Annotated in this window: 48 protein-coding genes and 1 pseudogene (2 of these 49 cut by a window edge); 23 read left to right on the top strand and 26 right to left on the bottom strand. The window is 71.4% G+C overall.

Annotation, left to right across the window (positions count from 1 at the left end):
- Window positions 1–30, top strand: partial view of an SIS domain-containing protein gene (locus tag ACZ5VD_RS19850; RefSeq protein ID WP_468549101.1) — the 3' portion only. Its footprint begins 726 nt before the window's first position; the window shows 30 of its 756 coding nt (coding positions 727–756); the start codon falls outside the window, past its left edge; it ends in the stop codon at window positions 28–30.
- A gap of 69 nt (window positions 31–99) precedes the next feature.
- Here ACZ5VD_RS19850 and ACZ5VD_RS19855 read toward each other — a convergent pair whose 3' ends face one another.
- Both ACZ5VD_RS19855 and ACZ5VD_RS19860 read right to left on the bottom strand, forming a co-directional pair.
- The gene (locus ACZ5VD_RS19855; protein ID WP_468549102.1) at window positions 100–1,521 is read right to left on the bottom strand and encodes a PAS domain-containing protein; all 1,422 of its coding nucleotides are present in this window, start codon (window positions 1,519–1,521) and stop codon (window positions 100–102) included.
- Window positions 1,522–2,008: 487 nt separating this feature from the next.
- Window positions 2,009–3,112 (bottom strand): citrate synthase 2, encoded by a 1,104-nt coding sequence (locus tag ACZ5VD_RS19860; protein WP_468549103.1) that lies wholly within the window; start codon window positions 3,110–3,112, stop codon window positions 2,009–2,011.
- A gap of 235 nt (window positions 3,113–3,347) precedes the next feature.
- Here ACZ5VD_RS19860 and pdxH point away from each other — a divergent pair, with 235 nt between their 5' ends.
- Window positions 3,348–4,025 carry a pyridoxamine 5'-phosphate oxidase gene (pdxH, locus tag ACZ5VD_RS19865; RefSeq protein ID WP_468549104.1) on the top strand — a complete coding sequence of 226 codons (678 nt, stop codon included), beginning with the start codon at window positions 3,348–3,350 and terminating at the stop codon, window positions 4,023–4,025.
- Between the two features lie 29 nt (window positions 4,026–4,054).
- Here pdxH and ACZ5VD_RS19870 read toward each other — a convergent pair whose 3' ends face one another.
- Genes ACZ5VD_RS19870 through ACZ5VD_RS19905 form a run of 8 tightly spaced genes read right to left on the bottom strand, consistent with a single transcriptional unit; the run spans window position 4,055 to window position 14,261 of the window.
- Window positions 4,055–4,696 carry a TetR/AcrR family transcriptional regulator gene (locus tag ACZ5VD_RS19870; RefSeq protein ID WP_468549105.1) on the bottom strand — a complete coding sequence of 214 codons (642 nt, stop codon included), beginning with the start codon at window positions 4,694–4,696 and terminating at the stop codon, window positions 4,055–4,057.
- Window positions 4,684–5,451 (bottom strand): enoyl-CoA hydratase family protein, encoded by a 768-nt coding sequence (locus ACZ5VD_RS19875; protein WP_468682817.1) that lies wholly within the window; start codon window positions 5,449–5,451, stop codon window positions 4,684–4,686. The genes ACZ5VD_RS19870 and ACZ5VD_RS19875 overlap by 13 nt, the downstream gene beginning before the upstream one ends.
- Entirely contained in the window at window positions 5,448–7,016 is a 1,569-nt protein-coding gene (locus ACZ5VD_RS19880) for a 4-coumarate--CoA ligase family protein (RefSeq protein ID WP_468682818.1), read from the bottom strand. Before ACZ5VD_RS19880 ends, ACZ5VD_RS19875 begins: the two co-directional genes overlap by 4 nt.
- A 29-nt stretch (window positions 7,017–7,045) precedes the next feature.
- Window positions 7,046–8,185, bottom strand: a complete 1,140-nt coding sequence (locus tag ACZ5VD_RS19885; RefSeq protein WP_468549108.1) for an acyl-CoA dehydrogenase family protein — start codon at window positions 8,183–8,185, stop codon at window positions 7,046–7,048.
- A 55-nt stretch (window positions 8,186–8,240) separates the two neighbouring features.
- Window positions 8,241–10,085, bottom strand: a complete 1,845-nt coding sequence (locus tag ACZ5VD_RS19890; RefSeq protein ID WP_468682819.1) for an acetyl/propionyl/methylcrotonyl-CoA carboxylase subunit alpha — start codon at window positions 10,083–10,085, stop codon at window positions 8,241–8,243.
- A gap of 11 nt (window positions 10,086–10,096) precedes the next feature.
- Window positions 10,097–11,704: an acyl-CoA carboxylase subunit beta gene (locus ACZ5VD_RS19895; protein ID WP_468549110.1), complete on the bottom strand. Its 1,608-nt coding sequence runs from the start codon at window positions 11,702–11,704 to the stop codon at window positions 10,097–10,099.
- The gene (locus ACZ5VD_RS19900) at window positions 11,701–13,470 is read right to left on the bottom strand and encodes an acyclic terpene utilization AtuA family protein (RefSeq protein ID WP_468682820.1); all 1,770 of its coding nucleotides are present in this window, start codon (window positions 13,468–13,470) and stop codon (window positions 11,701–11,703) included. The genes ACZ5VD_RS19895 and ACZ5VD_RS19900 overlap by 4 nt, the downstream gene beginning before the upstream one ends.
- Complete coding sequence (locus ACZ5VD_RS19905) at window positions 13,467–14,261, bottom strand: TIGR03084 family metal-binding protein (protein WP_468682821.1); 795 nt, start codon at window positions 14,259–14,261, stop codon at window positions 13,467–13,469. The genes ACZ5VD_RS19900 and ACZ5VD_RS19905 overlap by 4 nt, the downstream gene beginning before the upstream one ends.
- A gap of 115 nt (window positions 14,262–14,376) precedes the next feature.
- On the opposite strand from ACZ5VD_RS19905, the gene ACZ5VD_RS19910 reads away from it, so the two are divergent.
- Entirely contained in the window at window positions 14,377–15,120 is a 744-nt protein-coding gene (locus tag ACZ5VD_RS19910) for a class I SAM-dependent DNA methyltransferase (RefSeq protein ID WP_468549113.1), read from the top strand.
- Window positions 15,121–15,423: 303 nt separating this feature from the next.
- Here the strand turns inward: ACZ5VD_RS19910 and ACZ5VD_RS19915 are convergent.
- From ACZ5VD_RS19915 to ACZ5VD_RS19925, 3 genes and pseudogenes are all read right to left on the bottom strand, one after another.
- Window positions 15,424–16,438, bottom strand: a pseudogene (locus tag ACZ5VD_RS19915) (EamA family transporter).
- Between the two features lie 111 nt (window positions 16,439–16,549).
- Window positions 16,550–17,749 carry a glycosyl hydrolase family 28-related protein gene (locus ACZ5VD_RS19920; protein WP_468549115.1) on the bottom strand — a complete coding sequence of 400 codons (1,200 nt, stop codon included), beginning with the start codon at window positions 17,747–17,749 and terminating at the stop codon, window positions 16,550–16,552.
- Window positions 17,750–17,858: 109 nt separating this feature from the next.
- Window positions 17,859–20,765, bottom strand: a complete 2,907-nt coding sequence (locus tag ACZ5VD_RS19925; protein ID WP_468682822.1) for an FAD-binding and (Fe-S)-binding domain-containing protein — start codon at window positions 20,763–20,765, stop codon at window positions 17,859–17,861.
- A 261-nt stretch (window positions 20,766–21,026) separates the two neighbouring features.
- Between ACZ5VD_RS19925 and ACZ5VD_RS19930 the strand changes: the two genes are divergently transcribed.
- The 7 genes from ACZ5VD_RS19930 (at window position 21,027) to serC (ending at window position 27,622) form a co-directional block, all read left to right on the top strand.
- On the top strand, window positions 21,027–22,610 hold the full coding sequence (locus tag ACZ5VD_RS19930) for a sensor histidine kinase (protein WP_468549117.1): 1,584 nt from the start codon (window positions 21,027–21,029) through the stop codon (window positions 22,608–22,610).
- Complete coding sequence (locus ACZ5VD_RS19935; RefSeq protein WP_468549118.1) at window positions 22,607–23,014, top strand: roadblock/LC7 domain-containing protein; 408 nt, start codon at window positions 22,607–22,609, stop codon at window positions 23,012–23,014. Before ACZ5VD_RS19930 ends, ACZ5VD_RS19935 begins: the two co-directional genes overlap by 4 nt.
- Entirely contained in the window at window positions 23,011–23,358 is a 348-nt protein-coding gene (locus tag ACZ5VD_RS19940; protein ID WP_468549119.1) for a DUF742 domain-containing protein, read from the top strand. Before ACZ5VD_RS19935 ends, ACZ5VD_RS19940 begins: the two co-directional genes overlap by 4 nt.
- On the top strand, window positions 23,339–23,968 hold the full coding sequence (locus ACZ5VD_RS19945) for a GTP-binding protein (RefSeq protein WP_468549120.1): 630 nt from the start codon (window positions 23,339–23,341) through the stop codon (window positions 23,966–23,968). Before ACZ5VD_RS19940 ends, ACZ5VD_RS19945 begins: the two co-directional genes overlap by 20 nt.
- On the top strand, window positions 23,965–25,185 hold the full coding sequence (locus ACZ5VD_RS19950) for a cytochrome P450 (protein ID WP_468549121.1): 1,221 nt from the start codon (window positions 23,965–23,967) through the stop codon (window positions 25,183–25,185). The genes ACZ5VD_RS19945 and ACZ5VD_RS19950 overlap by 4 nt, the downstream gene beginning before the upstream one ends.
- On the top strand, window positions 25,182–26,408 hold the full coding sequence (locus ACZ5VD_RS19955; protein ID WP_468549122.1) for a cytochrome P450 family protein: 1,227 nt from the start codon (window positions 25,182–25,184) through the stop codon (window positions 26,406–26,408). Before ACZ5VD_RS19950 ends, ACZ5VD_RS19955 begins: the two co-directional genes overlap by 4 nt.
- 95 nt (window positions 26,409–26,503) lie before the next feature.
- Entirely contained in the window at window positions 26,504–27,622 is a 1,119-nt protein-coding gene (gene serC, locus ACZ5VD_RS19960) for a phosphoserine transaminase (RefSeq protein WP_468549123.1), read from the top strand.
- Window positions 27,623–27,678: 56 nt separating this feature from the next.
- Here serC and ACZ5VD_RS19965 read toward each other — a convergent pair whose 3' ends face one another.
- From ACZ5VD_RS19965 to ACZ5VD_RS19975, 3 genes are all read right to left on the bottom strand, one after another.
- Window positions 27,679–29,190, bottom strand: a complete 1,512-nt coding sequence (locus tag ACZ5VD_RS19965) for a cellulase family glycosylhydrolase (RefSeq protein ID WP_468682823.1) — start codon at window positions 29,188–29,190, stop codon at window positions 27,679–27,681.
- 220 nt (window positions 29,191–29,410) lie between these two features.
- The gene (locus ACZ5VD_RS19970; RefSeq protein WP_468549125.1) at window positions 29,411–30,250 is read right to left on the bottom strand and encodes an ABC transporter permease; all 840 of its coding nucleotides are present in this window, start codon (window positions 30,248–30,250) and stop codon (window positions 29,411–29,413) included.
- The gene (locus tag ACZ5VD_RS19975) at window positions 30,247–31,263 is read right to left on the bottom strand and encodes an ATP-binding cassette domain-containing protein (protein WP_468682824.1); all 1,017 of its coding nucleotides are present in this window, start codon (window positions 31,261–31,263) and stop codon (window positions 30,247–30,249) included. The genes ACZ5VD_RS19970 and ACZ5VD_RS19975 overlap by 4 nt, the downstream gene beginning before the upstream one ends.
- A gap of 109 nt (window positions 31,264–31,372) precedes the next feature.
- Here ACZ5VD_RS19975 and ACZ5VD_RS19980 point away from each other — a divergent pair, with 109 nt between their 5' ends.
- On the top strand, window positions 31,373–32,146 hold the full coding sequence (locus tag ACZ5VD_RS19980; RefSeq protein WP_468682825.1) for a TetR/AcrR family transcriptional regulator: 774 nt from the start codon (window positions 31,373–31,375) through the stop codon (window positions 32,144–32,146).
- A 9-nt stretch (window positions 32,147–32,155) separates the two neighbouring features.
- On the opposite strand, the gene ACZ5VD_RS19985 is transcribed toward ACZ5VD_RS19980, so the two are convergent.
- Entirely contained in the window at window positions 32,156–33,157 is a 1,002-nt protein-coding gene (locus ACZ5VD_RS19985) for a WD40 repeat domain-containing protein (RefSeq protein WP_468682826.1), read from the bottom strand.
- Between the two features lie 142 nt (window positions 33,158–33,299).
- On the opposite strand from ACZ5VD_RS19985, the gene ACZ5VD_RS19990 reads away from it, so the two are divergent.
- Window positions 33,300–33,977 carry an SGNH/GDSL hydrolase family protein gene (locus tag ACZ5VD_RS19990; RefSeq protein ID WP_468682827.1) on the top strand — a complete coding sequence of 226 codons (678 nt, stop codon included), beginning with the start codon at window positions 33,300–33,302 and terminating at the stop codon, window positions 33,975–33,977.
- 57 nt (window positions 33,978–34,034) lie between these two features.
- Window positions 34,035–35,027, top strand: coding sequence for an aldo/keto reductase (locus ACZ5VD_RS19995; RefSeq protein ID WP_468549130.1), 993 nt, complete (start codon window positions 34,035–34,037; stop codon window positions 35,025–35,027).
- A 335-nt stretch (window positions 35,028–35,362) separates the two neighbouring features.
- Here the strand turns inward: ACZ5VD_RS19995 and thpR are convergent, their stop codons facing one another.
- The gene (thpR, locus tag ACZ5VD_RS20000; protein WP_468549131.1) at window positions 35,363–35,935 is read right to left on the bottom strand and encodes an RNA 2',3'-cyclic phosphodiesterase; all 573 of its coding nucleotides are present in this window, start codon (window positions 35,933–35,935) and stop codon (window positions 35,363–35,365) included.
- Between the two features lie 225 nt (window positions 35,936–36,160).
- Between thpR and ACZ5VD_RS20005 the strand changes: the two genes are divergently transcribed.
- Window positions 36,161–36,679 (top strand): GNAT family N-acetyltransferase, encoded by a 519-nt coding sequence (locus ACZ5VD_RS20005; RefSeq protein ID WP_468549132.1) that lies wholly within the window; start codon window positions 36,161–36,163, stop codon window positions 36,677–36,679.
- 617 nt (window positions 36,680–37,296) lie between these two features.
- Here ACZ5VD_RS20005 and ACZ5VD_RS20010 read toward each other — a convergent pair.
- Window positions 37,297–38,646 (bottom strand): MFS transporter, encoded by a 1,350-nt coding sequence (locus tag ACZ5VD_RS20010; protein ID WP_468682828.1) that lies wholly within the window; start codon window positions 38,644–38,646, stop codon window positions 37,297–37,299.
- A 24-nt stretch (window positions 38,647–38,670) separates the two neighbouring features.
- Complete coding sequence (locus ACZ5VD_RS20015; protein ID WP_057608571.1) at window positions 38,671–39,108, bottom strand: MarR family winged helix-turn-helix transcriptional regulator; 438 nt, start codon at window positions 39,106–39,108, stop codon at window positions 38,671–38,673.
- Between the two features lie 211 nt (window positions 39,109–39,319).
- On the opposite strand from ACZ5VD_RS20015, the gene ACZ5VD_RS20020 reads away from it, so the two are divergent.
- Entirely contained in the window at window positions 39,320–39,508 is a 189-nt protein-coding gene (locus ACZ5VD_RS20020; RefSeq protein WP_266448357.1) for a ribbon-helix-helix protein, CopG family, read from the top strand.
- Window positions 39,509–39,539: 31 nt separating this feature from the next.
- On the opposite strand, the gene ACZ5VD_RS20025 is transcribed toward ACZ5VD_RS20020, so the two are convergent.
- Entirely contained in the window at window positions 39,540–40,958 is a 1,419-nt protein-coding gene (locus ACZ5VD_RS20025) for an NCS2 family permease (RefSeq protein WP_468549134.1), read from the bottom strand.
- Window positions 40,959–41,108: 150 nt separating this feature from the next.
- On the opposite strand from ACZ5VD_RS20025, the gene ACZ5VD_RS20030 reads away from it, so the two are divergent.
- Together ACZ5VD_RS20030 and ACZ5VD_RS20035 are read left to right on the top strand one after the other, a co-directional pair.
- On the top strand, window positions 41,109–41,381 hold the full coding sequence (locus tag ACZ5VD_RS20030; RefSeq protein ID WP_468682829.1) for a DUF2530 domain-containing protein: 273 nt from the start codon (window positions 41,109–41,111) through the stop codon (window positions 41,379–41,381).
- A 678-nt stretch (window positions 41,382–42,059) separates the two neighbouring features.
- Window positions 42,060–44,453 (top strand): HAD-IC family P-type ATPase, encoded by a 2,394-nt coding sequence (locus ACZ5VD_RS20035; RefSeq protein WP_468682830.1) that lies wholly within the window; start codon window positions 42,060–42,062, stop codon window positions 44,451–44,453.
- A 15-nt stretch (window positions 44,454–44,468) separates the two neighbouring features.
- Here the strand turns inward: ACZ5VD_RS20035 and ACZ5VD_RS20040 are convergent, their stop codons facing one another.
- Window positions 44,469–45,320, bottom strand: a complete 852-nt coding sequence (locus ACZ5VD_RS20040; protein ID WP_468682831.1) for a hypothetical protein — start codon at window positions 45,318–45,320, stop codon at window positions 44,469–44,471.
- Window positions 45,321–45,517: 197 nt separating this feature from the next.
- Window positions 45,518–46,447 (bottom strand): hypothetical protein, encoded by a 930-nt coding sequence (locus ACZ5VD_RS20045; protein WP_468682832.1) that lies wholly within the window; start codon window positions 46,445–46,447, stop codon window positions 45,518–45,520.
- Between the two features lie 259 nt (window positions 46,448–46,706).
- Here ACZ5VD_RS20045 and ACZ5VD_RS20050 point away from each other — a divergent pair, with 259 nt between their 5' ends.
- Entirely contained in the window at window positions 46,707–47,063 is a 357-nt protein-coding gene (locus ACZ5VD_RS20050; protein ID WP_468682833.1) for a DUF6086 family protein, read from the top strand.
- Window positions 47,064–47,141: 78 nt separating this feature from the next.
- Here the strand turns inward: ACZ5VD_RS20050 and ACZ5VD_RS20055 are convergent, their stop codons facing one another.
- Complete coding sequence (locus tag ACZ5VD_RS20055; RefSeq protein WP_468549140.1) at window positions 47,142–50,291, bottom strand: sacsin N-terminal ATP-binding-like domain-containing protein; 3,150 nt, start codon at window positions 50,289–50,291, stop codon at window positions 47,142–47,144.
- A gap of 215 nt (window positions 50,292–50,506) precedes the next feature.
- Here ACZ5VD_RS20055 and ACZ5VD_RS20060 point away from each other — a divergent pair, with 215 nt between their 5' ends.
- The 5 genes from ACZ5VD_RS20060 to ACZ5VD_RS20080 all read left to right on the top strand — a co-directional run bounded on the left by ACZ5VD_RS20060 (window position 50,507) and on the right by ACZ5VD_RS20080 (window position 56,427).
- Window positions 50,507–53,407 carry a hypothetical protein gene (locus ACZ5VD_RS20060; protein ID WP_468682834.1) on the top strand — a complete coding sequence of 967 codons (2,901 nt, stop codon included), beginning with the start codon at window positions 50,507–50,509 and terminating at the stop codon, window positions 53,405–53,407.
- On the top strand, window positions 53,404–54,264 hold the full coding sequence (locus ACZ5VD_RS20065) for an immunity 49 family protein (protein WP_468549142.1): 861 nt from the start codon (window positions 53,404–53,406) through the stop codon (window positions 54,262–54,264). The genes ACZ5VD_RS20060 and ACZ5VD_RS20065 overlap by 4 nt, the downstream gene beginning before the upstream one ends.
- Before the next feature lie 86 nt (window positions 54,265–54,350).
- Window positions 54,351–55,142 carry an immunity 49 family protein gene (locus ACZ5VD_RS20070; protein ID WP_468549143.1) on the top strand — a complete coding sequence of 264 codons (792 nt, stop codon included), beginning with the start codon at window positions 54,351–54,353 and terminating at the stop codon, window positions 55,140–55,142.
- A 38-nt stretch (window positions 55,143–55,180) separates the two neighbouring features.
- On the top strand, window positions 55,181–55,399 hold the full coding sequence (locus ACZ5VD_RS20075; protein ID WP_468549144.1) for a hypothetical protein: 219 nt from the start codon (window positions 55,181–55,183) through the stop codon (window positions 55,397–55,399).
- A complete protein-coding gene (locus ACZ5VD_RS20080) occupies window positions 55,396–56,427 on the top strand; it encodes a hypothetical protein (protein WP_468682835.1) in 1,032 nt (343 codons plus the stop codon). Before ACZ5VD_RS20075 ends, ACZ5VD_RS20080 begins: the two co-directional genes overlap by 4 nt.
- A gap of 9 nt (window positions 56,428–56,436) precedes the next feature.
- Here ACZ5VD_RS20080 and ACZ5VD_RS20085 read toward each other — a convergent pair whose 3' ends face one another.
- Both ACZ5VD_RS20085 and ACZ5VD_RS20090 read right to left on the bottom strand, forming a co-directional pair.
- A complete protein-coding gene (locus tag ACZ5VD_RS20085; protein ID WP_468682836.1) occupies window positions 56,437–56,655 on the bottom strand; it encodes a DUF397 domain-containing protein in 219 nt (72 codons plus the stop codon).
- Window positions 56,652–57,293, bottom strand: partial view of a helix-turn-helix domain-containing protein gene (locus ACZ5VD_RS20090; protein WP_468682837.1) — the 3' portion only. It continues 234 nt past the right edge of the window; the window shows 642 of its 876 coding nt (coding positions 235–876); the start codon falls outside the window, past its right edge; it ends in the stop codon at window positions 56,652–56,654. Before ACZ5VD_RS20090 ends, ACZ5VD_RS20085 begins: the two co-directional genes overlap by 4 nt.

Genomic DNA, 57,293 nt, shown 5'->3' on the forward strand with positions numbered 1-57,293 from the left:
TACGGGGAGCGGATCTTCTACCGGCGGTAGTGCCGGCGCGGTGCCGGCACTACCGCGGAAGCCGCCGCGGCCACGGGCAGCCGTGCCCTCGACCGCCGCCTAGTCCCGCTCCGACTCCAACGCCTCCGCCAGGTCCAGCGCGGACCCGATGCGCACGGCCACGTCCTCCGCGTACACCGCGTCCTGCCGCTCGAACTGGCTCCGCCCGGCCCCCCGCAGAAACGTCACGACGCCCAGCGTCCGCCCCCGGCTCCGCAGCACCGCGCACAGCGCGTGCACCGCGTCCTGAGGCCACTGCCGGGCCCGGGCCCACTCCCGGGCCTGTTCCGTCGACACGGCTCCCACGCTCGCCCGCACCGATCCGGCCCGGTCCGCGCACTGCAGGGCCGGATGTCCGTCCGGGTAGCGCACCGGCAGTCCGGCCCGCCCGGTCAGCAGGCTCGGCCCGGGCGCCCCGGCGGGCGTGGCCGCGACCCGCACCAGCCGGACCGGGTCCGTCGCCGCCCCGTCCGCCACCGCGCCGCCCGACACCCGGTCGATCAGCGCGTGGTCGGCGAACCCGGCGAGCGCGAAGTCCAGGTGGACGGCGGCGGCCTCCCGCGGGTCGTCGCAGTCGGCGGCGGCACGGGCGGCCCGGTGCAGCTGGTTGGTGCGGAACCGCAGCAGCGACGCCTCCTGCTCGTTCTGCTTGGCCTCGGTGACGTCCTGGAACAGCCAGCCCACGCCCAGCGGCACGGGCTCCTCGGCGAGCGGCGAGGCCAGCCGTACGAACCCGCAGCGCCAGCAGCGCCGCTGCTCGCCGTCCGGGGTGCGGACGCCGACCCAGATCTCGGCGGGCGCGGGCGGCGCGCCCTCGGCGAGGACATGGGTGAGCGCGCTCTCCAGTTCCTCCACGCCCTGGGCGAGCAGATCCCCGAGGGGCCGCCCCAGGACGGACGTACGGCCGATGCCCAGCGCCCGGGCCGCGTGCGCGTTGACCACGGCGGGCCGCAGATCGGCGTCGACGAGCACCACACCCCAGCTCGCGTCCTCGAACAGGGCCTCGCTGAGCGCGATGGACCGCTCCAGGTCGATCTGTGTGTGCACCTCGCTGAAGGCGCAGTACAGGCCCGCGGGCTTGCCGTCCGGCCCGCGGACGGCCGCGGACTGGGTCCGTACGAGGACCCGCCCGCCGTCCTTGGTGAGCAGCGCGAACTCGTGCACCTGCCGGCCGGGGGCGTGCATGGCGGACAGCAGCCGCCCCTCCACCTCCTCGGCGTCGGCGCTGCGCACCGCCCACCCGGCGAACCCGTGCCGCCCGACGGCCTCGGCGGCGGTCCACCCGAGGATCCGCTCGGCCTCGCGGTTCCAGTGGGTCACCACCCCGTCCGCGTCGAACGCGCACAGCGCCGCGTCCATGCCGTCGAGCAGCGCGGCCAGCAGATCCGAGCCGTCGGAGCCGTCCGAACCCTCCGGACCGCCCGGCTCGGGCTCGTCCGGCCCGATCTCGTCGGTGGTCCCACTACGCCGGGAAGCACTCACCTGGACCCCCTGCAGGCTGCCGCGTCCGCACGTACGGCACGTCGGTTCGCTCACTGACAATCATCTAACTGGAACGTGATGCAGCACACACCGGGTTCCGGAAGATTGAGGGAATCGTTGTGTGCGCCGCGATCCGACCGCGATTCCCGTCATCCGGGTCCGCATCCGGGTTCCGTATCCGGTTCCGAAAAAACTGGTTGATCCCGCGCCCACCGGTTCCTAGTGTGTGGGCTACACGAGAAGGGAGGTGGTTCGGCAGATGTACAAGAACCGGACGCGTGAGGTGGCTGCGGGCTAGCGGCCCGTCACCACACCGAGTGCGGTGCCGGACCAGCGTGGGTGAGATACACGCAGCCGGCCCAATCCCAACGCAGTCACCCGACCCGCGAGCTCGCCGGTACGTCCGGCCGGCTTCTCCGCCCCGGCGGAGAGACCTGAGCTCGCGGGTTGTCCGCGTTCGCGGGCGGGTTCCCGGCGGGCGGGGTTCCTAGCGGGCGGCGATGTCCTCGTAGCCCTCGATCTCCCGCGGGTCGCGGGTGCCCGGGCCCGTGTAGCGGGCGGAGGGGCGGACGAGGCGGCCGGTGCGCTTCTGTTCGAGGATGTGTGCCGACCAGCCCGCGGTACGGGCGCAGGTGAACATCGAGGTGAACATGTGGGCCGGGACCTCGGCGAAGTCGAGGACGATGGCGGCCCAGAACTCGACGTTCGTCGCGAGGACGCGGTCCGGGCGGCGGGCGTGGAGCTCCGCGAGGGCGGCCTTCTCCAGGGCTTCGGCGATCTCGAAGCGGGGGGCGCCCAGTTCGCGGGCGGTGCGGCGCAGCACGCGCGCGCGGGGGTCCTCGGCGCGGTACACGCGGTGTCCGAAGCCCATCAGGCGCTCGCCCTTGTCCAGGGCCTGCTTGACGTACGCCTCGGCGTCGCCGGTCCGCTCGATCTCCTCGATCATGCCGAGGACACGGGAGGGCGCGCCGCCGTGCAGCGGGCCGGACATGGCTCCCACGGCGCCGGAGAGGGCCGCGGCCACGTCCGCGCCCGTGGAGGCGATGACGCGGGCCGTGAAGGTGGACGCGTTCATGCCGTGCTCGGCCGCGGAGGTCCAGTAGGCGTCGACCGCCGCCACGTGCTTGGGGTCGGGCTCACCGCGCCAGCGGATCATGAAGCGCTCCACGACGGACTGCGCCTTGTCGATCTCCCGCTGCGGGACCATGGCCAGACCCTGGCCGCGCGCGGACTGGGCGACGTAGGACAGGGCCATCACGGCGGCGCGGGCGAGGTCCGCGCGGGCGCGTTCGGCGTCGATGTCCAGCAGGGGCTTGAGGCCCCACACCGGCGCGAGCATGGCGAGCGCGGACTGGACGTCGACGCGGATGTCACCGGAGTGCACGGGGATCGGGAACGGCTCGGCGGGCGGCAGGCCGGGGTTGAAGGCGCCGTCGACGAGCAGGCCCCAGACGTTGCCGAACGAGACGTGGCCGACCAGGTCCTCGATGTCGACGCCCCGGTACCGGAGTGCGCCGCCCTCCTTGTCGGGTTCGGCGATCTCCGTCTCGAACGCGACGACTCCTTCGAGTCCGGGTACGAAGTCGGACATCAGGCGGCTCCTCGTGATGTGTGCGACAGAGTGATGGGTGCGGCGGACGGTGGGGTGAGGTGCTGGGTGTGCGGCGCTGTGGGGTGTGTGGTGCGGCGACCGGTGTCCCCACCGGCACGGCATCAGCACGATATCCCCGAGTGTCACCCTTGGGGAGGGCTTGCGGCACTCAGTGCCACACAGTGATGTGGGCCACCGTGCCGGACGGCGCCCTCCCATACGGCAGGATGACCGCGTGACCGACCGAGACGCCGCCCTCGATCCTTCCCTCGATCCCGCCACCATGCGCAAGCAGTACCGTGCCGAGGGGCTCGCCGAGGCCGACCTGGCCGCGACACCCGTCGAGCAGTTCGCGCGCTGGTTCGAACAGGCCGCGACGCGGGGGCAGCTCTTCGAGCCGAACGCCATGGTGGTCTCCACGGCGGACGCCGAGGGCCGGCCCGGTTCCCGCACGGTGCTGCTGAAGCACTTCGACGAGCGGGGCTTCGTCTTCTACACGAACTACGGTTCCCGCAAGGCCCGTGACCTGGCCGCGAACCCGCATGTCTCGCTGCTCTTCCCGTGGCATCCGATGGCCCGCCAGGTCATCGTCACGGGCGTCGCGCGGCGCACCGGGCGGGACGAGACGGCCGCGTACTTCCGCACCCGCCCGCACGGCTCCCAGCTGGGCGCCTGGGCCAGTACGCAGTCCTCGGTGATCTCGGCCCGCACCGACCTGGACGTGACGTACGCGGAGCTGGCCGCCCGCTATCCGGAGGGCGAGCAGGTCCCGGTGCCGCCGCACTGGGGCGGCTTCCGGGTGGCTCCGCGGGCGGTGGAGTTCTGGCAGGGCCGCGAGAACCGGCTGCACGACCGGCTGCGGTACGTGGCGGAGGCGGACGGGAGCTGGCGGGTGGAGCGGCTCAGCCCCTGAGCCGGCGGGCGGGGCCCACCCGAGGTGCCTCAGCCGAGTGCCTCGTCCAGGAGGGCCGCCCACTGGGTCACCACGCCCTCGCGGCGGCCGGTGTCGTCCGTGAGCAGGTTCGCGAGGCCGAGGCCGCGGGCCATGTCCAGCAGGCCCTGCACGGTCTCGCGTACGCCCGGCCGGGACTCGTCGGCGCCGAGGAGGTCCACGGCGATGCGGTGGCTCTCGCGGCCGACCCGGGCCTCCAGTTCGGTGACGCGGACGCGCAGCTGCTCCTCGTCGGAGGCGGCGACCCACAGGTGGAGGGCGGCGCGGAACAGGGGGCCGGTGAAGAGGCCGACGAGGGCGGCGACGACGGTCCTGCGGTCCTCGGCCGCCGTGCCGTCCGGGAAGAGCGCGCGCAGGGCCGTGGAGCGTTCCTCGGCGACGTACTCGACGGCCGCGGTGAAGAGGTCCTCGCGGGTCGGGAAGTGGTGCTGGGCCGCGCCGCGGGAGACTCCGGCGCGTTCGGCGACGACGGAGACCGTGGAGCCCGCCCAGCCGTGTTCGGCGAGGCAGGACACGGCGGCTTCCAGGAGCCGCTGCCGGGTGGCCCGGCTGCGGTCCTGTTTGGGGGCTCGGTCCTGTTTGAGGGGTCGGTCCTGTTGGGGAGCGCGGTCGTCCGCGGTCACAGCACCCATGGGGGATCCCGTCGTTCAAGGAAGGCCGTCATCCCCTCGCCGGCCTCGGCGGAGGCGAACAGCCGGGCCGAGAGCGCGGTGAGGTCCGCCGCATCCCGGTCGAAGGCCTCCAGCACCCTAGCCGTGAGCAGCCGTTTCGTCTCGGTCAGCCCCTGGGGTGCGGCCCGGCGCAGACCGTCGAGGACGGGGGCCAGTACGGCGTCGACGTCCTCCGCGCCCCCGGCCCCTGCCCCTGCCCCGGACCCGGCCGCCGCCGTCAGCAGGCCGATGCGGGCCGCCTCCGCCGCGTCGAAGCGTTCGCCGGTCAGGTAGTAGCGGGCCAGTGCGCGCGGGTCGGTGCGGGGCAGCAGCGGCAGCGAGATGACCGCCGGCGCGACGCCGATCCGTACCTCCGTGAACGCGAACGTGGCCTCGGCGGAGGCGACCGCGATGTCGCAGGCCGCGAGCAGGCCGAGGCCGCCCGCCCGGACGTGGCCGGTGACGCGGGCGAGGACCGGCCGGGGCAGTTCGATGATCTGCCTCAGCAGTCCGACCAGCGCGTCCGGGTGGGGCGGGTCGCGCAGGTCCGCGCCCGCGCTGAAGGTGTTGCCGGTGTGGGTGAGGACGACCGCGCGGACGGCGTCGTCCTTGCCGCAGTCCGTGAGCGCGTCGGCGAGTTCGGCGACGAGCGCCGCGGACAGGGCGTTGCGGTTGCCCGGGGAGTCGAGGCTGAGTGTCTCGACTCCCCGCGCGCGCGTGCGGCCGATCAGGGTCACGTGCGCTCCCGGAGTTGGCGGCGCAGGATCTTGCCGGAGGCGGCGCGTGGGACGCCGTCGACGAAGGTGACCTGGCGGACGCGTTTGTAGGGGGCGACGCGTTCGGCGACGTGCATCATGACCTCTCCTTCGGAGAGTTCGGCCGCGGTCGGCTGGCGGACCACATAGGCGTGCGGGACCTCGTTGCCGTCGTCGTTGTAGACGCCGATGACGGCGGCGTCGGCGATGCCGGGGTGGGTGAGCAGAAGGGCTTCGAGTTCGGCGGGGGCCACCTGGAAGCCCTTGTACTTGATGAGTTCCTTGACGCGGTCGACGACGAACAGCCAGCCGTCGGCGTCCGCGTGGCCGACGTCCCCGGTGTGCAGCCAGCCCTCGGCGTCGATCATCTGGGCGGTGGCGTCGGGGCGGCCCAGGTAGCCCTTCATGATCTGAGGGCCGCGGATGAGGATCTCACCGGACACATCGGTGCCGAGGTCCTTGTCGGGGTCGTCGAGGGAGACGATGCGCATCTCGGTGCCCGCCACGAGCTTGCCGACGGTCCCGGCGGGTGCCTCGCGCATGGCGTCCAGGGGGACGACGTGGGTGCCCGGGGACAGTTCGGTCATGCCGTACGCCTGGCCGACCGGCGGCAGGCCGAGCCGGTGCGAACAGGCGGCCGCGAGGCGGGCGTCCAGCGGGGCGGCGGCGCTGATGACGTACTTCAGGGACGACAGGTCGTACTGCTCGACCAGGGGGTGCTTGGCGAGGGCGAGGACGATCGGCGGGGCGACGTACAGGCCGGTGATGCGGTGGTTCTGGATGGCCGCGAGGAACGTCTCCAGGTCGAAGCGGGGCAGGACGACGACGGTGGCGCCGTTGCGCAGGGGCCCGTTCATGAGGGCCGTCAGACCGTAGATGTGGAAGAACGGCAGGACGGCGAGGATGCGGTCGCCGGGGCCGCCCGGGACGGCGGGTTCGAGCTGGGCCAGGTTGGTGGCGATCTGCCGGTGCGTGAGCATCACGCCCTTGGGGGTGCCGGTCGTGCCCGACGAGTACGGGAGGACCGCCACGTCCTCCTCCGGGTCGATGTCGATCTGCGGCTCGGGGGCCTTGGAGGCCAGCATGTCGATGAGCGAGCGGTGCCCTGGCGCGCTGTCGCAGACGAGGATCTCCTGGACGCCGCCCGCGAGTTCGGCGGCCCTGCGCGCGACCTCCAGGAGCGGTGACACGGTGACGATCCAGCGGGCCGCGGAGTCGGTGAGCTGCTTGGCGAACTCCTCGGCGGTGGCGAGCGGGTGCACGGTCGTGACGGTGGCCCCCGCGCGCGTGGCGGCGTAGAACACGGTCGGGAAGGCGACCGTGTTGGGGCTGTGCAGCGCGAGGACGTCTCCCTTGCGGACCCCCGTCTCGGCGAGGGCGGCGGCGACCCGCCGGTGGAAGCGGTCCAGTTGCTCGTAGGTGAGCGTGGTGCCGTCGGTGCCGTCGATCAGGGCGGGCGCGTCCCCGAACTCGGCGGCCCGGCCGAGCACCGCTTCGTGGATGGGGAGTGCTACGGGCGGGACGTCTGCGTACTCGCTGCGGAACATGGTTCCTCCTCGCGCGACACGGTTGCCGGTCAGTACGACTTGGGCAGGCCCAGGGTCTGGTGGGAGACGTAGTTGAGAATCATCTCCCGGCTCACCGGGGCGATACGAGCCACGCGGGAGGCCGTTATCAGCGAGCCGAGCCCGTACTCGCGGGTGAGGCCGTTGCCGCCGAGGGTGTGCACGGCCTGGTCCACGGCCTTCACGCAGGCCTCCCCGGCCGCGTACTTGGCCATGTTGGCCGCCTCGCCCGCGCCCGCGTCGTCCCCCGTGTCGTACAGGTGGGCCGCCTTCCCCATCATCAGGCGGGCCAGTTCGAGGTCGATGTGCGCCTGGGCGAGGGGGTGCGCGATGGCCTGGTGGGCGCCGATGGGGGTGTCCCAGACGGTGCGGTCCCGGGCGTACGCGACCGCCTGCCCGAGCGCGTAGCGGCCCATGCCGATCGCGAAGGCGGCCGTCATGATGCGTTCGGGGTTGAGGCCGGCGAAGAGTTGCAGCAGGCCCGCGTCCTCGTCGCCGACGAGCGCGTCGGCGGGGAGCCGTACGTCGTCGAGGGTCAGCTCGAACTGCTTCTCCGCGGCGGTCAGTTCCATGTCGATCTGCCGTCGCTCGAAGCCGGGGGTGTCCCGGGGGACGATGAACAGGCTGGGCTTGAGGCGGCCGGTGCGGGCGTCCTCGGTGCGGCCGACTATGAGGGTCGCGTCCGCTGTGTCGACGCCTGAGATGAACACCTTGCGGCCCGTGAGGAGCCAGTCCCCGGTGTCCGGGTCGCGGCGGGCCGTGGTGGTGATGCGGTGGGAGTTGGAACCGGCGTCGGGTTCGGTGATGCCGAAGGCCATGGTGCGGGTGCCGTCGGCGAGGCCGGGGAGCCACTGTTGTTTCTGGGTGTCGGTGCCGAAGCGGGCGATGACCGTTCCGCAGATCGCCGGGGAGACGACCATCATGAGGAGGGGGCAGCCGGCCGCGCCGAGTTCTTCGAGGACGAGGGAGAGTTCGGTGATGCCGCCGCCTCCGCCGCCGTACGCCTCGGGCAGGTTGACGCCGAGGTAGCCGAGTCTGCCCGCCTCGGACCAGAGGGCTTCCCGGTCGTGGGTGCGGCCGTGGCGGTTGCCCAGGGCGGCTACGGCGGCCCGGAAGGCTTTGTGCTCGTCGGTCTCGATGACGGGGTTCATACGGCTCCTTCGTCTGCGGGCTTCGTCGTGGCTGGTCGCGCGGTTCCCCGCGCCCCTAGGTGGGCTGCACCACTGCCAGCAGTGAGGCGACCGTCACCTGTTGGCCGGGAACGACCTCCAAAGCGCTCAGCGTGCCCGTGACCGGTGCTGTGATCCTGTGTTGCATCTTCATCGCCTCCAGCCACAGGAGGGGCTCTCCGGCCCGCACAGTGGCTCCTACGACCGCTCCCTCGGCGATCCGGACCACCGTGCCCGGCATGGGGGCGAGGAGGGAGCCGGGGGCGTGTTGGGTCGTGGGGTCGGGGAAGCGGGGCAGGGGCTTCAGCTGGGTGCCGTTGACGTACAGCTCGTCGCCGTATCCGGCCACCTCGAACTTGCGCTGGACCCCGTCCACTTCGAGGACGACGAGATGGGCGTCGGCGTGGACGACGCGGACCCCGTCCGCCTCCAGGCCCGCCCGGGTGTGCCGGTAGTGGACCTCGTGCTCCTCCCCCGCCATCGCGTAGCGCTTGGTCTGGGGCTGGGAGGGGACGTTGCGCCAGGCCCCGCCGAAGCGGGAGCGGCCCTGGGAGTCCGCGAGGGCGGCGGCCAGGGAGGCGTACGGATCGGGGCGCGGGACGGTCAGGTCCCTCAGGTGGCGGTCGTAGAAGCCGGTGTCCATGCGGGCGGTGGTGAACTCCTCGTGCCGCAGCGAGCGGACCAGGAGGTCGCGGTTGGTGGTCGGGCCGTGGACGGCGGCGCGTTCGAGGGCGCCGGAGAGTCCGCGGAGGGCCTCCGCGCGCGTGGGGGCGTGGGCGACGACCTTGGCGAGCAGGGGGTCGTAGTGGACGCCGATGGGGTCGCCGTCCTCGTAGCCGGTGTCCAGGCGGACGCCTTCGGGGACGGTGAGGCGGTGCAGGGTGCCGGTCTGGGGGGTCCAGTCGTTCGCCGGGTCCTCGGCGTAGAGGCGGGCCTCCACGGCGTGGCCACGCGCGCGGGGCGGGTCGCCGGCCAGGGCGTGCCCCTCGGCGACGCGGATCTGTTCCGCCACCAGGTCGAGGCCGAAGACGGCCTCCGTGACCGGGTGTTCGACCTGGAGGCGGGTGTTCATCTCCAGGAAGTGGGCCCTGCCGTCGGCGACGAGGAACTCGACCGTGCCGGCGCCCACGTAGTCGACGGCTCGGGCGGCCCGTACGGCGAGTGCGTGCAGTTCCCGGGTGAGTTCGTCGGGGAGTCCGGGTGCGGGGGCCTCCTCGATGACCTTCTGGTGGCGGCGCTGGAGGGAGCAGTCGCGGGTGCCGAGCGGCCAGACCGTGCCGTGGGTGTCGGCGAGGATCTGCACCTCGACATGCCGGCCGCCCCGCACATACGGCTCGACGAACACCTCGCCGTCGCCGAAGGCGCTCGCGGCCTCGGCGCGCGCGCCCTCCAGGGCGGTGTCCAGCTCCTCCAGGCGGCGTACGATCCGCATCCCGCGTCCGCCGCCGCCCGCCGCCGCCTTCACCAGGACGGGCAGGTCGGCCTCGGTGACCTCGCGCAGCGGTTCGAGGCCCATCAGCTCCTTGGCGCGGGTCTTGGACGCCATCGTCTCGATCGCCTCCGGGGGCGGGCCGATCCAGACCAGGCCCGCGGCGAGGACGGCACGGGCGAAGTCGGCGTTCTCGGAGAGGAAGCCGTAGCCGGGGTGCACGGCGTCCGCGCCGGCGGCGACGGCGGCCTTCACGATCAGGTCGCCGCGCAGATAGGTGTCGGCGGGCGCGGCGCCCGGCAGGCGTACCGTCGCGTCGGCCACGCGCGCGTGGAGCGCGTTCTCGTCGGCGTCCGAGTGCACGGCGACCGTGCGGATGCCCAGTTCGCGGCAGGTGCGGAAGACACGGCAGGCGATCTCGCCGCGATTGGCGACCAGGACTGACGTGATCACGTGGGGATACCTCACATCCGGAAGACGCCGAAGCCGCCGCGGGCGCCCTCGTAGGGGGCGGTGTGCACGGCGGACAGGCACAGGCCGAGGACGGTTCGGGTGTCGCGCGGGTCGATGACGCCGTCGTCGTAGAGCCGTCCGGACAGGAACATCGGGAGGGACTCGGACTCGATCTGCTGCTCCACCAGGGCGCGCAGGGCGGCGTCGCCGTCCTCGTCGTAGGGCAGCCCCTTGGCGAGTGCCGACTGGCGGGCCACGATCGACAGGACGCCCGCGAGCTGCTGGGGGCCCATGACGGCCGACTTGGCGCTGGGCCAGGCGAAGAGGAAGCGGGGGTCGTAGGCGCGCCCGCACATGCCGTAGTGGCCTGCGCCGTAGGACGCGCCCATGAGGACGGACAGGTGGGGCACGCGGCTGTTGCTGACCGCGTTGATCATCATCGCGCCGTGCTTGATGATGCCGCCCTGCTCGTACTCCTTGCCGACCATGTAGCCGGTGGTGTTGTGAAGGAAGAGGAGGGGGATGTTCCGCTGGTTGGCGAGCTGGATGAACTGGGCGGCCTTCTGGGACTCCGCGCTGAACAGCACGCCCTGGGCGTTCGCCAGGATGCCGACGGGATAGCCGTGCAGGGTGGCCCAGCCGGTGGTGAGGCTGGTCCCGTAGAGCGGCTTGAACTCGTCGAAGTCGGAGGCGTCGACGATCCGGGCGATCACCTCGCGCGGGTCGAAGGGGGTCTTCAGATCGCCGGGGACGATCCCCAGGAGCTCGTCCTCGTCATACTTCGGGGGGACGGCCGGGCCCGGGTCCTCGTACGCCTTGCGGTGGTTGAGGCGGGCCACCACGCGCCGCGCCTGCCGGAGCGCGTCCTGTTCGTCGGCGGCGAAATAGTCCGCGAGACCCGACACGCGCGCGTGCATCTCCGCGCCGCCCAGCGACTCGTCGTCGCTCTCCTCGCCGGTGGCCATCTTCACCAGCGGCGGCCCGCCGAGGAACACCTTCGCGCGCTCCTTGACCATGATCACGTGGTCGGACATCCCGGGGACGTACGCGCCTCCGGCTGTCGAGTTCCCGAAGACGACCGCGACGGTGGGGATCCCGGCGGCGGAGAGCCGGGTGAGGTCGCGGAAGATCGCGCCCCCGGGGATGAAGATCTCCTTCTGGGAGGGCAGGTCGGCGCCGCCGGACTCCACCAGGCTGATGCAGGGCAGCCGGTTGGCGAGCGCGATGTCGTTGGCCCGCAGCGCCTTCTTCAGGCTCCACGGGTTGCTCGCGCCACCGCGCACGGTCGGGTCGTTGGCGGTGATCAGGCACTCCACGCCCTCGACGACCCCGATGCCGGTGACGAGCGAGGCGCCGACCGCGTACTCGGGGGAGGCGCTGCCCCAGGCGGCCAGCGGCGACAGTTCCAGGAAGGGTGTGTCGGGGTCGAGGAGCAGTTCGATCCGCTCGCGGGCGAGGAGCTTGCCGCGCCCCCGGTGGCGTTCCACGTACTTGGGGCCGCCGCCCGCGATGGCCTTGGCGTGCTCGGCGTCGAGGTCGGCGAGCTTGGCGAGCATGGCCTCGCGGTTGGCTCGGTGGTCGGGGGCGCCCGGGTCCAGGGCGGAGGCGATGACCGTCACAGCAGGGTCTCCGGGATGTCCAGGTGGCGGGAGCGCAGCCATTCGCCGAGGGCCTTGGCCTGCGGGTCGAAGCGGTGCTGGGCCGCCACGCCCTCGCCGAGGATCCCCTCGACGACGAAGTTGAGGGCGCGGAGGTGGGGGAGGACGTGCCGGACGACGGTCAGATCGGCTGTCTCCGGCAGGAGTTCACGGAAGCGGTCGGTGGTCAGGGTGTGGGCGAGCCACCGCCACGCCTCCTCGGAGCGGGCCCAGACACCCACGTTGGCGTTCCCGCCCTTGTCCCCACTGCGCGCACCGGCGACCAGCCCGAGGGGGACACGACGGGTGGGGCCCGGCGGGAGGGGCTCGGGGAGGGGCGGCTGCGGCAGGTCTTCGAGTACGAGGGTCTCGGGGGTGGGTGCCGTGTGCGTGGGTGCGGTGTGCGTGGGCGCCACGTGGGCGGAGTCCACATGGGCAGGCGCAACATGGGCAGAGGCCACGTGCGCGGGCGCCACGGGGACCCGGCGTCCGTCGTGGAGGACGGCCACATGGTCGACGGCATCATGGGGGACGTACACATCCTCGAAGACCCCATAGGGTGCGCCCTTGCCGGGTGGGGCGAGCACATGGAAGCCGGGGTAGCTCGCGAGGGCGAGCTCGACGGCGGCCCCGCTGAGCGCCCGTCCGACGACGTCCTGGTCGGGGTCCCGGACGACGAGCCGGAGCAGGGCGCTCGCGGTCTCCTCGGTCGGGGCGTCGGGCCGGTCGGTGCGGACGAGGTCCCAGCGCACCTCGGTGACCTTGCCGAGGGCCGTCTCCAACTGCTCGCGCACCAGCGCGGCCTTGGCCTCGATGTCGAGGCCGGTCAGGACGAAGGTGACCTCGTTGCGGAAGCCGCCGAGGCGGTTGAGGCCGACCTTGAGGGTGGGCGGCGGGGCCTCGCCGCGGACGCCGTGGACACGGACGCGGTCGGGGCCGTCCTGGACGAGCCTGACCGTGTCGAGGCGGGCGGTGACGTCGGGGCCGGCGTACCGGGCGCCGGACGTCTCGTAGAGCAACTGGGCCGTGACCGTGCCGACGTCGACGAGGCCGCCGGTGCCGGGGTGCTTGGTGATGACCGCCGAGCCGTCCTCGTGGATCTCGGCGAGCGGGAAGCCGGGCCGGCGCAGCCGTCGTGTGTCGTGGTCGGTGAAGAAGGCGTAGTTGCCGCCGGTGGCCTGGGTCCCGCACTCCAGGACGTGCCCGGCGACGACGGCCCCCGCGAGCCGGTCGTACTCCCCGGGGCCCCAGCCGAAGTGGGCGGCGGCGGGCCCGGTGACCAGCGCCGCGTCCGTCACCCGCCCGGTGACCACGACGTCCGCGCCCTCGCGCAGACAGGCGGCGATGCCGAAGCCGCCGAGGTAGGCGTGGGCGGCGAGACTGCCGGGGTGGGCGGCGGTGAGGTCGTCGCCCTCGACGTGGGCGACGCGCACGGACAGGCCCAGCCGCTCGGCCAACTCCCTGGTGCGGGAGGCCAGTCCGGCGGGATTGAGCCCACCGGCGTTCGCGACGATCTTGACTCCCCGTTCCCGGGCCAGCCCCAGACACTCCTCCAACTGCCGCAGGAAGGTGCGGGCGTATCCGGCGCCGGGGTCCTTCAGCCGGTCGCGGCCCAGGATGAGCATGGTCAGTTCGGCGAGGTAGTCGCCGGTGACGACGTCGAGTTCACCGCCGGTGAGCATCTCGCGCAGCGCGTCGAAGCGGTCGCCGTAGAAGCCGGAGGCGTTGCCGATACGGAGGATGCTCACCCGGCGGCCCCTTTCGGCTCGCGCCCGGTTCCCGGCGGGCCGGCGAAGGCCTGGGCGATGTCGAGCCAGCGGTCGGCGTCGTCGCCCTCGGCGCGGAGGGCCAGGTCCGCGCGGTGTGCGCGCTGGGTGACCAGGAGGCAGAGGTCGAGTGCCGGGCCGGTGACCCGGTCGGCGGCGTCTTCGGAGCCGTAGCTCCACAACTCGCCGGAAGGGGAGGCCAGTTCGATACGGAACTCCTCGAACGGCGGGGTCAGTCCGTGCACGCCGAAGGCGAAGTCGCGGGTGCGGACGCCGAGGCGGACGATGTGCCGGAGCCGGTCGGTGGGGGTGCGGGCGACGCCCAGCGCGTCCGCCACGTCCAGGCCGTGGGCCCAGGTCTCCATGAGGCGGGCGGTGGCCATGGAGGCGGTCGACATGGGTGGGCCGTACCAGGGAAAACGGGCGCCGTCGGGAGCGGTCCGCAGCGCGTCCGCGAGGGCCGCGCGTCCGGCCCGCCAGTCCGCGAGCAGCTCCGGGGGCGGCTTGGCCGCTCCCGCCTCCGCGCCGTTGTCGACGAAGTCCCCGGGCGCGGTGAGGGCCTTCTCGACCTCGCGGGCGAAGGCGTCCCGGTCGGTCACGGCGAGCACGGAGGAGTGGTCGGTCCAGGCGAGATGGGCGATCTGGTGGGCGACGGTCCAGCCGGGGGCGGGGGTCTGCACCGCCCACTGTTCCGCGCTCAACTCGGCCACGAGCAGGTCGAGTTCCTCGCTCTCGGCACACAGATCGTCAATGACGGGCATCGGGTCGGCCATGGGGCGAGCATGGCAGCGGGGCCGAAAACAAGCAAGCGTGCTTGCATTAATTGGCGGGCCACCGCTCCCGGAAATTGGCGCGCGCCCCGGCCTCGGACCGCAGTACGGTCGGCCGATGGTCGACGAGGACGGTTACTTCGGGGAGTCCGTGGCGGCGACGTACGACGAGTCGTCGGCGGAGATGTTCGCGGCGGACGTGGTGGATCCGGCCGTCGACACGCTGGCCGAGCTGGCCGGTGACGGGCGGGCCCTGGAGTTCGGTATCGGCACCGGACGTATCGCGCTGCCGTTGGCGCGGCGTGGGGTCGAGGTGCGGGGCATCGAGCTGTCCCGAGCGATGGCGGAGCGGCTGCGGGCCAAGCCCGGCGGCGAGGCCGTCGGCGTGACGATCGGGGACTTCGCGACGGCACGCGCGCCCGGCGGCGACTTCTCGGTCGCCTACCTGGTCTTCAACACGATCATGAACCTGACGACGCAGGACGCCCAGGTGGACTGCTTCCGCAACGCCGCGGCCCAGCTCCGGCCCGGTGGGCGCTTCGTCGTCGAGGTCATGGTCCCCGAACTGCGCAAGCTCCCGCCCGGGCAGACCGTCGTCCCCTTCCACGTGGGCACGGACCGGCTCGGCTTCGACACCTACGACCTCGCCACCCAGGCGATGAGCTCCCACCACGTCAGGGTCCAGGACGGCCGCGGCTCGTTCCGCTCCATCCCGTTCCGCTACGTCTGGCCGGCGGAACTCGACCTGATGGCCCGGCTGGCCGGGATGCGGCTGCGGGACCGCTGGGAGGACTGGACCCGGCGACCGTTCACGGGCGACAGCGGGACACACGTCTCGGTGTGGGAGAAGCCCACGGGCTGATCGGCGCCGACGGCGCCCGGATGTTCACAGCGTCCCGGTACCGCCGGCCGAGTGCTCCCGGGCGACTCCGGGAGACCTCGATACCGGGTCGTCGGAGCAGTCACGCGGGAGTGGTCGTGGGCAGGTCGGCCTTCGGCACCGTGTCGGGCCGGCCCCTCCGGTCGCCGTCGTGGTCCTCGCCCCCGTCGCCACCGGACGCGCTTCCCGGGCGGCGGCCGGTCTCGCCGCGGCGGCCGAACGGCGGTTCCCGGATCGGGACGTGGACCCGGCCCTCCCGCGCTCCGCACACCCGAGGGCGGCGGCTCAGGGGGTGGTCGCCTTGCCCCGTCCCACCTGCGTCCGGACCGCTCCCATGCTCGCCACGATCACGAGCGTGATGGCCATCGCCTGGGTCGCGGACAGGGCCTGATCGAGGACGAGGAAGCCCGCGACGGCGGCGACACCCGGCTCCAGGCTCATGAGGACGGCGAAGGTGGAGGCGGGAAGGCGGCGGAGGGCGAGGAGTTCGAGGGTGTAGGGCAGTACGGAGGAGAGGACGGCGACCGCCGAGCCCAGGGCGATGACGGTCGGGTCGAGGAGCCTGGTGCCGGACTCGGCGATGCCGAGAAGGCAGGAACACCAGGGCCGCGACCGCCATGGCCAACGCGAGCCCGTCGGCCTGGGGGAAGCGGCGCCCCGTACGGGCGCTGAAGAGTATGTAGGCCGCCCACATGGCTCCCGCGCCCAGGGCGAAGGCCACACCTATGGGGTCGAGGTCGCTGAAGCCCTCACCGCCGGAGTCTCCGCCGCCGAAGCCCCCGCCTCCGAGGAGGAAGACGCCGACGAGGGCGAGGCCCGCCCAGACCAGGTTGACCGCGCGACGGGAGGCGAGCACCGAGAGGGCCAGCGGGCCGAGCACCTCCAGGGTGACGGCGAGGCCCAGCGGGATGCGGTCGACGGCCTGGTAGAAGAGGCCGTTCATCGCGGCCATCGTGAGGCCGAAGACGACGACCGTGCCCCAGTCCGCGCGCGAGTGGCCGCGCAGCCGGGGCCGGCAGATCAGCATCAGCACCAGCGCCGCCGCCAGCAGCCGCAGGCTCACCACGCCGAGCGCGCCCGCCCTCGGCATCAGGGTCACGGCGAGGGCACCACCGAACTGCACCGAGACGCCCCCCGCGAGCACCAGACCCACGGGGCCGAGAGAGCCACGGCGACCCGACGCTCCCGGAGCAACCGGGGTGCCCGGAGAACCCGGCGCTCCGGCCGGGCCGGACGGCGTGGGGGCGCCGCCGGCCGAGGTCGGGGCGGCGGGGGTGGCGGCTGCGCTGGGGGTGGTCACGGTGCCTTCCGGGCGGCTCGGGGTTCGTTCATCTCACTGTACGTCGGAGTCCAGGGTAATGGACTCCGACAGGTGTGCAACCCCCTTATACAACTGTCCCTGGTCGGTGGTTCAGACGAGTGCGCCCTTGCGGAGGACGGTGTTGCCGCCGCCGTCGTGCCAGTCGATCTCGACGCCGTCGAGGAAGCCCGAGTTGACGACCGTGTACGCGGATCCGGTCACGGACACCCCGCGGGCGGGCGACGCCTTGCTGGTGCCGTTGTCGTCGTTGCCCGCGATGACGATGAGGCCGTCGGCGAGAACCCTGCACGCCGCTCCCTCGACCTTCAGCCCGGCGTACCCGCCCCCGCCGTTGCCGGCGTTGCGGCCGTCGCGGTCGAGGCGGCAGCCGGTGAGCTGGAGGATCCCCTTGGCGTCCTTGGACTCGACCTTGATGCCGTTGAACATGCTGCGGTCGGTGGAGCAGCCGGTGAACTGGATGACGCCCTGCCAGCCGTGCATCAGGAAGCCCTCACCGCCGGACCACTCGGCACGGCAGCCGGTGAACGTGGAGTTGCCGGCGCCGGCGACCCACCAGCCGGTGCCGTTGCAGCCCAGCGCGTACACGTCGTTGAAGACCGAGTCGGTGGTGTTGTTCAGGGCTATGCCGAAGCTGCCGGTCCACTGCACGGAGACCCGGTCGAAGTGCAGGCAGAACGGCGCCTGGGGGCCCTGGGTGACCGCGTCGTTGAAGGTGGTGTTGATGCCGATGCCGGTGACCTTGCGGACCTGCACGTCACGCAGTTGGAGGTGCTGCACCTGGCCGACCGCCCGGATGCCGTCGATCTCCGCCCCGTCCTTGGGCAGTGCGCTGCCGTCGATGGTCAGGGAGAAGATCCGTACCTCGACCGCCCGTCTGCCGTACCCGCCCCGCTGCCGGTCGAGAACCAGCACGACGGCGTCCCCGGTGAAGCCGGGCAGCGGCTTCAGCCCGAAGACGGGGTCGGGCACGTCCCACTCGTTCTCGCCGGAACCGTGGGATCCGTGCAGCGTCACGTAGGGCGGCACCTTCAGCGGCTCGCTGGTGCGGTACTGCCCCACCGGCAGGTACACGGTGTTGCCGGGCTCGCACGCGTCCAGCGCGTCCTGGATGGCGGTGGTGTCGTCGGTGGTGCCGTCGCCCTTCGCCCCGTAGGCGCGCACGTCGTGCCATCCCAGGTGGGCGGGGGCGGGGGCCGCCGCGAGCGGCTGCGCGGAGGCGGTCCCCGCGGTGGCCACGACGGCGCCCGCGGTGACGCCTCCGAGGAACAGACGGCGGGTGGTGGGGTGCATGGCGAAGGCCTCCAGCAGTCGAAGGGAGTCCGGAAGGAACTCGGGGCAGGCATCGGAAGAAGCTCGGAAGGGACGCAGAACCGTGACCGCCCGGGCAGAGCCCTGGCGGTCACGGTTCCTCCACAGCCTCTCCTGCCGACCGCTGCCCCACCAGCCCTTCCGCCAACACCTCCGCCAGGTGCCGCCCCCGCACCCCCGCCATCTGCTCCAGTTGCGTGCGGCAGGAGAACCCGTCGGCCAGGATCACCGGGTCGGCGCCCGCCGCTGCCCGTACCGCCGGCAGCAGTTGCTGTTCCGCGCACGCCGTCGACACCTCGAAGTGGCCTTTCTCGAAGCCGAAGTTGCCCGCGAGACCGCAGCAGCCGCCCGCCAACTCGCCGGTGAGGCCCGCGGCCAGGCGGAGGCGGCGGTCGGGGGCGTCGTCGAGGACCGCGTGTTGGTGGCAGTGGGTCTGGCCGGTGGCCGGGCGGTCGAGGCGGGGTGGGGTCCAGTCGGGGGCGAGGCGTTCCAGGGTCTCGGCGAAGGTGAGGACGCGGGAGGCCAGGCGGGCGGCGCGGGGGTCGTCGTGGAGGAGTTCGGGGAGGTCGGTGCGGAGGGCGGCGGCGCAGCTGGGCTCCAGGACGACGACCGGGGTGTCCGTCTCCAGGACGGGTTCCATGAGGTCGAGGGTGCGGCGCAGCACCGCCCGGGCGCGGTCGAGTTGGCCGGTGGAGACGTAGGTCAGGCCGCAGCAGACCGCGCCACGGCCCCGGAGCACCGCGAGGGGGTTCGGGGCCGCCGACGTGCCGTCACCGATCCGCCGCCCCCGCGGTCGGAGCGTCGGCGGGAGTGCCACCCGCAGGCCCGCCGCCTCCAGGACGCGGACGGCCGCCCGACCCACGGACGGGGAGAGGTGTTCGGTGAAGGTGTCGGGCCACAGCATCACCAACTCGCCGCTCCCGGAGGGGGACGGCCGCCTCCTCGCCCACCACCGGCTGAACGTCTGTGTCGCCAGTCGCGGGATCTCCCGCTCGGGCGCGATCCCGCCCAGCCGCTTCGCCGCCCACGCGAACGGCCGGAGCGAGGCGAGTGCGTTGGCGACCGCCGCCGCCCGCATCCTCGCCGTCCAGCGCAGCCACACCGGCAGCCGGCCCATGCTGTAGTGGGCCGCCGGACGGCGTCGCCCCGCGTAGTGGTGGTGGAGGAACTCCGCCTTGTACGTGGCCATGTCGACCTCGACCGGGCAGTCGGAGCGGCAGCCCTTGCAGGACAGGCACAGGTCGAGCGCGTCCCGTACCTCCGTCGACCTCCACCCGTCGGTGACCAGGCCGCCCGCCTCGCCCGCGAGCATCTCGTGCAGCAGCCGGGCCCGCCCGCGGGTGGAGTGCTCCTCCTCGCCGGTCGCCCGGAAGGACGGGCACATCACGGCGGACCCCGAGGCCGTTGTCGTACGGCACTTGGCCACCCCGACACACCTCCGTACCGCCGCCGAGAAGTCCCCGCCGTCGGCCGGGTAGCCGAAGGCCACGTCGACCGGCTCGCGCGGGAGCACGGAGAAGCGGAGGTTGGTGTCGAGCGGCGCCGGGCGGACCAGCATCCCCGGGTTGAGCAGATCGTCCGGGTCCCAGATCCCCTTCGCCCGCTCGAAGAGCCCCACCAGCTCCTCGCCGTACATCCGCGGCAGCAGTTCCGCCCGCGCCTGCCCGTCCCCGTGCTCCCCGGACAGCGAACCGCCGTGGGCCACGACCAGGTCGGCCAGGTCCTCCGAGAAGCTCCGGAAGCGGGCGACCCCCGCCTCGGTGAGCAGGTCGAAGTCGATACGGACGTGGATGCAGCCGTCCCCGAAGTGGCCGTACGGCGTGCCGCGCAGCCCGTGTTCTCCCAGCAGTCCCCTGAAGTCCCGCAGGTACGCGCCCAGTCGGGCCGGCGGTACCGCGCAGTCCTCCCATCCGGGCCAGGCCTCCGACCCGTCCGGCATCCTGGTCGCCGTGCCGCTCGCGTCCTCCCGGATCCGCCACAGCGCGCGCTGCCCGGCCGGGTCGGTCACCACCAGCGCGTCGACGACGTCCGCCGCCCGCACGATCTCCTCGGCACGCGCGCGTGCCTCCGCCGCCGTCTCGCCGCCGGTCTCCACGAACAGCCAGGCCGCGCCCCGGGGCAGTTCGGCGGTGGAGCGGACGAGGTCGGCCGCCATGCCCTCGACCGTCAACGGCCCGTACGGCAGCAGGCCCGCCGCCGCCTCCGCCGCCGCGTTCTCGTCCGGGTACGCCAGCACGGCCAGCGCCCGCGCGCGGGGCGCCCGGACCAGCCGCAGGGTCGCCTCTGTCAGGACACCCAGCGTGCCCTCCGAGCCGCAGAAGGAACGGGCGACGTCCGCGCCCCGCTCGGGCAGCAGCGCGTCCAGGGCGTAGCCGGAGATCCGGCGCGGCAGTTCGGGGAAGCCGGTGCGGAGCCGGGACAGCTCTCCCTCCACCAGGGCCCGCAGGCCCTCGGGTGCGCCCTGCCAGCCCTGCCCGAGCCGCAGCCGCGCCCCGCCGGACGTGACCACCGACAGCTCCCGCACCCCGTCCGCGGTCGTCCCCCAGGCCACCGAGTGCGAGCCGCACGAGTTGTTGCCGATCATCCCGCCGAGCGTGCAACGGCTGTGCGTGGAGGGGTCGGGGCCGAAGCGCAGACCGTGCGGGGCGGCGGCCTCCTGGAGGCGGTCGAGCACCAGCCCGGGCTGGACCACGGCCGTCGCCGCCTCCGGGTCCAGGGACAGCAGCCGGTTCATGTGCCGGGTGAAGTCCAGGACCACGCCGGTGCCGGTCGCCTGCCCGGCGATCGACGTCCCGCCGCCCCGCGCCACGACCGGCACGCCGTGCGCCCGGCAGACCTCCAGTACGGCCGCCACGTCGTCGGCGTCCCGCGGCGCCACGATCCCCAGGGGGACCCGCCGGTAGTTGGACGCGTCCATGGTCACCAGCGCCCGGGAGGTGACGTCGAATCCGACCTCTCCCCGGACGGCCTCGCGCAGCGCCGACTCAAGATCTGTCATGTGTCCAGGATGCATCCGGGCACGGACAGTGACGACTCCCCCGTCCATGTGCCGTCCGCATCACCCTCCGCACCGGCTTCTCCGGGTTCTCGACAGGAACCTGTGAACGCGGCCGGAAACCTTTCCAATCCGTTCACGAACTCCCCTATAGTGACCGCCTGTTGAGCACCAGGTGTCGCTTCTCGACCAGAAAAACGGGTCAATGACGACAGCGGACCTTCGATCAAGGACGACCGAGGCCCCCTACCGAGGACCCGATTGATGACCGTCTCCAGCCTTGCCGGCGAACGCCCCACCTTCCGCACCCTCGCGCCCGCCCCGCTGCTCACCGCGGTCCTGGCCGCCTGCGCGGTCGGCGGCGCGGTCGCCCTGGCACCCGGCTCGGTACGCGTCCCGCTCGCGTACGGCGCGGCAGCGGGCGCCCTGCTGCTGACCGTGGCCGTCGCCATGGCCACGCACGCCGCACAGACCACCCGGATCACCCGTCGCAGGCTGGAGGCCGTCAACCTCGACGCCGGCCGCCTGCTGCAGGACCTGACCCGGCAGCGCGCGGAGTTCGACGAGGAGCGTCTGCGCCTGACCGAGGAGCTGTCGCACGCACAGTCCCGGCTGACCGTGGAACTCGGCCGGGAACGCGCCCGGCTCATCGCGTCCTTCGCCGAGGAGCGCGACCGCCTCACGGACGAGATCGCCCAGGAGCGCGACCGGCTCACCGCCGAGAACGCCCGCCTGGCCGAGCGGGCCCGCCGGGCCGACCACGACCGTTCCGCCGCCGTCTCGGCGACCGCCAACGCGGCGGGCCGGATGCAGGCCCTGGCCACCGGCATGCTCGCCGACCTGCGTGCCATGGAGGAACGGCACGAGGACGAGGACGTGCTCGCCGACCTCCTGCACCTCGACCACCGCACCGCGCAGGCGGGCCGGCTCGCCGACTCCGTCGCCGTCCTCGCGGGCGCCCGCTCCGGCCGCCGCTGGGCCCGCCCCATCGCCATGGAGTCGATCCTGCGCGGCGCGATGGGCCGTATCGGCGGCTACCAACGGGTGCGGGTGCACTCGGCCAGCGAAGCCGCCGTCGCCGGGCACGCCGCCGAGGGCGTGATGCACGCGCTCGCCGAACTCCTCGACAACGCGGCCAACTTCTCGCCGCCGACCGCCGAGGTCCACGTGTACGTCGAGGAAGTGCCCGCCGGCATCATCGTGTCCGTCGAGGACAGCGGCCTGGTCATGGGCGAGGTCCAGCTGCGCCGCGCCGAACGCGCCATGTCCGGCGACACCGACGAGTTCGGCGGCCTCACCGGCACCCGGCTCGGCCTCGCGGTCGTCGGCCGGCTGGCCCGCAAGTACGGCCTCAAGGTGTCCTACCGGCCCTCCGCGCGCGGCGGCACCGGCGTCCTGGTGCTCGTCCCGCAGGACATCCTCGTCGCCCACCCCTACGATCGGCGCCCCCTTCCCCAGGACCTGCCCGTCCTGCCGGGGCAGTCCGCCGAGCGGCCACCGGCGTCGAACGGCACCGGCCCAGGCACCGGCCTCGTCGCGAAGGACCCTGATCCGGTCCCGCGGCACGAGAGCCCGGACCAGGGCGCCGACTCCCTCCCCGAGGGCCTGCCCAAGCGCCGTCGGGGCCGCGCCCTCGCGGAGGCCGAGCGGGAACGCGAACTCACACGCGCACGTGCCGCCGGTTCGTCCGGCACCGAGCCGCGCCCCGCCGCCCCCGTCCCCGCCGAGGACGCCCTGGTCCGTGCCACCCGCTTCAACAGTTTCCGCCAGGCCGTACGCGGCTCGGCACCGGACGAACCGGCAACTCCCGCATCCCACCCGCACCCAGAAGGCGACCCCACGTCATGACCGGCACGACCACCGCCGCCGAAAAGCTCACCTGGCTCATCGAGGGTCTCCTGGAGCGCACCCCGGGTGCGCGGCACGCGCTCGTGCTGTCCCGGGACGGCCTGAAGCTGTGTCGGACGCCGGAGCTCACCGTCGACCAAGCAGACCAGCTCGCCGCGATCGCCGCCGGAATCCAGTCGCTGTCGCACGGCGCCTCCGTGGAGTTCGGGGACGGCAGCGGAGGCGTGCGGTCGGCGATGACCGAGTTCTACGGCGGGGTGTTGTTCATCGTCGAGGCGGGCGAGGGCGCGCACCTGGCCGTGGTGACCGCCGAAGACGCGGACGCCGGGCTGGTCGGCCACAACATGAGCGAACTCGTGGAGCAGCTCGGCGAGCACCTGCGCGCGGAACCCCGTACGTCATGAGCCGGCCCGGCAGGGACGACTCGCCCGACCGCCTCTACACCCTCACCGGAGGGCGCGCCCACGCCGCACCGGACAGCCCCTTCGACCTGGTGACCCTGGTGGTCGCCGAGTGCGATGCGGTGCCCGGTCTGCAGTCGGAGCACGCGGCGATCCTCCGGATGACGCAACTTCCCACAGCGGTAGTGGAGTTGGCCGCCGTGCTGAAGCTGCCGGTGGGTATCACCAAGATCCTGCTCTCCGACCTCCTCGCGGCGGGCCGCGTCAGCGCCAGGCACCCCCGGAGAGCAGCCGTCCCCGATCCCGACGTCCTGGAGCAGGTGCTCGTTGCACTCCGCAACCTCTGAAACCGCTGCCGCGCGCACCCCGCTGAGCGCCTCCGCCGACAACGGCCTGAAGATCGTGATCGTCGGCGGTTTCGGCGTCGGCAAGACCACCCTGGTCCGCTCGGTCAGCGAGATACGCCCCCTCAACACCGAGGAGACGATGACCCGGGCCGGCGAGGCCGTCGACGACATCAGCGAGGTGCGCGACAAGAAGGCGACCACGGTCGCCTTCGACTTCGGCCGCATCACGCTCGACGCCCGCAACGTGCTGTACCTGTTCGGCGCGCCGGGCCAGGAACGCTTCTGGTTCCTGTGGGACCGGCTCTTCTCCGGAACGCTGGGCGCGGTCGTCCTCGTCGACACCCGCCGTATCGGCGACTCCTGGTACGCCATCGACCGCCTCGAACACCACGGCACCCCGTTCATCGTGGCCTGCAACGACTTCGGCGGCCCGGCCTACGCCCCCCGGCAGATCCGCGAGGCCCTCGACCTGGACCCGCACGTCCCGCTGCTCGACTGCGACGCCCGGTCCCGCGCGTCCGGCAAGCAGGTCCTGATCGCGCTGGCCGAGCACGTCAAGAGCCGGTACGCCACCCCCGTCCCGCCCGTCCCCGAGGAGTTGACCCTGTGACCGCCCCCGTCCCGCTCAGCGGACCCCGGTTCCAGACCGAACCGGCCGAGCTGTACCGGGAGATGCGGCGCGAGCACGGTGCCGTCACTCCGGTCGTGCTCGACGGCGACATACCGGCCTGGCTGGTGCTCGGCTACCGCGAACTGCACCAGGTCACCAGCGATCCGGTGCTGTTCAGCCGGGACTCCGAGCTGTGGAACCAGTGGGACCGGGTGCCCGACGACTGGCCGCTGCTGCCGATGATCGGCCGCAAGCAGCCGTCGATCCTCTACACGGTCGGCGAACGCCACCGCGAGCGCGCCGCGATGATCAGCGGTGCGCTGGAGGCCGTCGACCCCGCCGAACTGCGCGGGTACGCCGAGAAGTTCGCCGACGAACTGATCGACGCGATGTGCGCCAAGGGCGAGGCGGACCTCGTCGCGGACTACGCCGTGCTGCTGCCCGTGCGGGTCCTGGCCCGCCTGTACGGCTTCCCGGACGAGCAGGGTCCGGGTCTGGTGACCGCGCTGAACGACATGATCGACGGGCGGGACCGGGCCATCGCCGGCCAGACCCATCTGGCCACGTCCATGGGGCAGTTGCTGGCCGACCGGAGGGCACACCCCTCGGACGACGTGGTCTCCAGGATGCTCGTCGACCCGTCCGGCTTCAGTGAACTGGAGATCGCCCAGGACCTGATGGTGATGATGGCGGCGGGCCACCAGCCCACCGCCGACTGGATCGGCAACTCGTTGCGCCTGATGCTGACCGACGACCGGTTCGCGGCCTCCCTGTTCGGTGGCCGCAACAGCGTCGCCGACGCCATGAACGAGGTGCTGTGGGAGGACACCCCCACACAGAACGTGGCCGGCCGCTGGGCCTCCCGGGACACCCAGCTCGGTGGCCGCCGCGTCCGCGCCGGCGACCTGCTGCTGCTCGGCCTGCAGGGCGCCAACTCCGACCCCCAGGTCCGCACCCACGGCTCCGCGCTCACCGGCGGCAACAGCGCGCACTTCTCCTTCGGTCACGGCGAGCACCGCTGCCCGTTCCCCGCGCAGGAGGTCGCCGAGGTCATCGCGCGAACGGGCATCGAGGTCGTACTGGACCGCCTGCCGGACATCGACCTGGCCGTCCCGGCCGAGTCCCTGACGCGTCGGCCCTCGCCTTGGCTGCGAGGACTGACCGAGCTGCCCGTGCGGTTCACTCCGACCCCTGCTCTTGGAGGCACCTCCCTATGACGACCGGCACAGAAGAGACCCGTATCGTCCTCGACCCGTTCGTGGGCGACCTGGACGGCGAGAGCGCCAGGCTCCGCGCGGCCGGCCCGCTGGCCGCGGTGGAACTCCCCGGCGGCGTCCCCGTCTGGGCGGTCACGCACCACGCCGAGGCGAAACAGTTGCTGACGGACCCCAGACTGGTGAAGGACATCAACGTCTGGGGTGCCTGGCAGCGCGGCGAGATCCCCCCGGACTGGCCGCTGATCGGGCTCGCCAACCCCGGCCGGTCGATGCTCACCGTGGACGGCGCCGACCATCGCCGGATGCGCACGCTGGTCGCCCAGGCGCTGACCCCGCGCCGGGTGGAGCAGATGCGGGACCGGATCACCAAGCTGACGCAGGGGCTGCTCGACAACCTCGACGCCGCCGAGGGCGAGGTCGTGGACCTGAAGTCGGTCTTCGCCTACCCCCTGCCCATGTACGTCATCGCGGACCTCATGGGCATCGACGAGTCGAAGCTCCCCCGCCTCAAGGAGCTCTTCGAGAAGTTCTTCTCGACGCAGACCCCGCCCGCGGAGGTCATCGCCACCCTCACCGAACTCGCGGGCATCATGGCCCAGACGGTCGCCGCCAAGCGCGCGGAGCCCGGCGACGACCTCACCTCGGCCCTGATCCTGGCCTCCGAGAACGGCGACCACCTCACCGACGAGGAGATCGTCTCCACGTTGCAGCTGATGGTCGCGGCGGGCCACGAGACGACGATCTCGCTCATCGTCAACGCGGTGGTCAACCTGTCCGCCCACCCCGACCAGCGGGCGCTGGTCCTGTCCGGGGAGGCCGACTGGTCCTCGGTGGTCGAGGAGACCCTGCGCCACTCCACCCCCACCTCGCACGTCCTGATCCGGTTCGCGACGGAGGACGTCGAGGTGGGCGACAGGGTCCTCCCCGCGGGTGACGCCCTGATCGTGTCGTACGCCGCGATCGGCCGCGACGAGCAGGCCCACGGTCCGACGGCCGGCGACTTCGACATCACGCGCGAGACGCGGAACCGGCACGTCTCCTTCGGCCACGGCCCGCATGTCTGCCCCGGCGCGGCCCTGTCCCGTCTGGAGGCGGCGGTGGCCCTTCCGGCCCTGTACGAGCGGTTCCCGGACCTCGACCTGGCGGTTCCGCCGGGCGAACTGCGCAACAAGCCGGTGGTGACGCAGAACGACCTGGCCGAGCTGCCGGTGCGGCTGAGCTGACCTCGTAGCTCTCGACAAGTCCACGGGCCGGAGAAGTCGTCTCATCGAACGGACACGTTTCCGCGTGATTTCGCCGGGGGGATAGGCTCCGGCTCGTGGCTGAGATCCAGATTCCTGCTGACATCAAGCCCGCCGACGGTCGATTCGGCGCGGGCCCCTCCAAGGTGCGGGTGGAGGCGCTGGACGCCCTGGCCGCCACCGGGACCTCCCTCCTCGGTACCTCCCACCGCCAGGCCCCGGTCAAGAACCTGGTCGGCAAGGTGCGCGAGGGCATCTCCGACCTGTTCCAGCTCCCCGAGGGCTACGAGGTGGTCCTCGGCAACGGCGGCTCCACCGCCTTCTGGGACGTGGCGACGCACGGCCTGATCGAGAACAGGTCGCAGCACCTCACGTTCGGTGAGTTCTCGTCGAAGTTCGCGAAGGCCGCGAAGCTCGCGCCCTGGCTGGCCGAGCCCACCGTGATCACGAGCGACCCCGGCACCCACCCGGACCCGGTCGCCGAGGCGGGCGTCGACGCGTACGCCTTCACCCACAACGAGACGTCCACCGGTGTCGCCGCGCCCGTCCAGCGCGTGGCCGGTGCCGACGCGGGCTCGCTCGTCCTCGTGGACGCCACCTCCGGCGCCGGCGGCCTCCCGGTCGACATCGCCGAGACGGACGTCTACTACTTCGCCCCGCAGAAGTCCTTCGCCTCCGACGGCGGCCTGTGGATCGGCGTGTTCTCCCCGGCCGCGATCGAGCGCGCCGAGCGCGTCCACGCGTCCGGCCGCCACATCCCGGAGTTCTTCAGCCTCCCCACGGCGATCGACAACTCCCGCAAGAACCAGACGTACAACACCCCGGCCCTCGCCACCCTGTTCCTCCTCGGCGACCAGCTGGAGTGGATCAACGGCCAGGGCGGCCTCGCCTTCTCCACGGGCCGTACGAAGGACTCCTCGACCCGCCTCTACAGCTGGGCGGAGGAGAGCAAGTACGCGACCCCGTTCGTCACGGACGCCACCAAGCGCTCCCAGGTCATCGGCACCATCGACTTCGCCGACGAGATCGACGCCGCCGCGGTCGCCAAGGTCCTGCGCGCCAACGGCATCGTCGACACCGAGCCCTACCGCAAGCTCGGCCGCAACCAGCTCCGCGTCGCCATGTTCCCGGCCATCGACCCGGCGGACGTCGAGGCGCTGACGAAGTGCATCGACTACGTGATCGAGAAGCTCTGACCTTTTCGGTACGACGACAAGGGCGCCCCGCGAAGTACCGCGGGGCGCCCTTCGTCTCATGTCGCCGTGCAGCTCACCGTCGGCGCACCTCCGCCCCCGGGTGCGCCCCCGAAGCCGAAGCTCGCCGAACCTCCCACCGCGACCGTCCCGTTGTGCGCGGCGTTGGTGGCGGTCACGGTCGGGCCGCCCTGGGTGTACGACGCGTTCCACATCGACGTGACCTTCTGGGAGCCGGGCCAGGTCCAGGTCACCTTCCAGGACTTGAGGGCGGTGGTCCCCGAGTTGGTGACCTTCACCTCGGCGTTGAAGCCGCCGCCCCAGTCGCTGCTGACGGCGTACGCGGCGGTGCAGGCGGCCGTGCCTCCCCCGGGGTCGGTGGGATCGGTCGGACCGCCTCCGCCCGCCGGGAACCCCGGCGCCTTGACGCTCGCCAGATAGCCGTCCTTCACCGTGTCCACCGTCTGCCAGTCGTCCTTGAGGATCCCGCCGGTGTCACCGGAGTTGGGGTTCCAGGACCAGAAGGTCCAGTGGAAGGAGTCGGCGCCGTACGTGGAGGTCGAGCGCAGGTACGTCACCAGGGCCGCCAGCCATTTCTGGTCGACCGTCGACGTCAGTGTCGTACCGAACTCGCCGACCCACACCGGCGCGATGTTCTGCTTGAAGATGTAGCCCCAGTACTTGTCCCAGATCCCCGGCATGTTGGCGGGGAAGGCCGGGTCGCTGAACCAGCTCTGCTGGGCCACGCTGGTGGCGTAGTCATGGGCGGAGTACACGACCCGGTTCGCCACCGAGAGTTGGACCGGGTACTGCGCGACACCCATCAGGTTGCCGCCCCACCAGCCGGAGACGCCGTTGAAGGTCTGCACGCCCTCGACGAAGATCAGCAGGTTCGGGTTGACGGAGAGCACCGCGTTGCCGGCCCGCTGGGCGGCCAGCCGCCAGTCCGTCGCGGTGTCGCCGCAGCCCCAACAGGCCGGGTCATGGGGCTCGTTGTGCAGGTCGATGCCGATGACGGTGTCCTGGCCCTGGTAGCGGGTCGCCAGCGCCTTCAGATTCGCGATCCACGTCGACTCCGGGACCGCCGCCGTGTACCAGAGCGCCGACTGGCCCGCCGCGTCCGGCCGGTGCCGGTCGAGGATGACCTTCAGGCCGTCCCGGCCGGCGTGCGCGACGATCTTGTCGAGGATGCCGAGGGAGCCGAGTCCTTGCAGGTCGGCGTTCTTGCCGCCGGAGAAGTCGATGCTGTTGGGGACGGTGGAGCTCTTGAAGATGTCGTCGCTGAACGGGATGCGGATGGTGTTGTAGCCGAGCGACTTCATCTGGTCGATCATGCTCTTGTAGTCGCGGGACCAGAGGCCGTGGGGTGCGTAGTTGGCGGTCTCGAAGCCGAACCAGTTGATGCCGGCGACCCGGACCGGCTGGCCGGCCGCGTCGAGGAGCTGGCGGCCGTTGGTGTGCCAGTAGCCGGCGCCGGGCTCCGCCGCGTGGGCCGTCTGTGCGGCGGCCCCCAGCGGTAACAGGATCGCGGCCGCCACCGCGCACAGCGCTCTTCGCAAGCTGCGGAACATTCGCTGCTTCCTCTCGGGAGGCGCGGGCCCGGAACGGATGGGAGCGCTCCCATCCCCGCACCCCCCATGGAAGACACGTCACATGGACACGTCAATAGAGCCGACGTCACTTGTACGGCGGCCGACCCCCGTAGGCGCGGGGCCGACTCCCGTAGGCCGGTGACCGACTCCGCGGGCCGGCCTCCCGCTCACGGAGGCCGGCCCTCTCGCGGAGCGGCCGTCACCGGCTCAGTTTGCGGAACCTCCGTACCGCCAGCGGCAGGAAGATCGCCGTGAGCACCACCGGCCACACCCCGGCCATCAGCAGTGCGTGCTGCTCCACCCAGGAGCCCCCGCCCCCGACCGGCGTCCCGAAGAGTTCGCGGGTGGCCGCGGCCGTGGAGGAGATCGGGTTCCAGGCGGCGACATGGCCCAGCCAGTCGGGCATCAGCTGGGGCGCGACGAAGATGCTGGAGATCATGGTGAGCGGGAAGGCGACCGCGAACAGCCCGCCCGCCGCCTCCGGGTTGGGCACCAGCAGCCCGAGCCACACGCCGATCCAGATCAGCGCGAACCGCAGCCACAACAGCAGCCCGAAGGCGGCGAGGAAGCCCCAACCTCCGTCCGGCCGCCAGCCCATGGCGAACGCGGTGGCCATCATGATCCCCAACTCCGCGCAGGCGACCAGCAGATCGGTCACCCCGCGTCCGGCGACCACGGCGGACGAGGCCATCGGCATGGAGCGGAAGCGGTCGATGACTCCCCTGGTGGAGTCGTAGACCACGACGGTGGCGGTGTTGATGAAGCCGAACGCCATCGTCATCACGAACATCCCGGGCATCAGGAAGTCCTTGTAGTCCCCGCCGCCGGGTACCCGCATGGCGCTGCCGAAGACATAGCCGTAGAGCAGGACGGAGAGGATCGGGAAGCCCAACTGCCAGGCGATGTTGACCGGTTGGCGCTGGTAGTGGGTGAGCCCGCGGCGGACGATGTTCCAGCAGTCCGCGAGGGCCCAGTACACCCGGCCACGGCTGTCCTGGTTGGTCGAGCCGTCCCGGCCGGTCAGATCGACGGCGCTCATACGGCTGCCTCCTTCGTTCCCGATACGTCGGTGCCCGAGCCGGCGCCGGCACCCATGCCCGTGCCCGCGTCCGTACGGTGACCGGTCAGGCTCAGGAACACGTCGTCGAGGCTCGGCCTGCGCAGCCCGATGTCCTCGACGCGGACGCCCTCGTCCTGGAGCGTCCGGGCCACCTCGGTCAGCGCCGACACCCGGTCGGTCACGGAGGCGTGCACCCGCAACCCCTCCTCGTCCGCCTCGGGTTCGCCGTCGCAGACCCGGGCGACGACCTTGACCACCCGCGCGATCTCCGCCCGTTCGGCGACCACGACCTCGATCCGGTCGCCGCCGATCCGGTTCTTCAGTCCGTCCGGGGTGTCGTCGGCGATGGCCCGGCCGTGGTCGATGACGGTGATGCGGGAGGCCAGCTTGTCGGCCTCCTCCAGATACTGCGTGGTCAGCAGCACGGTCGTACCGCTCACCACCAACGCCCGGACGGAGTCCCAGACTTCGCCCCGGCCGCGCGGGTCGAGGCCGGTCGTCGGCTCGTCGAGGAACAGGACGGCCGGCGTGAGGATCATCGACGCGGCGAGGTCGAGGCGGCGCCGCATGCCGCCGCTGTAGGCGCCGACACCCTTGTCACCGGCGTCGGCCAGGTCGAACTGTTCCAGCAGCTCGACGGCCCTCGTCCTGGCCCGCTTTCCGCCCAGATGGAACAGCCGGCCGAACATCTCCAGGTTCTGCCGGCCGGTGAGCACCTCGTCCACCGCCGCGTACTGCCCGGTGAGCCCGATCCGGGCGCGCACCTCGCGCGGCCGGCGGGCCACGTCGAGTCCGGCCACCGTCGCGTGCCCGCCGTCCATCCGCAGCAGCGTGGACAGGATGCGGACGGCGGTGGTCTTGCCCGCGCCGTTCGGCCCCAGCAGACCGTGGACGGTGCCCTCACGGACGGCCAGGTCGAAGCCGTCGAGCGCGCGTTTCTCGCCGTAGCGCTTCTCCAGGGCCTCCGCCCGCACCGCGTATCCGTCGCTCATGGGTCCCCCTTCTCCCTCTTCCTTCTCCTTCTTCCCTTAATTGAGTACACCGTACCCGATTACGCGTACGCCGTACCCAGTTTTTCCCGGAGGACCTAAGCTGACCCTCATGACGAGCGGCAAGGGCAGCGGTACGGAGACCAGCGGCAGCGGCGACATCGCCCGCACGCTCAGCCTGTTGTGGGACACCGGGAAACGCCCCAGCCGCGGCCCCAAACCGGCCCTGACCCTGGACCGGGTCGTGGAGACGGCCGTCCGGATCGCGGACGCCGACGGCCTGGAGGCGGTGTCCATGCGCCGGATCGCCACCGAACTCGGCACCGGCACCATGTCCCTGTACCGGTACGTCCCCGGCAAGGCCGAACTCCTCGACCTGATGCTGGACCGCGTCCAGCGCCCCTCAGAGAACCCCGCCGACCTCGGCGACGGCGGCTGGCGCTCCGCCCTTGAGGCGCTGGGCCGCGCCACCCTCGCCCTCTACCGCGGCCACCCCTGGCTGCTCCAGGTCAACCAGTCCCGCCCGCTGCTCGGCCCGAGCGCCCTCGACGGCATGGAGAAGGTGCTGAGCCGGATCAAGCCGATGGGGCTGAGCGACCCCGAACTGGTCTCGGCGATCATCCTGATCGACGGCTATGTCGTCGGCGCCGCGCGCACCCAGGTGCACCAGCAGGAGGTGGAGCGCCGGACGGGCCTGACGGACGCGGAGTTCTGGCAGGCGCAGGCACCGACGCTGGAGAAGATCATGCTGTCGGGCCGCTATCCCGTGCTGGCCTCGCTCTCCGAGGACACCTTCGGCCCCGACTTCGACCACTTCGAGTTCGGGCTGCAGCGGATCCTCGACGGCCTCGACGTCCTGGTGTCACAGCGCCACGCGGCACCGTGACCCGGGGGCCTATCCGCGGCGCCGCAGCCGCCGGAACCCCAGCAGGGCGGCGAGGACGACCGCCACGGCGAGCGCGCCGACCTTGACGTTCGCACCGGATCCGGCGCCGGCACCTCCCCCATCGGCGGCGGCCGAACTTCCGTTCTCCGAGGGCGACTTGGAGCCGTCCTCACCCGGTGCGTCCTGCGGCTCCACGGAACTGTCGGCCCCTTCGGCGCCGTACATGAGCGTCGACCCGTCGGCGGTGTAGGTGACGGACTCGCCCTGCCCCAGGAACGGCACGCCGAGCCGCTCCCGCCGCTTGATCTCCCCGCCGTTCCAGTCGTACGCGAGGGATCCGAAGTAGCTGCGTACGACCAGCACTCGGCCGTCGGGCGACAGGGTGGCGTCGGTGGCCTCCAGATCGGCGACGGGCGCGAGGGGCTTGAAGACGTTCGTCCCGGAGGCGGAGAGTTCGGCCGGGCCCTCGTACAGGTGCCCGCCCTTCTCGTTCTTGTCGACGATGTAGACGCGTCCGGTCTTGGGATGCACGACCAGGGACTCCGCGTCGCGCGCCCCGTCCGCGTACTTCACGACGTACTGCGTGGCCCGCAGACTCTGGTCCTTCAGCGTCTTCGGCTCGGGCAGCCGGTAGATCCAGACGTGGTCCCACGTCCCGCCGAGGTTGTCGCCGATGTCGCCGACGTAGATCTCGTTGTCCGGTCCGATGGAGATGGCCTCGACGTCACGGGGCCGGCCGACGCCGGTCATGGTGATCGTGGCGACCGTCTTCCCCGTCGCGCTGTCGACGGCGTACAGGTAGGCCCCGTCGTCGCTGTCGTTGTGCGTCCAGTAGACGCCGGGGTGTTGGCGGGACGCGGCCAGTCCGCTCGACTCGGTGATCCGGGGGTCCGTGATGGTGAACCCCTCGTCACCGTCGGCGGCGACCGCGGGCACGGCGAGCACACCGAACACGCCGAGAAGAGGCCCGACGAGAAGACCGGCGGCCAGGAATGCTGGGGAGCGACGCATGGCCCCAAGCCTGCCATCCCGGCCGTCGGGAGAGGCCGCGTGGTGGCCGACATGAGGACATGTGAGGGACGACCGGGGCCGCGTGGTGGGCTTCACACGGCTTCGTACCCCGCCACCCCGCGAGATCGTCCATCATGAGCGGATGCTCAGGATCATGCCGGTCGGCGACTCGATGACCATCGGAAGCGCCGGTGAACACACCTGGCGCTACCGGATGTGGCACCACCTGTGCACGACGTACGGCGGCCCGTTCACGCTGGTCGGCCCGCGCGAGACGCTCCACGACAAGGTGGCCGACGCCCCCACCTCGTACGCCTACGCCGACCCCGACTTCCCGCGCGCCCACCTCGCCGGCTGGGGCGAGGGCTGGCAGCACATGGCCCCGCTGATCGGCGAGGCGGTGCGGAGCTGCCGGGCGGACGTCCTCCTGGTCTCGCTCGGCCTCATCGACCTCGGCTTCTACACGAACGCCGAGCAGACCGCGGAGAACGTCCGCGCCTTCGTCGCCGAGGCCCGCGCCGCCGGGCCGCGGGTCCGAATGGTCCTGCTGCCGGTCATCCCGAACGTCCGCGCGGACACGGACGCGGACTTCGCCGCCCAGGTGACCTCCTTCAACGAACTCCTCGCGAAGGCGGTCGCCGACCTCGACGAACCCCGCTCGCCGCTCCTGCTGGCATCGCTGCCGTCGTCGTACGACATCAACACCGACACCTACGACGGCACGCACCCGAACACGAGCGGCGAGCACCGGATCGCGGCGGCCTTCGCCGACGCGCTGCACCAGGGCTGGGACCTGGGCGGGCCCTACGCCGCCGGCTGACCGGAAACCCGGCCCGCTCTTGCCTTGAGCGCACTCCAAGTCGTTGGCTGGTGAACCATGAAGTACACGCAGCTCGGACGCACGGGACTCAAGGTCAGCCGACTGGTGCTCGGCACCATGAACTTCGGTCCGCAGACCGACGAAGCGGACAGCCACGCGATCATGGACGCGGCGCTGGACGCGGGGATCAACTTCTTCGACACGGCCAACGTCTACGGCTGGGGCGAGGACAAGGGCCGCACGGAATCCATCATCGGGAACTGGTTCGCCAAGGGCGGCGAGCGCCGCGACAAGGTCGTCCTCGCCACCAAGGTCTACGGCAACATGGCCGGCGGCGGCCCCTCCTGGCCCAACCACGACAAGCTGTCCGCCCTCAACATCCGGCGGGCCGTGGACGCCTCGCTGCAGCGGCTCCAGACCGACTACATCGACGTCTACCAGTTCCACCACGTCGACCGCGCCACTCCCTTCGAGGAGATCTGGCAGGCGATCGACACCCTCGTCCAGCAGGGCAAGATCCTGTACGTCGGGTCCTCCAACTTCCCCGGCTACAAGATCGCCCAGGCCAACGAGATCGCCGCCCGGCGCGGCGGCACCATCGGCCTGGTCAGCGAGCAGTGCCTCTACAACCTCGCCGAGCGCCGCGCCGAGATGGAGGTCATCCCGGCCGCGCAGGAGTACGGCCTCGGGGTCATCCCCTGGTCGCCGCTCCAGGGCGGACTGCTCGGCGGGGTCATCAAGAAGGAGGTCAAGGGCGGCCGCCGCGCCTCCGGCCGGGTCGCCGACACCCTCGCCAACCCCTCCTCCCGCGCCCAGATCCAGGCGTACGAGGACCTGCTCGACAAGCACGGCATCGAACCCGGCGAGGCCGCCCTGGCCTGGCTCCTCACCCGCCCCGGCGTGACCGGCCCGATCGTCGGCCCCCGCACCGCCGAGCAACTCCACTCCGCCCTGCGCGCGGTGGAGCTGGAGCTGAGCGAGGAAGTACTGACCGGCCTCGACGAGATCTTCCCCGGCCCGGGCCCCTCCCCGGAGGCCTTCGCCTGGTGATCGGCGCGGTGTAGGTGGGCTCGCCCGACCAGGTGGACAAGAGGTGGTCCGCGGCGCCCGCACGGACGCGCTCGGCTGTGTGCCTCACCCGTCATCCAAGCGAGTCGGGTGGTGGGTGAGCACAGGCCGGGGCCGGCCCCACACCCCACGCACACGGCCTAGCCGTAGGTGAGGGGCGGCACGTCCATGGACGGCCGGTGGCACGGCCGTAGGAGACCGGCGGGTCGGCTACGGGTTACCTGCCGACCGCCGCCGCCACCGCCACCACGACGAACATCAGCACGAGCGCACCGGCCATGATCCGGTTCCTGGTTTTCGGGTCCACGCGGTCGAGCCTAACCGGCCGCGCCGAGAGGGCGGCGGGCGACCACCTCGTAGCGCGGCTGCTCGCCCGGGACTCCCGACACCGGCAGGTTGCTGCGGACGAGGACCAGCTCGTCGACCGTCCAGGTGCGGCTGGTGAAGGGGGCGAGGGCCTCCAGGTACGGCCGTACGTCCACGTCGTCCCGGCTGCGGGCCACCGTGAGGTGGGGCGTGTACCTGCGGTGCTCCCCCGTCGGCAGGCCGGCTTTGCGCGCCGACGACTCCGCCCGGTCGGCCAGCAGCCGCAGCGTGTGCAGGTCGCCCTCCGCGCCCGCCCACAGGGCCCGCCCCTTGCCGAACTGCCCACCGCCGCGCACCGCCAGCGGGAAACGCGCGGTGCGGTGGGCGGCCCGCTCCAGCCGCGCCGACAGGTCCGGGACCAGCTCGTCGGCCACCTCGCCGTAGAACGCGAGCGTGTAGTGCCAGCCGGGCCGGCCGGTCCAGCGCAGGGTGTCCGCGCCGGGCAGGGCACGCAACTCCTCGACCTGGGCGGCGAGTTCGGCGGCCACGTCCTCGGGCGGCAGTACGGCGGCGAAGAGTCTCATGCACGTCACCCTTCCAGACCCGTCCGGCCCCTTCCAGGGAACGGATCGGCCGGCGGGCGGACGCGGCGGCCCGGCCGGGGGTCGCGAGACGCGGACGGGTCCACGAGGGCACGCCACCATCGGGACGCCACCTCCGGGGTACCGATGCCCCGGTGGGCCGCGCTTCCTCGTCGGGGCCGTCAAAAGGCCCTGGAGCGCGCGCGGTTGGGCCCCTAGGGTGCCGTCATGGAGATCACCATCAGAGAAGGCGGACCCGACGACATGCCCGCGATCCTCGGCATGCTCGACAGCAGCGTCGAGTGGCTGGTCGCGCAGGGTCGCCCCGGGCAGTGGGGGACGGAGCCCTTGTCCGGCAGGCCGAAGACGGTGGAGTCGGTCGTCCGGTACATGGACGAGGGCAGCGTGTTCATCGCCGAGGCCGACGGTGTACCGGCCGCCACCCTCACCCTCACCGGCTCCCCCGGCGCCTATCTGTCCCACCTCCCGTCGCCCGGCGAGCCCGAGCGCTACATCCACTGGCTCGCCTCCGACCGCCGCTTCAAGGGGCACGGCGTGGGCAGCGCGCTACTCGCGCACGCCGCCGAGGAGACCCGGCGGGCGGGCGTCGCCCTGCTACGGGTGGACTGCTACGCGGGCGACGACGGCAAGCTCGTCCGCTACTACGAGAGCAACGGCTTCGTCCGCACGGAGACATACACGGCGTCGAACGACTGGCCGGGACAGGTACTGGCCCGGAGGGTGTGAACACACCCCCGGGCACTCGGGTGGACCGGACCCCCGGGGAATCCGGGGCCCCGAGCCGACCCCACCCTCGGGCGGGCCGGGCCCCGGGCCGGTCCGGGACCTCCGGCTGGTCGGACCCACGGGTGGGTCTGGGCCCCCGGGCCGGTCGGACCCCTCGGCCTGTCCAGGATCTCCGGCCGGTCGAACCCCCGGGGAGTCCGGGCTCCCGAGCCGATCCCAGCCTGAGGCGGGCCAGGCCCCCGGGCCGGCCGAACCCCGGGGCCGGTCCGGGACCTCCGGCCGGTCGAACCCCCGGGGAATCCGGGACCCCGAGCCGATCCCACTCTCGGGCGGGCCCTCGGCCGGTCGAACCCCGGGCGGGCCGGGACCCCAAGCCGATCGGACCTCCAGACCGGTCCGGGACCCGAGCCGGTCGGACCCCGGGCGGGCCGGACCCTGGGCCGGCCGGACCCCGAGCCGATCCCACCCCCGGGACCCCAAGCCGGTCGGACCTCCAGACGGGTCCGGGACCACAAGCCGACCGAACCCCAAGCCGACCGGACCCCGGGCGGGCCGAGCCCCGGGCCGATCGCGCCCCCGGGCCGGTCGGACCGACGGCCTCTTCCGTCCGGCTCGGTTCAGGCCGCCGCGGCCAGTTGGTCCCGCTCCCGGGGGACGAACCGCACCTGCGGATGGCCGCGGTGCCAGCCGACCGAGAGCCTCAAGTTGCCGACGCGTGCCAGGACCAGGCCGATCGTCACGGCGGCGGCGGCCGAGACGACGCCGCCCGCTGCCAGGCCCGCCCGGACGCCGTACGCGTCGGTGATCCAGCCGGCGATCGGCGCGCCGATGGGGGCGCCGCCCATGAACACCATCATGTAGAGGGCCATCACCCGGCCCCGCATGGCCGGGTCGGTGCTCATCTGGACGCTGCTGTTGGCGGTGACGTTGACCGTCATGCCGAACATGCCGATCGGGGCCATGAGTAGGGCGAACAGCCACAAGGAGGGGGCCATGGAGGCCACGATCTCCATCACGCCGAAGGCCACCGCGCCCGCGACCAGCACCCGCATCCGGGCGGTGCCGCGCCGGGCCGCGAGCAGGGCGCCCGCGAGGGAGCCGACCGCCATCAGCGTGTTGAAGAGGCTGTAGGAGCCCGCGCCCGCGTGGAAGACGTCGTCGGCGAAGGCCGAGAGGTAGACGGGGAAGTTGAAGCCGAAGGTGCTGACGAATCCGACCAGGACGATCGTCCAGATCAGATCGGGACGCCCGGCGACGTACTGCAGCCCCTCCCTCAACTGCCCCTTGCCGCGCGGGGCCCGCTCGACGGCGTGCAGATCGCGCGAGCGCATCAGCAGCAGGCCGACGAGGGGGGCGACGAAGGACAGGCCGTTCATGAGGAACGCCCAGCCGGTGCCGACGCCGGTGATCATCACGCCGGCCACGGCGGGGCCGACCAACCGGGCCGACTGGAAGTTGGCGGAGTTGAGGCTGACCGCGTTCTGCAGCTGGTCGGGGCCGACCATCTCGGAGACGAAGGTCTGCCGGGCCGGGTTGTCGACGACGGTCGCCAGGCCCACGGCGAAGGCGGCGACGTAGACGTGCCAGACCTGGACGTGGCCGGAGAGCGTGAGGACGGCGAGCGCGATGCCGGTGAGGGCCATCGAGGACTGGGTGAACAGCAGCGTGGGGCGCTTGGGCAGGCGGTCGACGAGGACGCCGCCGTAGAGGCCGAAGAGCAGCATCGGCAGGAACTGCAGTGCCGTCGTCACGCCGACGGCGGTGGCGGAGCCGGTGAGGCTGAGGACCAGCCAGTCCTGGGCGATGCGCTGCATCCAGGTGCCGATGTTGGAGACGACCTGGCCCATGAAGAACAGGCGGTAGTTCCTGACCTTCAGGGAGCTGAACATGGACGAGCGTCGAGGGGTGGGTGGAGAGTCGTGGGTGGTCGGTGCGGGGGCGGAGTCTGCTCCGGATCCCGTACTCAAACGGATTCGCCTCCTCGTTGCGGCTTAAAGGTGTGCGAGCTTCTCCAGCACGGGGGCGGCAGCGCGCAGTTTCGCCCACTCGTCCTCGTCCAGGCCGTCGACCAGGGTGGCCAGGAAGGCGTTCCGCTTGGCGCGGCTCTCCGCGAGCATGGCCTCGGCCTGCTCGGTCTTCGTGACGACCTTCTGGCGCCGGTCTTCGGGGTGCGGCTCCAGACGGACCAGGCCCTTGGCTTCCAGCAGTGCCACGATGCGGGTCATCGACGGCGGCTGGACGTGCTCCTTGCGGGCGAGTTCGCCCGGGGTGGCCTTGCCACAGAGGGACAGGGTGCCGAGCACCGACATCTCGGTCGGGCTCAGCGACTCGTCGACCCGTTGGTGCTTGAGCCGACGGGACAACCGCATCACGGCGGAGCGCAGGGAGTTCACGGCGGCTACGTCGTCGCCATGGGTAAGGTCCGGCATCTCTTTAGCGTAACTCATTACTCTCGCTAAACAAGCTGGCGCGCACGAAGATTCCCGTGAGGCGGACCACTGGGGCCACTGAGACAGGGGGGAGGCAGGGGACTCCAGCGGTCCGAGGGGCGTCTCGGGCGTCTCCGTTAAACACATCATCACCCGTACGAGTGAGTCGACAGCCGAAAGTGAACGCTGCCCGGACTCGCCCGCGACCCTCGTGTTCATGGGGACCAGCGTGCTCAGCCTGCGGATAGACGGGGAGCTGCTCGAACGGCTCCGGGACCATGCGGCGAAAAGGGGAATGAGCGTCCAGGACTACGTGGTCCGGACGCTCGTTCGCGACGACTTCGACGAGCGGTTCCAGTCCGCCGTCGAGGAGACGGAGAAGTTCTACGGGGTCCCGTGAGCGCGCGGCTCACGGGAGCGTCGGCGGTGGATCAGGTCAGTCCCAGCGCCGGCATCAGGTAGTAGAAGCCGAAGACCGCGGCGACGACGTACATGGCCACCGGGATCTCGCGCCCGCGCCCGGCGGCCAGCCGCAGCACCACGAAGGTGATGAAGCCCATGCCGATGCCGTTGGTGATGGAGTAGGTGAACGGCATCATCACCATCGTGACGAAGGCCGGGATCGCGAGGGTGTGGTCGGCCCAGTCGATCTCCTTGACCGAGCCGGCCAGGATCAGGAAGCCGACCGCGAGCAGGGCCGGGGTGGCCGCCTGGGACGGGACCATCGTGGCGACGGGGGTCAGGAACAGCGCTACGGCGAAGAGCGCGCCGGTGACGACGTTGGCGAACCCGGTACGCGCGCCCTCTCCCACACCGGCGGTGGACTCGACGAAGCAGGTGGTGGCGGAGGAGGAACTGGCCCCGCCGGCGGCGACCGCGATGCCGTCCACGAACAGGACCTTGTTGATGCCGGGCATCTGGCCGTGGGCGTCGGTGAGGCCGGCCTCGTCGCTGACGCCCATGATCGTGCCCATCGCGTCGAAGAAGCACGACAGCAGCACGGTGAAGACGAAGAGGATGCCGGTCAGAACGCCGACCTTGGCGAAGCCGCCGAAGAGGCTGACCTCGCCGATGAGGCCGAAGTCGGGGGTGGCGACGGGGTTGCCGGGCCACTTGGGCGTGGTCAGACCCCAGGAGGGGATGTCCGCGACCGCGTTGACGACCACCGCGAGGACGGTCATGGCGACGATCGAGATGAGGATCGCGCCGGAGACCTTGCGGACGATGAGGGCCAGGGTCAGCAGGGTGCCGAGGACGAAGACGAGGACCGGCCAGCCGTTGAGGTGACCGTCGCCGCCGAGCTGGAGCGGGACGGTGGTCTGGGCGGCGTCCGGGATGCGGGAGACGAAGCCGGAGTCGACGAGGCCGATCAGCATGATGAACAGGCCGATACCGATGGCGATGGCCTTGCGCAGGCCGTACGGCACGGCGTTCATGACCCGCTCCCGCAGGCCGGTGGCGACCAGCAGCATCACGATGAACCCCGCCAGGACGACCATCCCCATGGCGTCCGGCCAGGACATCCGGGGCGCGAGCTGGAGGGCGACAACCGAGTTCACACCGAGTCCGGCGGCGAGCGCGATCGGCACGTTGCCGACGATGCCCATCAGCAGGGTGGTGAACGCGGCGGTCACGGCGGTGGCGGTGACCAACTGGCCGTTGTCCAGCTGGTGTCCGTACATGTCCTTCGCGCTGCCGAGGATGATCGGGTTCAGCACGATGATGTAGGCCATCGCGAAGAAGGTGGCGAAACCGCCCCGGATCTCCCGGGGCAGCGTGCTGCCGCGCTCGGAGATACGGAAGTAGCGATCGAGCGCACCGGAGGCCTTGGTGGGGGCCGATGTGGACATGCGGAACCTCGTCACCAGCGGCTTTCCCCCAGGCGCCTTGGCGTTTCGTACGAAGAGAAGTGGTCAGTTAGCAAACGGTTTCAGTATGAACATATGACCACGTCGACGCCATCTCCGCGCGTAGACCTGATCGCCTCGTAAGCTGTCCCCATGCAGAAGTGGACCCCCGAGCACGAGGCGCCCGAGCCCCTGGAGGGCCCCGTCGTCCCCACCGTCATCGGCGGCACGATCCTCTGGCTCGTCCTCTTCCTGGTCCAGCTCCCCTTCTACGGCTGGTTCGACGACCACGGCCACACCTGGTGGATCTGGACCTGCCTCGCCGGCGGCGGCCTCGGCTTCATCGGCATCTGGTACGTCCGCAAGCGCGAAGCGGCGATCAACCGAGCGGCAACGCCCCCGGCGGAACCCAACCCGGCCGAATAAAGCCCCCCCGGCCCCAACCCACTGGGGGCTCCGCCCCCAGACCCCCGACCTATGCCCACCCGCCACCCGACTCGGTCGGACGAATGGTGAGCCCCCCTCCACCCGCCCGGCATCCAGTTGCCCAGGCCCCACCCCGTCCAAGGCAGCGACGGCCATCCCCACCCACCCATCTACTGGGCGCACCGACTCATGCAGCCCCGCCCCCCTCCAGCCCGTCCGGCGTCTGAGGACGAGGCCCCTTCAAGGCCGAAGCGGGGCCCGGGGCGGCAGCCCCAGCGGGGTACGGGGCAGAGCCCCGCGAGGGGTGCAGAGGACGCAGTCCCCGCCCGGATGCAGGGACGGAGCCCTGCGAGGCCGTCCCGGCGCCCAGGCACCCGCGAGGGGTGCAGGGGACACAGTCCCCGCCGGGGTGCAGGAGCGGAGCCCCTGGATGGGGGCGAAGGGGCGGAGCCCCTGGGGATGGGAAGGGAAAGGGCGGCGGGGGCGAGGGAGGCTTCCGTGGGGCGCAGACGGCGTCACGCGTCGCCACCCCCGTCCCCAACGGCCGGCCCCGTCCCACCCCACGGCCGGCCCCTGTAGTACCACGGCACCATTCACCCCCACCCACCCTCCTCCCCAGGTCGGATCTTCCGCCCACTCGGCGGGTGAAGCCGTAAATCCGCACGTACCGTCGAGTGCATGACGCATATCGACGCGGGCGCGGAGGTCGACCCCGCGCACCCGACGCCGGTTCCGGACGTGCCGACGGGACTGACCGCCGCCGAAGTCGCGGAGCGAGTCACCCGCGGCCAGGTCAACGACGTCCCGCTCCGCAGCAGCCGCTCCCTGACCGAGATCGTCCGCGCGAACGTCTTCACCCGGTTCAACGCGATCATCGGCGTGCTCTGGGTGATCATGCTGGCCGTCGCGCCGATCCAGGACAGCCTGTTCGGCTTCGTGATCCTCGCCAACACGGGCATCGGCATCATCCAGGAGTGGCGCGCGAAGAAGACCCTGGACTCGCTGGCGGTGATCGGGGAGGCCCGGCCGACCGTACGGCGGGACGGGATCGCGGCGCAGGTCGGCACCTCCGAGATCGTGCTGGACGACCTGATCGAGATCGGCCCGGGCGACAAGGCCGTGGTCGACGGGGTGTGTGTCGAGGCCGACGGGCTGGAGATCGACGAGTCGCTGCTCACCGGCGAGGCCGACCCCGTCGTGAAGCGGCCGGGCGACGAGGTCATGTCGGGCAGCTTCGTCGTCGCGGGCGGTGGCGCCTTCCGGGCGACCAAGGTCGGCCGCGAGGCGTACGCCGCCCAACTCGCCGAGGAGGCGTCCCGGTTCACGCTGGTCCACTCCGAGCTGCGTTCCGGTATCTCCACCATCCTCAAGTACGTGACGTGGATGATGGTCCCGACCGCGATCGGCCTGATCATCAGCCAGTTGTTCGTCAAGGACAACGACCTCAAGGACTCCATCGCGCGCACCGTCGGCGGCATCGTCCCGATGGTCCCGGAGGGCCTCGTTCTCCTCACCTCCGTCGCCTTCGCGATCGGCGTCATCCGACTTGGCCGGAAACAGTGCCTGGTTCAGGAGCTTCCCGCCATCGAGGGCCTCGCCCGCGTCGACACGGTCTGTCTCGACAAGACGGGCACCCTCACCGAGGGCGGCATGGACGTCACCGGCCTCAGGCCGCTCCAGGGCGCCGAGGAGACGTACGTACGCAAGGTGCTCGGCGCGCTCGGTGAGTCGGACCCGCGCCCGAACGCGTCCCTCCAGGCGATCATCGACGCCTACCCGGACGTAGAGGACTGGCGCTGCACCGAGTCCCTCCCCTTCTCCTCGGCCCGCAAGTACAGCGGGGCCGCCTTCAGCGAGGGCGACGGCGAGTCGAGCACCTGGCTCCTGGGCGCCCCGGACGTGCTCCTCGCGCCCGAGGACCCGGCCCTCGCCGAGACCGAGCGGCTCAACGAACAGGGGCTGCGGGTACTGCTGTTGGCGCGGGCCGTCCGTGATCTGGACGATCCCGAGGTGGCCCGGGGCGCCAGGCCCACCGCGCTGGTCGTCCTGGAGCAGCGGCTGCGGCCGGACGCGGCCGACACCCTGCGCTACTTCGCCGAGCAGGACGTCCGCGCCAAGGTCATCTCCGGGGACAACGCGGTGTCGGTGGGCGCGGTGGCGTCGAAGCTGGGTCTCACCGGCACCACCATCGACGCCCGTCGGCTCCCCGCCGACCAGGACGGCATGGCCGAAGCGCTGGACGAGGGCACGGTGTTCGGGCGGGTCACCCCGCAGCAGAAGCGGGACATGGTGGGCGCGTTGCAGTCGCGCGGGCACACGGTCGCGATGACCGGCGACGGCGTGAACGACGTTCTGGCCCTGAAGGACGCCGACATCGGGGTGGCGATGGGCTCCGGGTCGGAGGCGACCCGGGCGGTCGCGCAGATCGTGCTGCTCAACAACAGCTTCGCGACGCTGCCTTCGGTGGTCGCGGAGGGCCGTCGGGTCATCGGCAACATCACCCGGGTGGCGACGCTCTTCCTGGTGAAGACGGTCTACTCGGTACTGCTGGCCGTCCTGGTGGTGTGCTGGCAGGTCGAATACCCGTTCCTGCCCCGCCACTTGACCCTGCTGTCCACCCTCACCATCGGCATCCCGGCCTTCTTCCTCGCCCTGGCCCCCAACAAGGAGCGGGCGAAGCCGCACTTCGTACGGCGGGTGATGCGGTACTCGATCCCGGGCGGTGTGGTGGCCGCGACGGCGACCTTCGTCAGCTACCTGATCGCCCGTCACCACTACTCGGGGGAAGGGGCGTTGGACGCGGAGACCAGTGCCGCGACCCTGACGCTGTTCCTGGTCTCGATGTGGGTGCTGGCGATCATCGCCCGTCCCTACACCTGGTGGCGCCTCGCGCTGGTGGCGACGATGGGCGCCGCGTTCCTGCTGGTCCTGGTGGTGCCGTGGCTGCAGGACTTCTTCGCGCTGAAGTTGGTCGGCGTGACGATGCCGTGGATCGCGGTCGGCATCGCGGCGGTGGCGGCGGTCGCCCTGGAGGTGCTGTGGAGGGTGGTCGACCGCCGCTTCCCCGCGTGAGCGGAACTCTTCGGGTTACTTCACGTCGACGTAGTCCCCGGTGGCGCTGACCGAGGAGGTCGTCGTGGTGCCCGCGAAGGTGAAGCGGTAGTACCCGTCGGCCTTGGCGGTGGTCGTGGTCTTCAGGGCGCCCGTCGAGGACGACTTGATGCCCTTGACGTTGGTGTAGGCGGTGGTGCCCTTCTTACGGAACTGCAGCGTGACCGACTGGGTCGCGTAGCCGGCGTACTTGTTGGTGTCCCAGTTGGCGCGGGTCAGCTTGCCGGTGACCGTGAGGGTCTTGCCCTTCTTCACGGGCTCGGGGGTGGCGTTGACCGTCAGCTTGGCCTGGCGCAGGACCTTGACGCTGCCCAGGTCGCCCTGGGTCTTCTGGTCGTCGTCGCTGGTTACGGCGAGGCCGCCCGCGTGCCAGGTGCCGGCGTCGGAGCTCGCCAGGTCACCCTCGCCCGCGTAGATCTTGATGACGCCCTTGCAGGAGAGGACAGTCGTCGAGGTGGCGGTGCAGGTCGCCGGGTCCTCGCTGATGAGGACGTTGGTCGCGGTGTCGAACGAGGAGCCCTTGTAGATGAGCGGGCCGTTGGCGAAGTGGTCGGAGCCGGTGTCCAGGTCGGCGGCGTGGGTCAGGGTGTAGGTGACCGGGACGCTGACGGTGCTGGTGGCGCCGGCGACGATGGCCTTGCCGTTGTTGACCTTCATGTGGGAGAAGGTGACGTCCAGGTCCGCGGCGGCGGACGTGGCCCCGTCGGCGGTGACAGCGTTGAACGCGGCCTTGCCGGACGGCTCGTCGGCGGCCTGCGCGGCCGGCACGACGAGGGCGGAGAGGGCCAGGGCGCCGGTGACGGCGGCCACGGTGGCACGAATACGCATGTGCGTTCCCCAGGGGGAGAAGTGAGCGAGGAGTCTGTTGACTCACGCGGTGAGATCCGCGACGGGTGGGGTGGGTTGTACGGGCGGAGCGGGATTTTGTCCGCGCGTGGACAACGTTTGGCACCCTCGTGGCAAAGCGGAACGCCGGCACCCGGAAGCCCGGGAGCCGGCGTTCGGTACTGCTGTCGCTCGGGCTGCTACTTCACGTCGATGAAGTCACCGGCCGCCGTGGCGGGCGCGGTGCTCGTGATGCCCGCGTACGTGTAGCGGTAGTAACCGTCGGTGGAGGCCTTGACGGTCGTCTTCAGCGCACCGCCCGCGGTCGTCTTGATGCCCTTGACGTTGGTGTAGTTGGTGGTGCCCTTCTTGCGGAACTGCAGCGTGACCGACTGGCCGGCGGGGAGACCGACGTACTTGCCGGTGTTCCAGCTGGCGCGGGTCAGCTTGCCCGTGACGGTGATGGTCTTGCCCTTCTTCACCGGCTCCGGTGCGGCGTTGACCGTCAGCTTGGAGTAGCGCTGGAGCTTGGTGCTGCCGAGGCCGTCCTGCTCGACGTAGCCGACCTTGTCCCAGTCGACGTTGTCGGAGTCGAGGTCCTGGTCGTTGGCGTCGATGGCGTAGCCGCCGACCTTCCAGGCGCCGGCGAGGGAGTCGATCAGCTCGAAGTCCGGGTAGACGTCGATGGTGCCCTTGCAGGTGGCGGTGGTGGACGAGGTCGACGTGCAGGTCGGCCAGTCGTCCCCGTAGAGCACGTAGTCGGGCGTCGCGTAGGAGGCACCGCGGTAGATCTCGACGTCCATCAGGAAGTCGGACGCGTTGAGGTCGATGTCCTCCGCGTGCGTGACCTTGTAGGTCACCGGGACGGTCACCTGGTTGGTGGTGCCCGCGACGATCGGCTTACCGTTGTTGATCTTCACGCCGGAGAAGGACAGGTCGAGCGCGTACGGGGTCCCCGTGTCCGCGGCGGCGAAGGCGCTCTTGCCGGACGCCGACTGAGCGGCCTGAACGGCCTTCTGGACATCGGCCTTGCTGTACGACGGGCTGTTGTCGGCCTGCGCGGCCGGAACAGCGAGGGCGGAGAGGGCCAGGGCGCCGGAGACGGCGGCCACGGTGGCACGAATACGCATGCGATCCCCACGTGGAGAAAGGGGCCCCGACGGTGGTCGTCCCCCACGGCACATACGGCACGTTGGGGCCCAAGTGATCAGAGAGTCTGTTGACTCAGGTGATCAGATTCACGAGATGTGCGAATGGTTGTACGTCAGGTGCGAAATTTGTGCGAGACATTCCAAGATCGGCTCCACGGTCCCTCCCGGGTCACGGGAGTGCCCCGGGCCTCGACCTCGGACTTGCCCTCGACCTCGGCCTCGGACTGGAGACCACAGCTTGAGTCACCCCTTCGAGCACGGCGACGAGACCCTCTGGGACGCGGGCTGCCACAGCGGACAGCTGTACGCCTCCCTGGCCCGGGGCACAGCCGGGTTCCTTGACGTGCCGTCCGGTCTGACACCTACCCGCGAGGGTGGCTGCGAGGTTGATCCGGAGGCGTTCCCGGCCTTCGTCGCACGGCTGTACAAGCTCTACGCCTCTACTCACAACGACGTCCTGCACGGTCTCGCGGACGGACTGCTGGTCACCTCGCTCGTTCTTGTGGAGCGGGTGGGTGGCGCGATCGCCCTCCGTCCCGAGCACGAGGCGTTCCTCAGGGAACGGATGACGGCCCTCGCGCGCTCCATGGCGTAGCCCCGGCCGGGAGCGACGGGGACTTCCTGCCAGGACGGGCGCCCCCGATGGCACCGGGGACGCCCTCGTGCAGGAGGCTCAGTCGAACCAGCGATCCCGCGCCAACTCCCCGGTCCGAGAGGGGTCCTCCAGCAGCGCCGCCACCTCGAAGCGGCGGGGCCACTGGCCGGCCGCCCAGGCGAGACCGGCGGCGACGCCTTCCAGGGTGGCGGCGTGGAGGACGCCGTCGGGTGTCAGGCGCCAGTCGAGTTCGACGTCGTTGAGGACGAGTTCGTCGTGCTCCATGTAGGTGGAGGGGGTCTGCGGGCCGAGGAGGACCCGTACCGGCTCGGGTACGTCGTGTTCGGCGCCCCCGGAGTCGATGTCGCCGGTGACGGACTCGCTCAGGCGCCGCACCTGGAACAGTTCGGCCAGTTCGGCGGCGCGTGCGGGCCGGACCGGGAGCAGGGGGACGCCCTCGGTGAAGGGGAGCAGGTCGGGTGAGTCGACGACCATGGCCTCGCCGGCGTCCACGACCTCGACCCGTCCGTCGACGACGGCCCGCAGTTCGTCGGGCAGGGTCACCTGCTCGGGGTCCAGGTCCGCCAACGCGCTGTAGAGGGCGTGAAGTTGGGTGCCGGTGACGTCCCGGTCCGGGTCGGCGAGCCGGTCGAGGAGTTCGGCGGCACCGCCCGGCTCGTCGAGGAGCGCGGCCACCGACGTCCGTACACCCAGCGCCCGCAGCACCTGCTCGTCGTCGAAGCCGGTCGCGTCGGCCTCGTCGTAGAGTCCGCGCAGCAGCGGGTCGCCGCCGGCGGCGAGCAGGCCGGCCGGGCGGCGGCCGTCGAGCACCGGGTTTCCGCGCAACCACCAGGCGGTGTACGGCCGTACGACCTCGTGGGTGCCGTCCGGCAGCAGGATGCGCAACGGCTGGACGAGTGCGTCACGCAGCGGCGGCTTGGACAGGAGCGCGAGGGCCGCCGGCCACTTGTCGTCGTCGACGAGGTCGAGGTCGCGGACGGCGACCAGTTCGGTGGCGACGGGCGGTACGGGGGTGTCGGGGAAGCGGTCGAGGATGTCCTCGCACCACACGTCGACGGCGTCGAGCACCCCGGCGTCGTCGGGCTCGGCGAAGTCCCCGTCGCGGGGCTCCAGTTCGTCCGGGTCGAGGACCACGTCGGTGGCGCGGACCAGGATGAAGTTCGCCAGGACGCCACAGGCGGCGAGTGGCTGCTCACCCCATCTGTCGGCCAACTCGGAGTCGATGGAGGCGAGTTCGTCCTCGCGCATGACCTGGTGGAACGGGCTGCCGGGCAGGACGAGTTCGCCGGCCGGGGACAGTTCGCCGTCCTCGTCGGGAAGGGCGAGGGCAGCGAGCCAGGGCTCGTCACCGGGTTCCAGACCGGCGTCCCGCACCAACGCGAGGACCGTGTCGGCGAGTTCCTCGGCGTCGGGCGTCTCCTGCTCCCAGTCGAGTCCGCCCTCGTCGTCGAGGGAGGCGGCGACGGCGGCCCTGACCTGCGGGGTCGTCAGTACCGCGCGCGGGGTCGCGGGCAGGGCGCCGAGCTTCTCCAGCAGCGGGTGGGCGGCGTCCGGGTGGGCGACCTTGAGGCCGAGCCGGGCGAGGACCTCAGGGTCGGCGGAGGACGCGGCGTCGGCGGTGGGGAGCAGCACCTGCCGGGGCCCGATCGTCGTCCGCCCGTCGGCCAACGGCACGGGCAGCCCGGACAGCCGGTCCGGGTCGACGCCGGCGAGGCTGTCGTACAGCCGCCACCACCACCCGGGCTCCTTCTCCAGCCCGGCCAGCCGGTCCACGGCGTCGGCCAGCGGAACCCGGGCGACGCCCAACGTGCGGAGTTCCACGCGGCGTTCGAGCCCGGCGGGGAGAAGGGTGGGCAGCACCTCGGCGAGCACACGGACGGTGTCGGCGCCGGCGCCCTCGACCACCTCGGCGTCACGGGGCCGCAGGGTCTCGGGAAGGTCGTCGCCCTCCTCCCCCTCTGCTTCCGCCCCCTCCTGGCCGGTGGCTTCGAGGGCGGGCGGCAGGAAGGACGTCCGGGGCAGCCGGTCGAGGATCGCCTGCCGCAGCACCCCGTCCAGCTCGCCCTTGCCCAGCGGGCCGGGTACGAGCGCGATGATGCCGACGCTCACCGGCCGCCAGGCGGCGAGGAGTTCGGTGTAGGCGTCCGCCGCGCGCTGCACGACGAAGTCGGTCAGCGGGCCCGGGGCCGCCCGCCGCCGGGTGGTGTCCAGCGGGAAGGACGCGATGAGCAGCGCGGGCACGCCGAGGGGTTCGTCGCTGGGCGTGGGGGCGTGCACGAAGGGTGTGGTGCGGGGCCGGGCGGGCGTGCCGTCGTCGTCCACCGGCACGGCCCAGGTGACCGACCAGTGCGGTCGCAGCCGCTCCTCGACGGGCCGGTCGGCGAGCAGGTCCGCGGTGAGCGGCCCGTTCGAAGCGGCCGTACGCCAGCGGGTCGTACCGTCCCGCGAGTCCTCTACGACGGTGAAGACGTCGTCGGTGCGGCGGCGCAGCGTACGGGTCTCACCTTGCGCTGTCTCGATCACGACCTCTTCGAGACCGGGCAGGGCGAGGAGGAGGGCGTCGTCCACGGCGGCCAGCAGGCGTTCGGCGAGGTCGGCGGCGGCCGGGTCGCGCAGCGGCAGGATGACGGCCGTGTCGTACGGGTCGGGGGCGGTGCCCTCGGCGGCGAACGGCAGCCGGAGCAGCGGCACGTGCCCGTCCCGCCGGCGCACCTCGTCACCCAGCCCCGGGCTGTGCCGGGCGACGTCGGCGGCCAGTTCCCGGGCCTCGGCGAGGGACCAGCGGACCCCGCCGTGCCGGCCGACGACCGCGGGCTCGTCGGTGACGGAGAGAACGGCGGCGAAACCCACGCCGAAGCGGCCGATGGAGGGGGTGTCGCGTTTGGCGGAGGCACGGAGGGTGGCCAGGGACTCGACCCCGGCCGCGTCGAGAGGGGCGCCGGTGTTGGCGGCGACGAGAACGCCGTCGCGGAGTGTGAGCCGGAGCCGGCCGGGCACGCCCGCCCGTGCCGCGGCGTCGGCGGCGTTCTGGGCGAGCTCGACGACGAGCCGGTCCCGGTACCCACCGAGGACGAGATCCTCCTCGGCGTTGGCGTCTTCGCGGAAGCGGGCGGGGCTGGTGGCCCAGGCGTCGAGCACGCCGCGGCGCAGACGGGCCGTGCCGAAGGGGTCCGCACCCTCGGCCGCAGGCCGCACGAACTTACTCACGTTGACTCTCCTCATCGGCGTGACGATGAAGGTACCGCTCGGCGCGACACCCCGTGCGCCCCGCCCGGCCGCCCCCACGCCACCGACACACCGGCCCCCCGGAACTCTGAGAAGTGACAAGGTTTGGCCCGGAACCGCATTGCGGGTGCAATGCGTCAATTGATACAGATGATCGAGTCGACGATGTCTGGGAGTAACGGGGGGCGAGGGGCAGCGTGCTCACACCGGGGGAGATACCGCAGTTCACGGGTAACTTGGCGCAGCTGGAGACCGACCACGCGGACCTGAAGAAGGACGCGGGGCATGTCCGGAAGACCGGCCAGGACGTGGACTCGCAGTTCCAGGGCCTGTCCGCGTACTACACGGCTCCGGAGGCGGAGAAGCTCTTCGCGACGACCAAGCCGGTCAAGGACCGCGCCGACACCTTCGGGGACAACCTGGAGACGGTGTCCGGCGCCCTGTCGACGTACGCCACCGAAATCCGTCCCCTCGTGGACAAGCTGAAGCAGCTGAAGGTGGATGCCGCCTCGTTCGTGTCGTCGGTCAAGGACGACGACGAGTGGGAGTACGACGAGGACAAGGTCGACAAACACAACCGGATCCGCGACGACATCACCGCGACGGTCGCCGCGTTCTGGGCGGCGGAACGCACCTGCCACAACAAGATCACCGCGATCTGGGGCGGCACCCAGATGGTGGCCGGAGACGGCTCCGAGCGCGCGGACCAGTACGGCTTCAACGCCGACGACATGAAGAACGCCAAACTCCCCTGGGGCGACCCGGTCGAGGAGAAGCACCACTGGTACGAGGTCGGCCACTGGGTCAAGTCCTTCGTGTGGGACGGCCTGATCGTCGACGGCATCTGGGGCACCATCAAGGGCCTGGGCACCCTGGTCGGCTTCGGCGGCTGGGAGGCGATGGGCCAGGCCTGGAAGGGCCTCGCGCAGCTCGCCACCGGCCTGGCCATCGCCTCGATCCCGGGTGTGGGAACGGCGTTCTGGCTCCTCCCCGACGACAAACTCCCCTCCTGGATCCGTGATTCACGCACCGCGATGAAGGAGACCGGCAAGGCGCTGGTCGCCTGGGACGAGTGGGGCAAGAACCCCGGCCGCGCGGCCGGTGCGGTCACCTTCAACGTCCTGACCACCGTCTTCACCGGCGGCGCGGGCGCGGGCGTGGCGGGCGCGGGCAAGGCCGGCGCGGTCGCGAAGGTCCTCTCGGTCGCCGGCAAGGCGGGCAAGGTCATCGACCCGATGACGTACATCGCCAAGGGCGCGGGCGCGGGCCTGTCGAAGATCGGCGACATCGCCAAGGGCCTCAAGGGCGTCGGCGCGATCGACATCCCCACCCTCCCGGAGAACGCGTTCACGCTGCCCGAGGGCGGCATCAAGCTGCCCGACGGCACGGTGAACCTGCCCGAGGGCACGGCACTCCCCGAGGGCGCCACCCGGCTGCCCGACGGAAACGTCAAACTCCCCGACAACACCCCGGTCCTGCCCCCGGGCACCACCAAACTCCCCAGCGTGGACGGCTCCCCCGCCCAGTACATGGACGGGAACGGCAACCTCCTCGACGGCAACGGCAACGTCGTCGACAACGTCGACAACGCCCCCGCCGACGTCGTCGACCGCCCCGCCTCGGGCAACCCGGCCGACGGCGCGGACGTCCCCCGCGTGGACTCCCCCGCCCGCGAACCCGCCCTCGTCGGAGCGGGCGCCCACACCGCCGAAGGGGCCGGCCAGCACATCCGCCTGGGCAGCGACGTCGGCGACAACCTCGGAGACGTCGGCCGCGTCGGCGACGACGTACCCGCGGGCCACACGGACACCACCCCGGGCGGCACGGCGGGCCACACGCCTGGCGGCGGGGTGGGCGACAACATGCCGACCAACAGCCTGGACACCCACAGTCCGGGCGGAACCCCCGGCAACACGGTCCCCGGCGCCGGAGCCGGCAACCACCTGCCCGGAGGCGCCGCCGACGACCTCGGCAGAAGCGGTCCCGGCGCGGGCCGCCACGACGTGCCCGGAGGCAGCGGCACGGGCGCCCTGCCCGGTCACGGCGGCCCCGAAATACCGCACGGCAGCGGCGGCCTGGACGACCTCGGCCGAGCGGGAGACGACGCGCTCGGCGACACGGGCGGGCTCGGCGACGACGCCGTCCGTGGCGGTGACGAGTCGACGCCGGGACAGCACCCGGAAGGTCACGAGCCGGGGAACAACGGCGGACAACATGCCGACGGTGCCGCGCGTCAGCGCGAGATCATGGACGAGCAGATCCGCCGCGCCAATCACGAACCCGGTTATTTTGAAGAGTTCTACAAGTCCAATGGCAATCGAAAGAGCCTGGAACTCTTCGACGAGACCGGGACGACGCCACCCCAGCTGACCCGTGCGTCGCCCAACGACCCCTGGACCGCGGTCCACGACGCGCCGCCACCGCTCAAGCCCCGCTATCTCGGCGACTGGGACAAGGTCGGTCCCAAGGGCGCGACCCCTGAAGCGACCGCGAAGCTGGACGAGGCCGCGGAGGAACGACATTTCGCCGCCCACCATGACACGGCCATGGACAACTGGAAGCAGGATGCCAGGCAGGCCCACGAGCAGCACCGAACGTGGGAGACGGAAGCGGAGAAGTTCGAGAGCAACGCCGCATACAGGGAATCGCATGTTCGGATGCGCGATTCCGCAGAGGCGTACGGCGAGGCGGTGGCCGAGCACCACGTCATTCCCGAGCGCTACCCAGGCGCGACGCGGGAACCCCTTGACGGCCCCCTCAACGGCAACGACCAGTTCGACCAGGTGTGGAAACGCGAGGACAGCGGCTACGTCGTTGTCGAGGCCAAGAGCAGCGTCGACACGGAGCTGGGCGCCCGCAATCTCCCGAGCGGAAAGCGGGTCTCGCAGGGGACCAGGGAGTATTTCCTCGACATCATCCGCGAGATGGAGAAGCGAGGAAAGAAGAATCCGGCAGAGGCGGAGCTGGCGGAGAAACTGACGGATGCCCTGGATGCAGGCAAACTGGACTACATCGTCGTCAAGGGTGAGAGAAACGCCGGTGAGTACGCTGGCTACCGCACGAGGCAGTTCGACATATCCACCAGGAGCACTCCGTGAGCATCACGATCTCGCGTCACAGTTCACCCGGTCCCGACGACGAAGGATATGCGGAGCGCCTCGGACGAAGCGTGTCGAAGTCGGTGCAGAGGATCGAGCGGTCTCCCGACTCGCTGGACATGGCTCTCAGCACCGTTGTGCTGCATCTCCAAGCCCGGTCCGCCGTCGACCCGCGGGGGGCCAGGATCGAGACCTGGGAAGCAGTCGTGACCGCCATGCAGGTCTACTCCACGCTGTTCGCCGTGACGGGCACCGCGGAAGGCGCCGTCACAACCCGCATCGCCCACGAAGTCCGCACCCTCCCTGCCATCGGCCCCCGCCCCTACGCCGACGCCGGGAACTGGCTCACCGCCTTCTACCTGGCGGTGATCTGCCGCGACCAGAAGCGCCTGACCGAGCTGTCCCAGGTTCCGCTGGAGCGGCTTCGCTCCCCGGAAGGGGAATTCGACGAGTACGTCTATCACTGGGTGGCCGCGCTCCAGGCCTACTGGCTGCAACGGCCCGGCCTGGTCGAAGAGTTGACCGCCGCGCTCCAGGGCTCACACCCCGACGTGGCACGGGTCGCCCCTCGCGACCTGCTGCAGAACATCCTGTATCCGCCGATCAACCTCTTCTACCGCTTCCTCCGCCAGGACGCACCGGGCTTCACCCAGTCCCTGACGGAAGCGGTCGAACTCCACAAGGCCTACTGGACGGCGGACGAGGACCGGACCGACGACCCGTCGGGCATGGTCGCCCTCGGCCTCCTGGCCATCGCATGCCTCGCCTTCGACGGCGGCACCACCATCGAGGTCGAATCGGACTACCTGCCCAAGCACCTCCTGGAACGAGGCTGGCTCGGCGAGTTCCCCACGTGAGTCGGCCAGGTCGCGTTCCGCCGGGCTCCGGGACTGCCGTACCCCGACACCCCTTTCCCACGGGGAACGCGGAAGAGGGCCTCGCCGTGCTCCAGGAGAACGCGCAGGAACTGATCGATGACCTGGAGGCCGACTCCACCGATCTCGGCGACGCCCTGAGCACCACGCTCACCCTGGCCGAGGCACACTGCCTGATGGACCCCCGGGCGTCGATCTTCCCCACGTGGGACGCCTGGGTGAACGCGATGCAGGTCGGCTCCGCCGTGTTCGCCGCCGCGACCACGACCGAAGACCACGTGCAGTGCCGCATCGCGCACAAGGACCGCACACTTCAGGCCACCGGCCCGCAGTGGTACGTGACCCCGGGCTCCTGGATCAGCGCCTTCTACCTCGCCGTCGTGTGCCGGGAGAGGGACAGAATCACCGCCCTGTGCCACGTTCCCCTGTCCGTGCTCCGAGAGAACGGCGCACGCTTCGAGGAATACCACTACGCCTGGATCGACACCCTCCAGACCTACTGGCTCGGCGGCCCCGACCTCGGCCCGAAGCTCGTCGCCGCGGTCGATGCCACCGAGCCGAACGCCGTCGCCGACCCTGAGACGGTGGGCAAGCTGCTGTATCCGCCGATGGAGATGTTCCACCGCTTCGTCCGCAAGGACACGGCCGGTTTCAACCGCGCGCTCACCAACGCCCTCCAGTGGCACAAGGAGTACTGGACCGAGGAGAGCCGAGCCGAGATGATCACCGGCCTCGTCGCCCTCGCCCCCCTCGCCATCGCCTGCATCGCCCACGACGCCGGCATCCCCATCGAGGTCGAGTCCGACTACCTCCCCGCGACCCTCCTGAGCCGCAACTGGTGCGGCGAGTTCCCTACGTAGGACACAGCGCCTTTGGCCAGATCCCCATTGCGAACGCAATGCGCCGATTGATACAGCTGATCGAGTCGGTGGTGGGTGGGAGTGGTGGGGGTGTGGGCGGGGTGCTCGATCCGGGGGAGATACCGCAGTTCACGGGTGATCTGGACCGGCTGGAGTCGGATTACGAGGGCAAGGACGTGCAGTTCGTCGTCCGCTGCCCGGATGGAATGTTCTTCGTTCCTCGTGGCGGTACGTTCACCCCGGAGGGAGCGCTGTGATTGCCTCTACCCCTGTCGCCCGCTGGGCTTGGGGCCGGGATGACGAGACGGCTGACGCCCTGGCCTGCTGCCTACATGACCTGCTGGCTGCGTTTCAAGTCCTGACCGCTCATCGATTGGCGGTCGACGCGCACCTTGTTCATGTCTCTGTCACCGAAGCCGGCAAGTCGAACAGTGCTCTGTTCAAGGGGACACTCACCGTCGAGCCCGGCGCCCTGGCGCCGGACAAGGCCGCAGTGGCTGTCGCGACGATGGCCGACCAGGTCAGGGTTGGACTGCGCGCCGGCGAGATCGGCTCGGTGGACGCGCTTGTCGAGTGCTCCGGCATGGTCGTAGTCGATGCCGATGGAGGGGAAGTTCGGCAGGGTCGGCTGTTCCTGCTGGGAGCCTCGTCGTTCGCCGACTTCGTCACGGTCGACCTGCTGACACACACTGATGTGTGGCTGCCGTACGACCTGAAGGGGCGGCCCCAGCCCGAGGTGTACGCGGCGAACGCTCCTCGGCTGTCCTCGGTGCTGCGCGGCCTCTCCGACGCCCTGGAGTCGGAAACGGATCCAGATGATCCGACCTACTTCGCAAAGCCGACCGAGACGGGTGCCGAGAACTTCTTCTCCGCCGATGGCACCGCGTCGGATGTCTGGGGCAGCTTCGAGGTGCCCACCCGGTATGACGTCTTCACGCATGCTCCCGGTTTCGGGCGGATCGGATACCGGCGCACAGCAGAGGGAGGTATCCGGTACGTACCCGTTCAAGACGAGGGTGGTGACGTGCTCGGCTACCTATGGGCCTCCGACCCCGACAAAGCAGCGAGCTTCGAACCGCGAGACGTCGGCGACGACGTGACGTACCGAGCCGGGTTGGTCTGGCTGGAGCGTCTGAGCTCCGCGCACGACCGGGGTTTGTCACCGACGGCTGCCCTGGCCGAGTTGTCCGCGCTGCCGGACGAGAAGGGTGCGGGCCGAGTGGACCCGAAGTCCGAACCGCGCGTCACCGCCCTTTCCGTCCTGCGTGACGGCCAGTTGAGCTGACGACTACCGTCAGACTCCAGCCTCCGACGCGTATCCCACGAACTCCGCCCAAGCAGCCGCAGTGACCGCGAACCGAGGGCCCTCGGTGTCGTGCTTGGAGTCGCGGATGTGGACCGTGCCGGGGGCGTTGGCGATCTCGACGCAGGAGTCGCCCTCGCTGCTGCTGCTGTAGCTGCTCTTGAACCACGTCAGGTCGGAGGCGTTCCCGGCCGAGGTGTCGCTGATCATCTTTCCCCCAGCAGTCGTTCGATGAAGGCCATGGACTCACGAGGAGTGAGGGCCTGAGCCCGGATGATGCCATAGCGCAGTTCAAGGATACGGAGTTGCCGGGGCTCGGCGACCGGCCGGCCGTTGGCCACGGCGGGCGAACGCCCCACCGCCGAGCCGTCGATGAACTTCAGCACCTCGATCCCACCGGCCAGGCCGGCATGCTCCTCGCGCTCCATCGGCATCACCTGAAGCTCGACGTTCCGCAACCGCGCCGCCTCAAGGAGATGCTCCAACTGGTGGCGCAGCACCGCCCTCCCGCCGAGTGGACGCCGAAGTGTCCACTCCTCCAGTACGAAACTGACCTCAGGCGCCGGATCCCGCTCGAAGACGGCCTTACGGGCCACCCGCGCCGCGATGAACCGCTCCACCTCGTCCCCGCTGTACGCGGGTCGCCGCATCAGGAGCAGCGCGCGGGCGTACTCCGGTGTCTGCAGCAGCCCGTGGATGTTCAGCGGGTCGTAGAGCTGAAGCTCGACCGCCTTCGCCTCCAGCTGCGCCAGGTCCCGCACCTTCTTCGGGTACCGGACCTTCTTGACGTCCTCCTTCATCGCGGAGATCAGACCGTCCGCCCCGAGTACCTCGTCCGCCTTGTCCAG

This window comes from Streptomyces sp. NPDC032822 (assembly GCF_055578825.1).

Bases quoted from the DNA above. Each gene is read 5' to 3' on its own strand.
- ACZ5VD_RS19940 (WP_468549119.1), top strand. From the start codon at position 23,011: ATGAGCCGGCCCGGCAGGGACGACTCGCCCGACCGCCTCTACACCCTC.
- ACZ5VD_RS19965 (WP_468682823.1), bottom strand. From the start codon at position 29,190: ATGTTCCGCAGCTTGCGAAGAGCGCTGTGCGCGGTGGCGGCCGCGATC.
- ACZ5VD_RS20040 (WP_468682831.1), bottom strand. From the start codon at position 45,320: ATGCGTATTCGTGCCACCGTGGCCGCCGTCACCGGCGCCCTGGCCCTC.
- ACZ5VD_RS19905 (WP_468682821.1), bottom strand. From the start codon at position 14,261: ATGGCCGACCCGATGCCCGTCATTGACGATCTGTGTGCCGAGAGCGAG.
- thpR (WP_468549131.1), bottom strand. From the start codon at position 35,935: ATGAGACTCTTCGCCGCCGTACTGCCGCCCGAGGACGTGGCCGCCGAA.
- ACZ5VD_RS19870 (WP_468549105.1), bottom strand. From the start codon at position 4,696: ATGGGTGCTGTGACCGCGGACGACCGCGCTCCCCAACAGGACCGACCC.
- ACZ5VD_RS19880 (WP_468682818.1), bottom strand. From the start codon at position 7,016: ATGTTCCGCAGCGAGTACGCAGACGTCCCGCCCGTAGCACTCCCCATC.
- ACZ5VD_RS20085 (WP_468682836.1), bottom strand. From the start codon at position 56,655: ATGATCAGCGACACCTCGGCCGGGAACGCCTCCGACCTGACGTGGTTC.
- ACZ5VD_RS19885 (WP_468549108.1), bottom strand. From the start codon at position 8,185: ATGAACCCCGTCATCGAGACCGACGAGCACAAAGCCTTCCGGGCCGCC.
- ACZ5VD_RS19955 (WP_468549122.1), top strand. From the start codon at position 25,182: ATGACGACCGGCACAGAAGAGACCCGTATCGTCCTCGACCCGTTCGTG.
- ACZ5VD_RS19980 (WP_468682825.1), top strand. From the start codon at position 31,373: ATGACGAGCGGCAAGGGCAGCGGTACGGAGACCAGCGGCAGCGGCGAC.
- ACZ5VD_RS19910 (WP_468549113.1), top strand. From the start codon at position 14,377: ATGGTCGACGAGGACGGTTACTTCGGGGAGTCCGTGGCGGCGACGTAC.
- ACZ5VD_RS20035 (WP_468682830.1), top strand. From the start codon at position 42,060: ATGACGCATATCGACGCGGGCGCGGAGGTCGACCCCGCGCACCCGACG.
- ACZ5VD_RS19935 (WP_468549118.1), top strand. From the start codon at position 22,607: ATGACCGGCACGACCACCGCCGCCGAAAAGCTCACCTGGCTCATCGAG.
- ACZ5VD_RS19925 (WP_468682822.1), bottom strand. From the start codon at position 20,765: ATGACAGATCTTGAGTCGGCGCTGCGCGAGGCCGTCCGGGGAGAGGTC.
- ACZ5VD_RS20025 (WP_468549134.1), bottom strand. From the start codon at position 40,958: ATGTCCACATCGGCCCCCACCAAGGCCTCCGGTGCGCTCGATCGCTAC.
- ACZ5VD_RS20015 (WP_057608571.1), bottom strand. From the start codon at position 39,108: ATGCCGGACCTTACCCATGGCGACGACGTAGCCGCCGTGAACTCCCTG.
- ACZ5VD_RS19860 (WP_468549103.1), bottom strand. From the start codon at position 3,112: ATGTCCGACTTCGTACCCGGACTCGAAGGAGTCGTCGCGTTCGAGACG.
- ACZ5VD_RS20075 (WP_468549144.1), top strand. From the start codon at position 55,181: ATGCGCCGATTGATACAGCTGATCGAGTCGGTGGTGGGTGGGAGTGGT.
- ACZ5VD_RS20030 (WP_468682829.1), top strand. From the start codon at position 41,109: ATGCAGAAGTGGACCCCCGAGCACGAGGCGCCCGAGCCCCTGGAGGGC.
- ACZ5VD_RS19995 (WP_468549130.1), top strand. From the start codon at position 34,035: ATGAAGTACACGCAGCTCGGACGCACGGGACTCAAGGTCAGCCGACTG.
- ACZ5VD_RS19985 (WP_468682826.1), bottom strand. From the start codon at position 33,157: ATGCGTCGCTCCCCAGCATTCCTGGCCGCCGGTCTTCTCGTCGGGCCT.
- ACZ5VD_RS19975 (WP_468682824.1), bottom strand. From the start codon at position 31,263: ATGAGCGACGGATACGCGGTGCGGGCGGAGGCCCTGGAGAAGCGCTAC.
- ACZ5VD_RS20005 (WP_468549132.1), top strand. From the start codon at position 36,161: ATGGAGATCACCATCAGAGAAGGCGGACCCGACGACATGCCCGCGATC.
- ACZ5VD_RS19970 (WP_468549125.1), bottom strand. From the start codon at position 30,250: ATGAGCGCCGTCGATCTGACCGGCCGGGACGGCTCGACCAACCAGGAC.
- ACZ5VD_RS20045 (WP_468682832.1), bottom strand. From the start codon at position 46,447: ATGCGTATTCGTGCCACCGTGGCCGCCGTCTCCGGCGCCCTGGCCCTC.
- ACZ5VD_RS19990 (WP_468682827.1), top strand. From the start codon at position 33,300: ATGCTCAGGATCATGCCGGTCGGCGACTCGATGACCATCGGAAGCGCC.
- ACZ5VD_RS19930 (WP_468549117.1), top strand. From the start codon at position 21,027: ATGACCGTCTCCAGCCTTGCCGGCGAACGCCCCACCTTCCGCACCCTC.
- ACZ5VD_RS19920 (WP_468549115.1), bottom strand. From the start codon at position 17,749: ATGCACCCCACCACCCGCCGTCTGTTCCTCGGAGGCGTCACCGCGGGC.